Source organism: Zhihengliuella halotolerans, from assembly GCF_004217565.1.
Taxonomy (GTDB): domain Bacteria; phylum Actinomycetota; class Actinomycetes; order Actinomycetales; family Micrococcaceae; genus Zhihengliuella; species Zhihengliuella halotolerans.
Genome location: NZ_SHLA01000001.1, coordinates 3,076,359 through 3,130,698, shown reverse-complemented (window position 1 = coordinate 3,130,698; position 54,340 = coordinate 3,076,359). Strand labels below are relative to the sequence as shown.

Below are 54,340 nucleotides of genomic sequence, written 5' to 3'. Positions count from 1 at the left end.
AGCTCTACCTCCGGCAAGAAACACGTAACGCTGCACCTAAATGCATTTCGGGGAGAACCAGCTATCACGAAGTTTGATTGGCCTTTCACCCCTACCCACAGCTCATCCCCTCCATTTTCAACTGAAGTGGGTTCGGTCCTCCACGACGTCTTACCGTCGCTTCAACCTGGCCATGGGTAGATCACTTCGCTTCGGGTCTAGACCGTGCCACTCAAACGCCCTATTCAGACTCGCTTTCGCTACGGCTTCCCCACACGGGTTAACCTCGCGACACAGCACTAACTCGCAGGCTCATTCTTCAAAAGGCACGCCGTCACCAGACCGCAGTCTCGGCTCCGACGGATTGTAAGCGCATGGTTTCAGGTACTATTTCACTCCCCTCCCGGGGTACTTTTCACCATTCCCTCACGGTACTTATCCGCTATCGGTCATCGGGTAGTATTCAGGCTTACCAGGTGGTCCTGGCAGATTCACACGGGATTTCTCGGGCCCCGTGCTACTCGGGTGGCACCAAAATGGCGGCAGTACGCATTACGGCTACGGGATTTTCACCCTCTCTGATTCGGCATTCAAACCGATTCGCCTATACGTCTACACCTCACCACACCCGTCCGGCAGAACGGATACTTGATGCTCCCACAACCCCGACCATGCAACGCCCGCCGGCTATCACACATGAATCGGTTTAGCCCCATCCGCTTTCGCTCGCCACTACTCACGGAATCACTGTTGTTTTCTCTTCCTACGGGTACTGAGATGTTTCACTTCCCCGCGTTACCTCTACGCACCCTATGTGTTCAGATGCGAGTCGCACAGCATGACACTGTACGGGGTTTCCCCATTCGGAAATCCTGGTCTCAACGTCCGGTTATCGACTCCACCAGGCTTATCGCAGATTCCCACGTCCTTCTTCGGCTCCCGATGCCAAGGCATCCACCATGCGCCCTTGTAAACTTGACCACAAACAGTCAAGCAATGAGCTTTATATCTATATCAAGAAAAACCATGAAAGGTTTTTTTGAGATCAAAGAAATTGCAACACGCACCCACCCCCCGAAGGAGGAAAAATGCGTGCATACAAGATGCTCGCGTCCACTATGCAGTTCCCAAACAACAACCCCTTCACCCCCACCACACACCCACCACCAGGAAAACCCGGTAGAACCAGCATGCTTAGGCCAGGCAAGGAAAAAACAAGCAGTCCACCAAGACACCAGCCCACACCAAAAGGTGCGAACCAGTACCCCAGGGCCTGTTGCTTCAGGGCCCAACAGTGTGCCAAACACCACCACCGTCAACCAGCCGGCACCGTTCCAACCCCGATCCGAAGACCAGAGCGTACTAGAGAACCAACCAGCCACCAGTAAGCGGCGATAATTCGTTGATATTCCACCCTTGAGCACCCGCCCAACCACATCCGGGCTGGCAACGGGCAAACACTGAACACCACACCAAACACCACTGAGGATGCCGGCATGAATGCTAGTTGCTCCTTAGAAAGGAGGTGATCCAGCCGCACCTTCCGGTACGGCTACCTTGTTACGACTTAGTCCCAATCGCCGGTCCCACCTTCGACAGCTCCTTCCCACAAGGGGTTAGGCCACCAGCTTCGGGTGTTACCAACTTTCGTGACTTGACGGGCGGTGTGTACAAGGCCCGGGAACGTATTCACCGCAGCGTTGCTGATCTGCGATTACTAGCGACTCCGACTTCATGGGGTCGAGTTGCAGACCCCAATCCGAACTGAGACCGGCTTTTTGGGATTAGCTCCACCTCACAGTATCGCAACCCATTGTACCGGCCATTGTAGCATGCGTGAAGCCCAAGACATAAGGGGCATGATGATTTGACGTCGTCCCCACCTTCCTCCGAGTTGACCCCGGCAGTCTCCTATGAGTCCCCACCATCACGTGCTGGCAACATAGAACGAGGGTTGCGCTCGTTGCGGGACTTAACCCAACATCTCACGACACGAGCTGACGACAACCATGCACCACCTGTGAACCAGCCCCGAAGGGAAAGACTATTTCTAGCCCGATCCGGTCCATGTCAAGCCTTGGTAAGGTTCTTCGCGTTGCATCGAATTAATCCGCATGCTCCGCCGCTTGTGCGGGCCCCCGTCAATTCCTTTGAGTTTTAGCCTTGCGGCCGTACTCCCCAGGCGGGGCACTTAATGCGTTAGCTACGACGCGGAAAACGTGGAATGTCCCCCACATCTAGTGCCCAACGTTTACGGCATGGACTACCAGGGTATCTAATCCTGTTCGCTCCCCATGCTTTCGCTCCTCAGCGTCAGTTACTGCCCAGAGACCTGCCTTCGCCATCGGTGTTCCTCCTGATATCTGCGCATTTCACCGCTACACCAGGAATTCCAGTCTCCCCTACAGCACTCTAGTCTGCCCGTACCCACCGCAGATCCGGAGTTAAGCCCCGGACTTTCACGGCAGACGCGACAAACCGCCTACGAGCTCTTTACGCCCAATAATTCCGGATAACGCTTGCGCCCTACGTATTACCGCGGCTGCTGGCACGTAGTTAGCCGGCGCTTCTTCTGCAGGTACCGTCACTTTCGCTTCTTCCCTACTGAAAGAGGTTTACAACCCGAAGGCCGTCATCCCTCACGCGGCGTCGCTGCATCAGGCTTTCGCCCATTGTGCAATATTCCCCACTGCTGCCTCCCGTAGGAGTCTGGGCCGTGTCTCAGTCCCAGTGTGGCCGGTCACCCTCTCAGGCCGGCTACCCGTCGTCGCCTTGGTGAGCCATTACCTCACCAACAAGCTGATAGGCCGCGAGTCCCTCCTCGACCAGAATCCTTTCCAAAAACCACCATGCGGTAGAAATTGAATATCCAGTATTAGACCCAGTTTCCCGGGCTTATCCTGGAGTCGAGGGCAGGTTACTCACGTGTTACTCACCCGTTCGCCACTAATCCACCCAGCAAGCTGGGCTTCATCGTTCGACTTGCATGTGTTAAGCACGCCGCCAGCGTTCATCCTGAGCCAGGATCAAACTCTCCGTAAAAAACATACGAAACACGACAACGAATCAAGGGAAAACAAGACCCGCGTCGCAGTTCAAAAATCCTGGCAAATTGCCATCCAAGCCCACACGGGGGTGCGGACCGGACAGCCATTCACCAAATAAAATTTGGTATCAACAAACTTGGCACACTATTGAGTTCTCAAACAACAGACACACACGCTTCACCAACCAGCCTCTTTCCGGCCGATCCGCTCAATTCGCGGCAACTTATCCAGCTTACCTCATCCGTTCCCGCCGTGCAAATCCGCTCTGCGTGATCCGCCCGGCCGTTCCCGGATTCAATTCCCCTTTCGGAAACCAACTCCCGGGCGCTAAAACGCCCCGGCAGGAAACCGGAAGAAAAATGAAAGGAAAGCCGCCGTCTAACAATGATTCCCAGCCGGTGATCTCTTCGATCTCCGCTGTCCTCGTCGCGACGACTCGAAATACTTTACACAGGTTTTACCCGACTTCCAAATCGGAGGACCTCCTGACCGAAACCGCCCGTTTGCCCCGGATTCACGGGGAAGTCGGCCCCTAGAGCACCTGAGGCGCCCTCGCGGCCGCCCTGCGTCCTGCGTCACATCCCCGACTGTTCTCGAGGGGGTCCCGTGTGTCCGGTGAAAGCCCCGCGAGAAGGGGCGCCGCCCCTCGGCCCTAGCCTGCCGTCAACGGCATGTTGTCGATGAGGCGGACCCCGCCTACGCGTGCCGCCACCAGTACGAGCGCCTCTCCGCTGAAAGGCGTCTCCGCACAGTTGAAGGCGAGCGGCTCCAGCGTTCCCGGGTCCACGACCTCGAAGTAGTCCAGCTCCACGCCCGTGGCGGACTCGATCATGGCCACCGCCTCGGCGGGCTGGAGCGGCAGCCGCGCATCGGCCCGTTGCTTCATCAGGAACAGCGAGCGGGAGAGCACAAGCGCGGCGTCCGACTGCTCGTCGGTCAGGAACCTGTTCCGGCTCGAGAGCGCCAGTCCCCCCGCCGAGCGGACGATGGGCACGGGCCTGATCGTCACTGGGTAGTCGAGGTCGTGGACGAGCCTGCGCACAATCGCCAGCTGCTGGGCGTCCTTCTGACCGAAGTAGGCGCGGTACGTGGTCGCCGCGGGCGTAGCCGGGTCGGGCATCCCGTAGTGGAGCAGCTTCGCGACGACGGTGAGCATGCCGTCGAAGTGCCCGGGCCGCGAGGCCCCCTCGAACCTCTCCCCGAGTGTTCCCGCCGAGAGCAGGACGCGCGGGCGACCGTCGGGGTAGACCTCGCGCTCCTCCGGGGCGAAGATCAGGTCGGCACCGGCGCCGGCGGCGATCGCCGCGTCCGCCTCGAGATCGCGGGGGTACCGCTCGAAGTCCGCCGAGTCGTCGAACTGGAGGCGGTTGACGAAGTCGGTGACGACGACGACGGCGTTCTCATCGCGCGCCTGCGCGATGAGACGAGCGTGCCCCTCATGCAGTGCGCCCATCGTCGGCACGAGTCCGAGCGAGGCCTCGCGTCCTTCGGCGGCTGCAGCCTCGAGAAGTTCGCGGCCGACGGCCTTCAGCTCTGCGACGGTGCGGACGATCCTGGGTGCGTGTTCTTCGTGTCTACTCACGCCACACAGTCTAGGAGGAGGCTTCGCCGAGGATACGGGCCATCTCGAGCGCTTGGGCGCGCGTGATCAGTCCGCGATCGGCGGCGCGCATGGCGGTGGCCAGGGCCATGGACGTGTAGGCGGTGCGGACGTCGTCGTCCACGTCCTCGAGTGCTTCCACGTGCTGGGCGACGGTTCCGGCGTCGCCGCGGGCGACCGGACCCGTCAGGGCCGCCTCCCCGGAGGCGAGCGCGTTCTCGAGGGAGGCGCGCATGAGCGGGCCGAGGAGCCGGTCCGGGCGTTCGACCCCGACCTCGTTCAGCAGCTGGGCGGCTTGGCCGGCGAGGGTGACGAGATGGTTCGAGGCATGCGCGAGCGCCGCGTGGTAGGTCACCCGGTCGGCGTCGGCGACGACCACGGGTTCGGCGCCCATTTCGACGACGAGCGCCTGGGCGATCGGCAGCATCATGTTCTCGGCCGTGACGCCGAAGACGCAGTCCGGCAGCCTGGCGAGGTCCAGGCTCATGCCCGTGAAGGTCATGGCCGGGTGGATCGCGAGTCCGATGGCGCCGGCCGCGCGCGCCGGGGCGAGAACCTCGAGGCCGAACCGTCCGGCCGTGTGCACGACGAGCTGGCCTGGCTTGAAGTGCCCCGCATCGGCAAGGCCGGCGACAAGCGGGCCGAGCTGGTCGTCCGGGACGGCGAAGAGCACGAGCTCGGCACGGCGCAGGATCTCGTCGATCTCGAGAACGGGGGCGCCGGGCAACAGGTTCTCGGCCCGCTCGCGCGAGTCCTCGGACACCGCGTGCACGCCGACGATCTGGTGCTCCGCCGCGCGCAGGGCGGCGCCGAGGACGGCCCCCACCTTGCCGGCGCTGATGACGCCGATGCCGAGCCGGCCGGGCTTACTCATGCTTGTCCTCCTTCTCTCGCTGGTTCCTCTCGGCCTCGCTATTCGGCGGAGGGGCGGGTGCGTTCAGTGGCGGCGCCGAATCCGCGGCCTCCCCGCCCGCTCCGGCAGCGACGGCCTGCTTCGCGACCGGAAGCTGCGACAGGCCCGTGCCGTAGGGATCCTCGTCGAGCCAGTGGTTGCGGTCGTGCTCGGCCCGAGCGCGGGCAGCCCGGGCGGACTGCTCGAGGAAGAAGCGCCGGGCTACGGGACCGGCCGCCTGGACGATGTACGGCGAGACCGGGCCATCGGTGGTCATCAACCGGACCGAGCAGACCGCCGCGGCCCGGGCCAGCGGACCCTGGACGAGCCGAATCCCCTGCGTGCGCTCGTGCGGGACGATGTCGAGGTACCGGTTCAGGAAGCCGTGCCGCGAGAAGACCGCGGTCCTGGTCACTGTGAATCCCTGCCGCCGCCACGCGAGTGGCGAGATGAAGCGAGCGGTACGCGGCGTCGTCGTAAACCCCTCCGCGGGGCCGGAGCCGGCGATGCCGGCCTCGACCAGCTCGAGGGGACGGTCGGTCCCGGGGTTCGGCAGCACGATCGAGAGGATGTTCAGCACGTCCGCCCGGGTGCCGACGGGCAGCACAGTCGAGCGCGTTTCTCCGCCGTCGGCACCCGCCCCGTAACCGGCGACGTTCACGACGATCTTGTGCCAGCCCATGAGCCGCCAGATGATCCCCTGGCGGATCTGCACGGCCTGGATCCGCCCGGGCGGTACGGTCTGGTGCCGGGTGTCGAGCAGGCCGTAGCTCAGGCGCAGCCCATCGGGGCTGACACCCGCCGCGAAGTTGAACCCGTTGTTGAACAGTCCCCAGATCCACGGCACGAAGCCGAACAGACCCGGCAGCAGGTAGACCATGAGGAAGCCGCTGTCGGTCGCGAGCTGGACGATGAGGCCCACGCCGAGGATGATGACCGCGATCCACACGGCGGGGCTGAGCACGATCGAAGCGAGCAGCCGCCCGGGCGGAACGCGCACCAGCACGTTCTCGGGCGCCACGGGCGCATCCGGTACGACGTCGTGCGCGGCGTCGGTGCCCTCGGGGTCCTCGCGCGTGGCGTCACGAGGCGGTGGTCCGCCTGCCGTCTGTGTGCGCAGCCCCGCCGCCCGGGCGAGGATTGCCGCCCGCAGGTCCTTCGCGGCGGCGAGTTTGAGGAACGCGAGTTTCATCGCGGTGGAACCGCCATCGGCGACTTCGAACTTGAGCTCGGCGAGGCCGAAGATCCGCGCGACCAGGGGCTGGACGATGTCGATCGCCTGCACGCGGTCGATGCGCGCCTGCCGCTGCTGGCGGAACACGATGCCCGAGCGGACGTTCACGTGCCGGTCGGTCAGCTGGTAGCGGGTCATCTTCCACGAGAGGAAGAAGCCGCCGAGGATGAGCAGCAGGACGAGCAGGCCGCCGGCGACGATCCAGGCCACCGAGCCGAAGATGAAGTCGAGGACCTCCTCGTCTTTCGAGGAGTCGCCGTCGCCCTCCCCGCCGAAGCCCGGGATGAGGTTCTGCAGCCAGTTCTGGCCGAATCCGTAGACGAGCGCCACGATGACGATCCAACCGCGGACGAAAGGAGAGACCGGGTGGACGCGATGCCAGGGGGCCTCCTCCTGGAAGTCCTGGGGGCTGCGGGGCGCGGAGTCGACCGGGACGGCGCCGTCGTTCGCGTTCGGCTGGTCGTGGCTCACAGCCCCGCCAGCCTCGCCTCGCCGCGGGCGGAGAGCTGCTCGCGCAGGCGGGCGCCCTCGTCGGTGGTGACGCCCGGAATGGTCGCGGTGACGTCGGACGCGGCCGTGTGCAGCTGGACCTTGCACAGGCCGAACGCGCGGTCCACGGGGCCCATCTGCACGTCGACGTACTGCATGCGGCCGTAGGGGACGACGAGGACCTTCTTGAACAGGATGCCCTGGCGGACCAGGAGGTCGTCGTCGCGCTCGGCGTACCCGATCGCGCGGACCCGCCGGTTGGTGATGATCAGGTCCACGAGCGTCCAGACCACGGCGACCCCGGGGAGCAGCCACGCGAGCCACTCCGGGTAGCCGCCCCAGAGGCCTGTCAGCATGAGGACCAGCGGCACGGAGGTGATCAGCAACCAGACGGCGCCGCCGATCAGCACGCCAATGAACCGGACCTTCACGTAGGCCGGATCAACGCGCAACCAGTCGACGCCCTCCGGGTCGATGGCCTTCTGATCGTCCGCGACGACCGCGGCGTCACCCTCCGGCACCTGGTGCGTACCCCTGTTCATCTCCATTGCTCTCCCCTCGCGCCCCGTCGGGGCCTGGCTGCGGGCCGTCGCCCGGCGGCACCTTGCAGAACTGCTCCACCGCCCATCCCACCACACTCATGAGACCGGCGGCACCAATCATGATGAGAGACAACGTCACGGAGTCCGAGCCGACGCGGGCGACTCCGAGCAGGTCGACAAGGACGCCGGCGTGCCAGCCGAGGATCACGGCCCCCGCGTAGGCGAGAGCCTGCGCCAGCACGAGCGTCCGCGCGGCCAGGACCGGGCTGATCTCGACGGGCTTCTCTGCTCCGCGCGCATGCCCTTGCTCGCCGGCCTGCCGCCGTCGTTCCCGGTCCCGGAACTCGGATCGCTGACGCTGGTACGCGCGGACCCGCAACCCCAGAACGAGGGTGATGAGGGTGCCGGCGCCGATCGTGATGAGACTCGTGGCGTGCAGGACGGGCGACGGGAGGCTGTTCGCGGCCGTGAGCAGGCTCGCGCCCCACCCGAGGACGGCGGTGACGACGGCGATGAGGGCCAGCAAGAGCGGACGGATGGTGCTCATGCCCTAGCCGCCCACCTCGTCGGTCTCCGGGTCGTAGAGGCGCAGGCCGTCGAGGTCGGCGGCCCGCGCGGCGAGCTCGGCGACGGGTACTCCGTCCAGCGTCGCATCCGGATCCATCCAGGCCCACGGTTGCAGCACGAACGCGCGCTCGGCGGCGCGCGGGTGCGGGATCGTCAGTTTCTCGGTCTCGAGGCGCGTCTGATCGTGGGTGATGATGTCGATGTCGAGCGTGCGCGGTCCCCAGCGGACCTCGCGGACCCGGTGGTGCCTGTTCTCGACGTCCTGGCAGTGGGCCAGCAGGTCGAGCGGGGCGAGCGTGGTCTCGACCTCCATCACCATGTTCAGGAAGTCGGGCTGGTCCCCGGGGCCGCCGACAGGGCGGGTCTGCACGACCTCCGAAACCTGGATCAGCCGGACGTCGGGATGGGCGATGAGGTCGCCGACCGCGACCGAGAGCGTGTCGCTGCGCTCGCCCAGATTGCTGCCGAGCGCGAGCACCGCGCTGACGTGCTGCGCGTGAGTCATGACCGCCCCCGCTCGCGGTGGATCGTGATCGCGACGTCGCCGAACGGCACCTCGATCGGCGCCTTCGGCTTGTGCACCGTGACGTCGACGGCGTCGACGAGCTCGAAGCCCGCGAGGACGGCCGCGGCGATGTTCTCCGTCAGCGTCTCGATCAGATCGAACGGCCCGGAGGCGATGTGCTCCGTGACCAGTTCGGCCAGTTCCCCGTAGTGGGTCGTCAGCGTCAGATCGTCGCTCGCCGCCGCGGGCCGGATGTCGGTGTGCAGGACGATGTCGACGACGAACGGCTGGCCGTCGCGCTTCTCGTGCTCGAAGACCCCGTGGTGGCCGGTCGCCGTGATCCCCGTGAGCGCGATCCTGTCGGCCACGTCAGGCGTCCTGCGCAGGTTCGCCAGAACCGCCGTGGACCCAGGCGGTAGCGACCTTGACGGCGTCGTACGAAGCCTCGACATCGTGCACGCGCACGCCCCACACGCCGGCGGCGGCCGCGAGCGCGCTCGTCGCCGCGGTGGCGGCGTCGCGCGCCTCAGCGGCGGCGGGGACGCCGCCGTTGGAGAGCAGCGAACCGAGGAAGCGCTTGCGGCTCGTGCCGATCAGCACCCGGTGGCCGAAGGCCTCGAACTCGCCGAGCCGGTGCAGCAGGGCCCAGTTGTGCGGGGCCTCCTTCGCGAAGCCCAGGCCCGGATCGATGATGAGCTGCTCGGGCTTGACGCCGGCGTCGAGGAAGCGCTCGCGCAGGTCGCCGAGCTCGGCCAGGACCTCGCCGACGACGTCGTCGTAGTGGGCGAAGTCGTGCATGTTCTCCGCCTCGCCGCGGCGGTGCATGAGCACGTACGGCACGCCGAGCTCGGCGACGAGCTCCGGCATCCCGGCCTCGTGCGTGAGCCCCGAGACGTCGTTGATGATGTGGGCGCCGGCCTTGACGGCCGCGCGCGCAGTGGAGACGTGCATCGTGTCGACGGACACGATGGCGCCGGCCTTCGTCAGAGCCTCGACGACGGGGAGGACGCGCTTGGCCTCAAGACCCGGGTCGACAGGCGTGGCGCCCGGTCGCGTGGACTCGCCGCCGACGTCGATGATGTCCGCGCCGGAATACAAAAGGCGCAGGCCTTGCTTGATGGCGTCCTCGGTGTCGAGGAAGCGGCCGCCGTCGCTGAAGGAATCCTCGGTGACGTTGAGGACGCCCATGATCACGGTGCGCCCCGTCGGCAGGTCCTCGAACTTCTTCACCTTGGACGGCCTGATGACGGGCAACGGGCTGGTCGCGGGACCTGTCCCGGGGACGGCTGCGAGGTTCATTGGTTCTCCTACCGTTGGCTCTTATTTACCGAGGATGAGGCTCATGGCCTCGGCCCGGGTCGCTGTTTCTCGGAGCTGCCCGCGCACCGCGGAGGTGACCGTGCGCGCGCCGGGCTTCTGCACCCCGCGCATCGACATGCACATGTGCTCGCACTCCACCACGACGATCACGCCGCGCGGGTCCAGGTGTTCGCACAGCGCCTCGGCGATCTGGGTCGTCAGCCGCTCCTGGACTTGCGGGCGCCGCGCGTACAGGTCGACGAGCCGGGCCAGCTTGCTCAAGCCTGTCACGTGGCCGTCGTCGCCCGGGATGTACCCGACGTGCGCGGCCCCGTGGAACGGCACCAGGTGGTGCTCGCACGTCGAATAGAACGGGATGTCCTTGACCAGAACGAGCTCGCTGTGGTCGATGTCGAAGGTCGTGCCCAGGATCTCGCCCGGCTCGCCGTGCAGGCCGGAGAAGAACTCGGCGTAGGCCTTGGCCACGCGCGCCGGAGTGTCCTGCAGCCCGTCGCGGTCCGGATCCTCGCCGACCGCCTCGAGGATCTCGCGCACGGCCGCGCGGATGCGCGACTGGTCCACCTGGAAGCCCTCCGCGGGCGGGGTCTGGTTCATCTCTACGTCCTGAGTCACACCAATGATCCTAACGAACGCCGTCCAGTGGGGATACGCCGGGGTCACCCGGCCGTCATGAGAGCACGACGGCGGCCACTACCGGCCGTCGTCGTCCTGCCCGGTGCCGTGGTCGCCCGAGGAGTCGCGGCCCGCGGGCTCGGACCCGCTGGGCAGCCCGCCGGGACGGCCGCCCGGCTGATTGTCGACGGGGTCGCTGACGCCGGGGATGTCGGTGACGCCGCCGCCCGAGTACTGCTCGTCGTCGTCGCCCTCCTGTTCCCCTGCTTGCTCCCCTGCTGCGGCCGCCGCGGCCTCGCGCCGCTCCTTGAGCGACTGCACGGGGCCGTCCTCCGAGACCGGGCGGTCGTCGTGGAAGAGCCAGATGGCGCGGCGGTCCATCTTGACCAGATCGTGGAAGATGTCGGCGATCTCCTTCTGGTTCAGGGTCTCGCGCTCGAGCAGCTCGACGGCCAGCCGGTCGAGGACCTTGCGGTTGGCCGTGAGGACCCGGTAGGCCTCCTCGTGGGCGGCGTCGAGCAGCTCGCGCACCTCCTCGTCGACGATCGTCGCCATGTCCTCCGAGTAGTCGCGACCCTGACCGCCGTCGCGCCCGAGGAACGGCTCGCCGCCGCCGGAGCCGAGCTTCACCGTCCCGATGCGGCGGCTCATGCCGTACTGGGTGACCATCTTGCGGGCGATGCCGGTGGCCTTCTCGATGTCGTTCGATGCGCCGGTCGAGGGGTCGTGGAACACGATTTCCTCAGCGACGCGTCCGCCCATCGCGTAGGCGAGCTGATCGAGCAGCTCGTTGCGCGTGACCGAGTACTTGTCGTCCTCGGGGACCACCATCGTGTAGCCCAGGGCGCGGCCGCGGGGAAGGATCGTGATCTTCGTGACCGGGGCCGAGTTGTTCATCGCGGCGGCAACGAGCGCGTGGCCGCCCTCGTGGTACGCCGTGACCTTGCGCTCGTGCTCCTTCATGAGCCGGGTGCGCTTCTGCGGGCCGGCCATGACGCGGTCGATCGCCTCGTCGAGGGCGCGATCGTCGACAAGCTGCGCGTTGGAGCGGGCCGTCAGGAGCGCAGCCTCGTTGAGCACGTTGGCCAGGTCGGCACCCGTGTAGCCCGGGGTCTTCTTGGCGACGGCGTGCAGGTCGATGTCGTCGACCATCGGCTTGCCCTTGGCGTGCACCTGCAGGATCTTCTCGCGGCCGGCGAGGTCGGGGGCCTCAACCGGGACCTGGCGGTCGAAACGTCCGGGGCGCAGCAGCGCGGGGTCCAGCACGTCCGGGCGGTTGGTCGCCGCGATGAGGATGACGTTCGTGTTGACGTCGAAACCGTCCATCTCGACGAGCAGCTGGTTCAGGGTCTGCTCACGCTCGTCGTTGCCGCCGCCGACGCCGGCGCCGCGGTGGCGGCCGACGGCGTCGATCTCGTCGACGAAGATGATGGCGGGCGAGTTGTTCTTGGCCTGCTCGAAAAGGTCGCGAACGCGGGAGGCGCCGACACCGACAAACATCTCGACGAAGTCGGAGCCGGAGATCGAGTAGAACGGCACACCGGCCTCACCGGCGACGGCCTTGGCCAGCAGGGTCTTGCCCGTGCCGGGGGGCCCGTACAGGAGCACGCCCTTGGGGATCTTGGCGCCGACGGCCTGGAACTTCGCCGGCTCCTGCAGGAATTCCTTGATCTCGTGCAGTTCCTCGACGGCCTCTTCGGCACCGGCGACGTCGACGAAGGTCACCTGCGGCATGTCCTTGGTGATGAGCTTGGCCTTGGACTTGCCGAACTGCATGACCTTGCCGCCCCCGCCGGAGGCGCGGGACATCAGGAACCAGAACAACAGGGCGATCAGCAGGAACGGGATCAGGAAGCCCAGCATCGAGACGAACCAGTTGCTCTGCACCGGCTGGTCGGTGAACCCCTCGAGGTCGGCGGCGTTCATCGCCGCGACGACGTCATCGGCGCGGGCCTCGGAGTAGTAGAACGAGACCTCCTTGCCCAGGTCGGAACCCTCGTACCGGAAATTGTCCTTCAGCGTGAGGTCGACGCGCTGGTCGCCGTCGAAGATCTTGGCCTCGCTGGCCTTGTTGTCTTCGAGCAGCTCGAGACCGACACTCGTGTCGACCCGGCCGGCGTTCCCCCCAGTCAGCGTGGGCAGGAAGATGATCAGCGCGGCCGCGCCGATGAGCACCCAGATGACCCAGCTGTTAAAGATCTTCTTGACGTTCATGTTCGGGGTCCGTCCCCGTCCCTCCTGATCGGATTTCACGCGGCGGCCACATTCTGGGCCGTCGGCGCGATCGAAACGGCGCACCGTTGCGCGATGAGCGAGCGCTCGGGCGATGATGCACCGCATCATAGCTTCGCACTCACCAGTATTCGACGCATAACAAAGCACGAAAGTTCCCTGAGGGCGTAGTCGGTGCCGTCAACGGTCCAGAGTTCCGGTCGACGCACCCGCCCACCAGCAGAACCCGCCAACGGCGACCGCCACGGGGAGTGCCCACAGCTGACCGGCCGAAAGATAGAGTCCAAGCGGCATCAGCGCGATGACGGCGAGGCCGTATCCGCGCCCGATTCTCCCGAGCGCTGCGGACGACGCCTGAAGCTCGGCTCCCGGCGCGAAAAGCTCGTCGATCGGCTGAGCCTGGGGACCTGCGGACTTCACGGCCGCGCCGGAAAGTCCCCACCCCGTGGCCGCCCCGATGACGGCGCTCATCGCGAGCGAGCCGCCGGTGCCGAGGACCGCCGCGCCGAAGAAGGTGCCAAAGAGCGCACCCCACGCGATCAAGAGGATCGCCGGGACGATGGTTCGGACGCGCCCCACAGCACCGGCACCGAGCGGCAGGAGCTCCGGAAGCCCGCGAGTGCCGGTCGACACCCGCACCGGCGTCGCCGCGGCATGCACCATCACTCCGACAGAAACGGCACCTGCGAGGGCCAACGGGACGACGCTGTTGCCGCCGTCCACGACCATCATCAGCCCCGGGAGTGCCAGAGAGACCACCGCCGATCGCAGGATCGCGCGCGAACGCAGCAGCACGACGGCATCTGCCGCGACGAGCGCCGCGGCGGCGCCCCGGCCCCACGCCGCTGCGAGGAGGCGGGCACCGCGCCGAGTGGCGGAGGACGGCCCCTGGTGTAAGGCGACGGCCGCCTGGCGGTACTCCATGGTCTCGAGAGCCGCCGCGGCGTGGGCACTCACCGCCCCGGCGCGGACGAGTTCGGCAACCTCGAAGTGCTCCAGCCGCCGGTCGACGACGATCCATCCGAGTCCGCTCGCCAACAGGAGCGCGCAGATTCCAGCGGGCGCCGAGGACCCCGCAGGCTCCCCGAAGCCCAACTGGAGCGGCAGTGAGGACGGCAGTACTGCCCACGCCACGGATGCTGGCGGCTCCCCACTGACGGCACCGACCAGCGCTTCTGCGGCGAGCCCAACCATGGCGAGCACTGCCGCGGCCGTCAGCGCCCTCCGTGCGATCCGCTGGATACCGAACGCCTGTACCAGAGCCGCTCCCACCGCCGTCGTCATGACCAGCAGACCCGCCGCCGCAGACCCCGCGAGCAGCGCGCTGCCGGGCGGCCCCTCGTAGCCGACGGAGGAGGCTTCGCCGGCGGCCAGCCCGAACGGAAGCCAGGCCACTGCGCCGGCGGCGAAGAAGGACAGGAAGCGGCGGGTGGCGATCCGCCGAAGGACGGGTCTGCGGGACACGGGAAGCGGGAACCACCACGCCGCCTGCGCACGCGTGGCGCCCAAGGGGCCCAGCGTGATCATCAGCCGTGCGACATGGAGGGTCCCCCACAGCGCGAGAGCGCAGAACGCCGTCTGCTGCGACACCAGCCCGACATCGACGAGAGCGTGCCCGCCCGTGCGGAGCTCCTCGCGGAGGGAGACGACGGCGCCGGCCACGAAAGCCAGCAGCAGGAGCAGCGCAAGCGCGTAGAGATAGAGGTCGCCGAGCCGGTCCCACCGATTCTCAGTCTGCGCGCGGCGTTCGATGGCCCGGGTGAACGCCCACGGGTCGAAGGTGGCGCCGACCGCCGTCGGCCTCATTCCTCGGTGCCCGCGGGGGCCGGCCGCAACGCCCCCGGCCCGATGCGGAGGACGCGCTGCGCAACCGCGGCGAGCAGGGCCACGTCGTGCGTGGCGAACACGATCGCGGTGCCAGAGGCCGCCCGGTCGCTCAACCGGCGGGCCAGCCGATCGCGCATAACCTGATCCAATCGCTGTTCGGGCTCGTCGAGAAACAGGAGACGGCTGGGCCGGATGAAGGCCGCAGCGAGGAGGAATCTGCGGCGCTGCCCCGACGAGAGGTGCCCCGGGAGTGAGTCCCCGGCGTTCTCGAGGCCGAAGAAGTCGAGTTCCCGGGCGACTGCGGCGCGAGGGTCGCGGGCTCCGTGCCCGGACGCGACGAGCTCCAGGTGCTCACCCACGGTCAACGTCGGAAAATAGGCGTCCTCGTCGAACACCATGGCCACTGCCCGACGGTAGCCGATCGAAGCAGCATCCACGGATCGGCCGTCGAGCGTGACCGTGCCGGCGAGTGGCAGCTGCCCGCCGCTTAGCGTGCGGAGCAAGGTGGATTTGCCAGCGGCGTTCGCGCCGATGACGCCGAGCGTCTGGCCCGGCTGCAGGGTCAGATCGACGGGACCGCAGACCTCGCCCGTCCCATACCCGGCCGTCAGAGCGTCGGTCCGCAGCAGCACGGTGTCCACGGCTGCGACACCCTTTCCGGTTCCGTGGTCCATAATGCCTAGAGTAACGGAAGTCCTCCAGGCTTCCCCTGATGGAGGACCACATGACCGAGCACCAGCCCGCCGAGTCCGACCGAGCCACCCCGGCAGCACACACGCGGCACCAGTCCTGGACGGGCGCGATCGGCATCGTCATCGGCCTCGCGGCCGGCCTGCTGTCACTCACCCCGTGGCTGCTGACAGGAGGAACACTGCCCCTGCAGAACCTGTGGGCGACAGGGACTCTGCCCGACGACATGCCGTTCTCACTGCTTCCGATCAGCCAATACATGCTGCGAGATCTCGTCGGCATCATGGCCACCAGCGGCACGACGGCGGCACTCGCCCTCCGCTGGTGGCGGCCCGCCCGCCGTCGCGCCGGGCTCGGGAGCGTCGCGGTTGGCCTGGTGGCCGCGCACCTGACCGCCGTCGTGCAGAGCTTCCTCGAACTGCGGGCGGGCCTCGCGCCCGGACCGGGGGGCCACCCCTACGCGACCTACTACTTCTACGGGATGCTGGCTGGGGTGCTGCTCGCTGTCGCGATGTCGTTTGCGATCCTGGCGTCTCTGTCCAGCCGCTCCCCGAACCGAGCGGCGTTCGGCGCGGCGCTGACAGCGACACCCACGACGTGGTGGCTCTCCATCTGGTTCAACCTGGGAACCCCGGGGATGCTGGCTCCCGAACTCCCTGTCCTGCAGTGGCTGCCGGCCGCCGTGGTCGGCGCGGCCCTGGCCGCCCTGGGACTGCGAACCCTGCGGAACGGCGCCGTCTGGCTGGCCTCGCTGACGATCTTGTGGATCACAGGGCCGGTTGCATGGGCCGTGCAGTTCGTCGTGGGATCGCGGGCCATCGTGGGGCGTCCAGACCAGGTGGAGGCCGGGCTGAGCACTCTGTCTTCGGGCCTCGCGATGCAGACGCCGGTGGTCGCGACCGCCCTGGCGATCGGGATCGCTGGATCCGTTCTGTACCGCCGACTGAGACGTTCGGAGCGGTAGTCGGCGGACAGTGAAAGGCCGGGCACCGACGCCGTCAAGCCAACCGCCCCCGGCTGGCCATTCTGTTCACGACCGGATCAGCGGATGGTCATACGGTGGGAACATGACACTAAAACTCGGCTTCATCGGCATCGTAACGAACGACATGGCGGCTTCCCTCGCCTTCTACCGCGCTCTGGGCGTATCCATCGAGACGGATCAGGACGACGCACCCCACGTGGACGCGGAGCTCGACGAGGGCGTGAAAATCGCCTGGGACACAGTGGAGACTATCCGCGGATTCGACCCGGCTTTCGCCCCCGCGACCGGAGGACACCGCATCGCGCTGGCCTTCGACAAAGGAACGCCGGCTGCAGTCGATGCGGCCTTCGCCACGCTCATCAACGCCGGCTACACCGGGCACGTCGAACCCTGGGACGCGCACTGGGGGCAGCGGTACGCCACTCTGCTCGACCCGGATGGGAACTCGGTCGACCTCTACGCCGAGCTCGCCGCAAACTGAGCTGGGCTCCGGCCGACCAGTCGCCGGAACTCCCGAGAAAGATGGGGCTGGTCGGCGAAACCAGTTTCCGCAGCGGCCGCTGCGATCGTCGATCCGGACCGCAGCAACCACTGCGCCCGTCGCGCTCGTTCGAGTCGCACGAGGGTGGCGTACCCGTAACCGAAAGTTGCGAGCATCCGGCGGCGGAAGGAACGGTCGGAACCGCTCATCGTCGCCGAAACGTCCTTCGCCGGGGCCTCTTCGAAGGCTGCGCGGCGCACGGCCTCGGACCAGCGGCTCGATCCTGCGACCTCTGCCGCAATCAAGGACAGAGCACTGGTGGGCCCCGGCCCGGCCTCAAGTGGAATCATCGCCTCGCGCAACTGCATCGCGCGGCCACGGTTGACGAGATCCTCAAGTAGAACGATCTGGTCAGCGACCCGATGGAGGTCCACGCCGAGCAGATGGCGCGCTCGCCCCGGCGGAAACCTGAGACCGAACGACCCGTTGGCCCCGTCGGGACCCGATGCAAGCCACCGCGTCGAGGGCCCAGCCACGGCCTCTTGGCCGTCCCGAAGGATCAGGTCGACGCATCCGTCGGCGGGTATGACCACCCCGCCGGCACTGCCGTTGGAGCGCCACAACGCCTCCCCTGGCGGCAGTCGAATCTCTGAGTACACGCGCCCAGTATTGCAGCAGCGGTCCCCGCAAGTCTGTCCCTGTGCGTCGAATTCTGGAGGCCTCGGCCCTGTCCACGTGATCCGGCCGCGACGGCGAAGGGCCGGGCCCCGACGTCGTCATCGGTGCCCGACCCCTCCCTGCGCGCGGTCAGTTCAGTTCGCTCTTGAGCGCCGCAGCGGCCAGGGCCGGGTCCTCAGCACCGTAGATGGCCCCGCCGGCGACGGCGACGTCGGCGCCCGCCGCCTTGACGGCCTCGATCGAGTGGATGTTGACGCCGCCGGCCACGGAGAACCGGACCTTCGACGCGCTGCCGGCCTCGAGCAGGGTGGCGAGGCTGAATCCGGGCTGGGCCTGCTCGTCGAGACCGGCGTGGAACTCGACGAATTCGACGCCGAGGTTCGTGACCGCGCGGGCCCGGGCGGTCTTGTCGGCCACGCCGATCAGGTCGACGACGACACCCTTGCCGGCCGCCTGTGCCGCCTGAACCGCACCCACGATCGTTGAGTCGTCGGCCGTGCCGAGGACGGTGACCAGGTCCGCGCCGGCCTCGAAGGCGATCTGCGCCTCGAGCGCCCCGGCGTCGGCCGTCTTGAGATCGGCGAAGACGATCTTGTCCGGGTGGGCGTCCTTGATGGCGCGGATGACGCCCAGCCCCTCGCTCTTGATGAGCGGGGTGCCGAGCTCGATGATGTCGACGTGCGGGGCGACCTTCGCCGCGAGGGCGAGGGCGTCGTCGGTGGTCAGAAGGTCGATGGCGACCTGGAGCTTCGTCATGGGGTTCCTAACTGTCGGAGATGTAGTGACGTGTTGTGGTGGTTCATTCGAGGTTTGCGTGGCGGGTCCACAGCTCCTCGGCTGCGGCGCCGCTGCGCTGCCACAGCGCGTGGAAGACCGCGTCGCCGACAAGCATCACGGCCTGCTCGAAGAGGCTGCCGGCGTATTGCGCCGAGGCGGTACCGCCGTGATCCGTTTTCACCGCTGCCGCGACGGTGATCGTCCGGGCCGCAGCCCGCCCCACCGGCGAATCGGCGGTTGCCGTCATCGCCACGACAACGGCGCCCGCCTCCGCCGCCGCTGTCGCAGCGCGGACCACCGAACCGGTGGTTCCCGACCCCGAGGCGAGGACGAGGACGTCGCCGGTGCCGATCGCCGGGGCGGTGGCGTCGCCGACGACGTGCGCCGAGTGCCCGAGGTGCATGAGGCGCATGGCCAGCCCGCGGAGGGCGATCCCGGACCGTCCCTGGCCGAACACGAAGACCCGGTTGGCCCCCTCGATCTGGTCGGCAGCGGCGGCGATCGCTGCCGGATCGACCGAGCGCACGGCAGCGGTGACCTCGGAGGCGACGAGTTCGAGTCCGTCCTGTTCCGGTGTTGCGAGGACTGGCACGGGGGCTCCTTCCGGTTCGGTGTTCGATGGTTCATCCATCCCACCGCAACCGCGATCCGCCGGTACCCACCCGTTGTGCTCGATCCGCTACCCGAACGGGTGGGCAGCACCGCCGGCGCCGACCATACTGTTGGACTATGACTTCACTTCGGCCCCCGACGGGGCCCGACAACGGGGCCTCCGGCGAACGCGATGGTGGTGGCGATTCGGTGCAGCTCCGCCTGGTCTCCGCGATAGCGCGGATCGTCGAGGCGCCCCTGTCGACGATCGCCGCCGCGTTGAGCGACGCGGTCTCTGCCAGCCTCCCCCACCAAGCACTGGTCGTCCTCACGCAGGACTGCACGGGACGCCCGCAGAAGAAGGCCGGGGATCCCGAAATCACCGAAAAGGTGACCGTCCTCGAGATGGACGCGATCCGTCGTCGTCTGCGCGATGGCGAAGAGATCCGCAGTGCCGTGCTCGCCGGTCGCGAACGCGACGTCCGCGCGTGGGAAGCGGCTACCGGCGCGGTGCTGGCCCTCTGCGGGACGGGGGCCGCATCCGCGCGTCCGGCCGAGGCCCTGATTCAGGGCCTCTGGGAGATCACGGCCACGAGCATCCGGCGACAGGTGGACGGCGCGTCCCCGGCCGAGCTGGTGGACGCGAACGCCGTGTCGACCGAACGCGTCCGCGTCACGACGGAGCTGACGGAGCGTCACGCGACCGATCTCGAGTCTCTCCTGGCCGTCCTGCGCAGCCGCGATCTGGACGACCGGCGGACGCGCGTGTCAGCCACCGAACTGGCCTCGTCCGCCCTAGTGCGCACACGCACGGCCAACGACGTCATGATGGCCCTCTCCGAGGAGCCTGTGGTCAGCGCTTTCTCTCGCCTGCGCACGGACCTGCGCCCACTGACCCAGTACGGGCGTCTGGACGTCCAGTTCATCGAGCCGCCGGCGAAGGGCAGAGCCCTGCCCGGCGAGGTCGCGCATGCGGCCCGCTCCATTGTCCGGAGCGCGGTGCTGGCCATGAACGAGCAGGAGGATATCTCCCGGGTGCGTGTGCAGTGGGCCTGCGACGGGAAGAACCTGCTGATCAATATCCGCGACGACGGACCCGGCGCGTTCGATTCCACGACCCCGGGCCTGCATCAGGCGCAGGCGAATGTGGCGGCTCTCGGCGGCGAGGTCGGCGTGAAGCAGGTGCCCGGCTGGGGCACCGAACTCGATGTCAGGTTGCCGATCGACGCCTCGCGGTCCGAAGCGGTCGACGAGTGGAACCTCGCTCCGCGGGAGCGCGAAGTCCTGCGCCTGGTGGTGCACGGAAAAAAGAACAGGCAGATCGCTCAGGAGCTGTTCATCAGCGAGAACACGGTCAAGTTCCACCTGACGCAGATCTACCGCAAGCTCGGCGTCGGTTCGCGCTCGGCTGCGGCGGCCGTCGCGGCTGCGGGCGGGCTGGTCTAGGAGGCCCGCCGTCACGCCCCGGATCGAACGGGCGTGGTCCGCGTGATCCCCACCACTCGATATTGCACTCGAGACTAGATAGTGCAAAACTGCACTACATGAACAATAGTGCAACTAGCGGTGGTGCCCGCGAGCGGCGGAGGGAAGCCACCGCCACGGCCCTCATCGATCACGCCCGGAGGCTGACCGCCGAGCGAGGGCTCGCCGGATTCACCGTGGAGGAACTGGCGGAGGCAGCCGGCGTTTCCCGCAGAACGTTCTTCAACTACTTCCAGGCCAAGGAGGACGCCGTCCTCGGCGTCCACCTCGACGACGTCCCCCTCGAGGTCGACCAGAGCTTCATCGACTCGGACGAGCCGCTGCCGGCAGCCCTCAAGAATCTGTTCCTCCGCCTGCTGACGTCGACGGAGACGCTCGGCCGCGACGTCGCGGTCTTCATGGAACTGCTGCACTCCGAAACCGCGCTGATGAAACGCATGATGCAGATCAACGAACAGCGCCGGCGCTCCCTCGCCGCGCTCATCGCGCGACGCGAGGGACTCGAGGAGACGGACCCGTTCGCCCTCGCCGCCGCAGGCTTCGTCGGGCACCTCGCCATGACCGCGATGCACGAGTTCGTCGACGAAGAGCACGCGATCGAACAGGATGAGTCGGCGGACCCCGAGGAGGCCGCGCGCACCCGCTTCACGCGCATCCTCGAGGCCAACTTCGCCCACGCCGAGCGCCTCTTCTCCGCTTCCACCACGACCACCAAGGACTGACATGGCCCGCACGCCACGCCCCGGCAGCGATGGCCAGCCGCTGCTGCTGACCCAGCGCCGCATCTGGATCATCTTCTCCGCCCTCATCGCCGGCATGATGCTGGCCAGCCTCGACCAGACCATCGTCTCCACCGCTATGCCGACCATCGTCGGCCAGCTCGGCGGCGTCGAGCACCAGGCCTGGATCACCACCGCCTACCTCCTGGCGACCACGATCGTCATGCCCGTCTACGGCAAGTTCGGCGACGTCCTGGGCCGCCGCAACCTCTTCCTCATCGCGATCGCCCTCTTCACGCTCGCGTCGATCGGCTGCGCCCTCGCGGACAGCTTCTGGATGTTCGTCTTCTTCCGCGCCCTGCAGGGCCTCGGCGGCGGCGGCCTGATGATCCTGTCGCAGGCGATCATCGCCGACATCGTCCCTGCGAGCGAGCGCGGCAAGTACATGGGCCCGATCGGCGGCATCTTCGGCCTCTCGGCCGTCGCCGGACCGCTGCTCGGCGGCTTCTTCGTCGACCACCTCACGTGGGAGTGGGCGTTCTACATCAACATCCCGATCGGCATCGCCGCGTTCGCGATCGCCTGGTTCGCGCTCACCCTGCCGAGCAAGAAGGCCACGCGCCGGATCGACGTCGCCGGCGTCGTCTTCCTCTCCATCGCCACGACCTGCCTGATCTTCTTCTCCGAGTTCGGCGGCAACGCCGAGCACGGTTGGGCCGCCCCCGAAACCTGGATGTGGGGTGCCGGCCTCGTCGTCGCCGCCACCGCTTTCTTCGTCACCGAGGCCCGCGCCGAGGACCCGATCATCCCCCTGGGACTGTTCCGGAACCCGATCTTCCTCAACGCGACGGCGATCGGTTTCACGCTCGGCTTGGGGATGTTCTCCGCGCTCGCTTTCATGCCGACGTTCCTGCAGATGTCCTCCGGGACGTCGGCCGCGGAGTCGGGCCTGCTGATGCTGCCGATGATGGTGGGCATGATGGGCACGTCCATCGCCTCGGGCATCCTCGTCTCGAAGACGGGCCGGTACAAGGCGTACCCGATCGTCGGCACGGTGGTCACGATCGCCTCGATGCTCCTGATGACCACGCTGTCCGCCGACACCCCCCTGTGGCAGATCTGCTCCTACCTGTTCCTCCTCGGCGCGGGCCTGGGCCTGATCATGCAGGTGGTGGTCCTCGTAGTGCAGAACGCCGTCCCGGCGGAGATGGTCGGCACCGCCACGAGCACCAACAACTACTTCCGTGAGGTCGGCGCGTCCCTGGGCGTCGCGATCTTCGGCGCCATGTTCACCAACAGCCTGACGACCGAGCTGACAGCGGTCTTCGCCGGTTCGGGCGCCACCGCGGCCGAGGCCGGCAGCGCGGCCAGCACGCTGGACCCGCAGACCATGAACCAGCTGCCGGAGGCCGTCCGCGACGGGATCGTCACCGCCTACGCCGATTCGCTGGCCCCTGTCTTCTGGTACCTGATCCCGTTCCTAGCGATCGCGTTCGTCCTGGCGCTGCTGCTCAAGCAGATCCCGCTCTCGGACGTGGCCGGCATGGTGGCCCGCGGCGAGGCGGTCGGCGGCGCGGATGCGGAGAAGCTGGAGGCCGACGCCGTACGCTGAGCCCGCTCACCGCAGTCGTCGACCGGTCCAGAAGACACGGAAAGCGCCCACTCGTCAGCCGTATGGCCGCGCGTGGGCGCCCACCGTCGGGACACGACTACGAGGTCGTGTTGAACTTCGGGACCACGTGCTCGATGAAAAGCTCGAGGGAGCGCTTCTTCTCCTCGTGGGTCAGGCTGTTGTCCGACCAGAGGCTGAACTCGTCGATGCCAAGCTCCTCGTAGCCGCGCAGCCGGTCGACGACCTCCTCGGGGGTCCCGATGACCGCGGACTTGCGCAGCGCCTCGGGGGCGAACTCGGGCTTGTCGGCGAAGGCCTCGGCCGGCGTCGGGTCAAGGAACCCGTTGACCGGCGTCGTCTTGTTCATGAACCACGCGTGGAACGTGCGGTAGTAGCGCTGGATAGCCTCTGCGGGGCGGCGCCATCCCTCGGGCTGATCGGCGTCGTGCACGTGGGTGTGCCGCAGCATCATGAGGTCGGGGCGGGGCACCTCCGGGTGGTCGGCGACCGCGGTCTCGAACTTCCCGACGAGGCTCTCGACTTCCTCATCGCCCTTCATCAGGGGCGTGACCATGACGTTGCAGCCGTTGGCTACGGCGAAGTCGTGGGAAGCGGGGTCGCGCGCGGCGATCCACATCGGCGGGGTCGGCTGCTGCACGGGCTTGGGCACTGAGGTCGACGTTGGGAACTGCCAGATCTCGCCGTCGTGCGCGTAGTCGCCCTGCCAGAGTTCGCGGACGGCGGGCACGAGCTCGCGCAGGTGCTTACCGCCCTCGGCCGCGGGCAGCCCGGGGGCCATGCGGTCGAACTCGAACTGGTGCGCACCGCGGGCGAGGCCCACCTCCGCCCGGCCGCCGCTGATGACGTCCAGCAGAGCGGTCTCGCCGGCGACGCGGAGCGGGTTCCAGAACGGGGCGATGATGGTGCCGGCGCCGAGGCGGATCGTCGACGTCTTGGCGGCGAGGTAGGCGAGCTGGGGCATCGGGCTCGGCGAGATCGTGTACTCCATGGCGTGGTGCTCGCCGATCCAGACCGTGCTGAACCCGCCGGCCTCGGCCATCTGCACGAGTTCGGTCAGGTTCGCGAACGACTGCTCGTGGCTGACGTCCTCGTCCCACCGCTCCATGTGGACGAACAGGGAAAATCTCATGGTTCCTACTCCTTCGGTTCAGTGCTGTGGGCCGGCGCCGCCTGGCGCTCGGCGATCGTCTTGTCGGCCTTGGACCAGTGGGTCGTCGGCACCTCGCGGATGATGACGGTGGTGTTCTCCGGCAGCGCGCCAACCGTTTCTTCGGCCGCCGCATGCAGGGCGGAGACCAGGTTCCGCAGCTGTTCGGGGCTGCGCCCCTCGGCGATGGACACGTCGATGAGCGGCACGGGTCAGCTCCGCAGGGTGAACGGGTCCGCGACGGGACCCTCGTCGGTGTTGATCCAGATGCTCTTCAGGCGCGTGTACTCGTTCATGGACTCCAGTCCGTGCTCGATACCGACACCGCTGGACTTGAAGCCCTGGCGCGGGGACATCGGCGACATCGCCCGGTAGGTGTTGACCCAGACGGTGCCGGCGTCGAGTCGGCGCGACATGCGGTGCGCACGGGCCAGATTCTGCGTCCAGACCCCGGCGGCGAGGCCGTATTCGGTGTCGTTGGCCAGGGCCAGCACCTCGTCCTCGGTGTCGAAGGGCATGATCGCGGCGACCGGGCCGAAAATCTCCTCGCGGACAACGCGCATGCTGTTGTCGACCCCCGTGAGCACCGTCGGCTCGAAGAAGTAGCCGCCGAGGCCCGTCTCGGGCCGCCCGCCTCCGGTCGCGACCTGCGCACCCTCCGCGACCCCGAGGTCCACGTAGGAGGACACCTTCTCCAGCTGCGCCTCGAAGGCGAGCGGCCCGAGTTCGGTGGCCGCGTCCCGGGGATCGCCGATGACGATGCTCTGCGCGCGCGCCGCGACCTTCTCCAGCAGCTCGTCGTACACGGAGCGGTGCGCGAACACGCGACTACCGGCGATGCAGGTCTGCCCGGCCGCCGCGAAGATTCCAGCCACGACGCCCATCGCCGCGTTGTCCACGTCGGCATCGCCGAAGACGATGTTGGGGCTCTTGCCGCCGAGCTCGAGCGTGCATCCGATGAACCGGGCCGCCGTGGAGGACGCGATGCGGGCACCCGTCGCCGTCGAACCGGTGAAGGAGATCTTGGCGATCCCAGGGTGCTCGACGAGCGCCGCGCCGGCTTCGGCGCCCATCCCGGTCACGACGTTGACGACGCCGTCGGGGAACCCCGCCTGCACCGTCAGCTCGGCGAAGCGAAGGATGGTGCGCGAGGTGTACTCGGACGGCTTGATGACCAGCGTGTTGCCGGCGGCGAGCGCCGGGGCCAGCTTGGACGTGGTCAGGGTCAGGGGCGAGTTCCACGGGGTGATGGCGCCGACGACGCCGAGCGGCTCGCGCTGCGTGTAGTTCAGGACTTCGATCGAGCTCGTGGGCACCTGGCTGCCCTGGACCTTGTCGGCGAGCCCCGCGTAGTAGTAGAGGTACTCGGGCAGGCCGGCGAGCTGGCCGCGCATCTCGCGCAGCAGCTTGCCGTTGTCCTCGGTCTCCTGCAGCGCCAGCTCCTCGGCGTTCTCGACGACGAGATCGGCCAGACGCCGCAGCAGGTGGCCGCGCTTCGTCGGCGAGAGGTCGCGCCAGAGCGGATTCCGGAACGCCGCGTCGGCAGCGGCGACGGCGCGGTTCACGTCCTCGGCGGTGCCGCGCGCGGCCTCGTAGAGGACCTCCAGGGTCGCCGGGTTGGTGCTCGTGAAGTATTCGCCGTCCGCCGGGGCGGCGGCGCGGCCGTTGATGAAGTGGTCGTAGCGCTGGGTCATGGTTCTCACGTGCTCGATTCGTCGATGAAGCGATGGATGGTCTCGGCGAGTGCGCGCGGGCACTGCACCGGCAGCATGTGGCGGGCGCCGGGGACGACGACGGCGCGCGCGCCCGGGATGGCCGCCGTCAGCCGGCGGGTCATCTCCGGGGTCGAACCGGGGTCGAGCTCGCCGGTCACGTTGAGCGCCGGCTGCCCGATCCGCCCGAGGTCGGGGCCGATCTCGGCGTCGCCGGTCGCGAAGACGCCGTAGGCGGCCAGGAACGATTCGACGTCGTTGGCCAGCAGCACCCTGCGGGTCGCGTCGACGACGGCGTCGTCAACGCCGGTGCCGGCCGGGTACCAGCGGTCGATCGACGCGGCCGCCGCGGCGGGGAAGTCCGCGATCGCCTGTTCCCGCCGCGCCGCCACGGAGGCTCGCTCGGACTCGTTCCGCCGGCAGACCGAGCTCACGCTGGTCAGGCTCGCGACCCGGTCCGGGCGGTGCACGGCGAGGGTCTGCGCGATCAGCGCGCCCAGCGAGAATCCGACGAGGTGACAGACCCGCGGGAGCCGGGCGGCGACGTCGTCCGCGAAGACGGCGAGGTCCGCCTCCCCGCGCCACGGCGGCTGCGACCCGTGCCCGGGCAGGTCCAGCGCGATGATCTCCCGCGCGGACAGGCGGGCGTATTCCTCGCGGAAGGCGCCCCACATGCTGCGGTCCAGCCCGACCCCGTGCAGCAGGACGAGCGGCGTCGAATTCTCGCGGGCCATCGCGCCTACTGCTCCGTGCTCAGCGGCGCGAGTCGCTGCTGCGGGCGGCCCTGGGCTGCGGCGGCGAGCGCGATGACGATCTCGCCGGGGTGCGGGGCATCGGCCAGTCGGACCTCGATGCTCTGGTGGTGCGAGCGGATCGTGGCGTCCGTCTTGTGCTTGAGCGGAATGTCGAACACGACGCCGGCCGGCCCGCGCTTCTCAACTGCGGGCAGCAGCGTGGTCGCTTCGGCGGCCTTGCGGTAGTGGTCGCCGAACTTGAGGGTGTGGATGATCGCGCTGCCGTGCTCGATTTCGCCGTCGAGTCCGACGATGGCTGCCTTGCCGTAGGCCTCGACCGGCTCGCCCAGGGCCGCGATGACACGCGGGGCGAGCAGGGCTCCGACCTCGGAGGCGACGGCGTCGATGCCGGCGCTCAGGTCCTCGACGAATCCTTGGCCGGCCCACGGGTTCTCGATCACGGCGGCAACCACGGCGACGCGGGCCGGAGTCTCCACCGGGCGTCCGCCCTCGGCGTGGGTCTCTTCGATCAGGGTGACGATCTTGCGCGGGTTCATGCTTGTGCTCCTTGGAGTATCGCCGCGGTCACGGCTGGGTCGGTGGACCGGTCGCCGATCCGCGGATGCGGGCGCGGGCCGGTGGAGGCGGCGGCCACGACGACGATCTCGTCTGGCGCGGGGCCGTCGCTGACCCGAGTGGTCATGGTCTGGTAGTGGCTTCGGGTGGCGGCCGCCGTCTTGTGCCACAGGGGCACGGTGAGGCTCTGTCCGGCGTCGGCGCGCTCGTCGGCGAAGCACAGGATCGAGGTGCCCTCGAGGAACTCGCGGACCAGGTTGCCGAAGTAGGGCGTGTGGATGAGCGCGCTGCCGTGCTCGATCTCCCCCGCCGTTCCGACGATCGCGGCCTTGCCGAACGCCTCGATCTCCTCGACCCCGCCGAGCCCGGCGAGTAGGCGGTCGGAGACGATACGGGCCAAATGCGGGGCCAGGCGCTCCGCCTCGGCGGAAAGGTCCGCCTCCGGACCGGTCCCGTGCCACGGGTTCTTGACGACGACGGCGACCGAGGCCCGACGGGCCGGGACCGCCGGTGCCGCCCCAGCCTCGAGCAGGACCTCCTCCTCGAGGTAGACGACCTTTCGGACGTCGGGCAGGATCGCGGCGGCCGTCACGCGCGGGCTCCGCGCTGGTGCGGGCGGCGCCCGGTGCCGCCGGTGGGGATGTGGCGCATGTCTATCCTTCCGGGCCGGTGTGTCCGACCACGAGTGAGTGGGGCTAGCGGATCGCCGATTCGTGGGCCGTCGCGGAGTCCGTCAGGAGCTCTCGCGAGGAGGCGTAGACGTGGTTTCGCATGGCCGCCTCGGCGCCGAAGTGGTCCTTGGCGATGATCATGTCCAGAACCGCGCGGTGCTCGGCTGTGGAGGTCCGGATACGGCCGGGGTGCGCAGCGGTGCGGACGACCATCCGGTGATAGGCCAACTGGTTCATGAGCCGGTCGTAGTGTTCGGCGAGCTTGCTGTTGTCGGCTCCGCGGATGATGGTCCAGTGAAACTCGTGCACGAGCGCCGCGTACTTCTCGGCGTCCTGTTCGGCTGCGGCCGTCTCCGACTCCTCGATGTTGCGGGCCAGCACGTCCAGCTCCGGGACGGATCCCCGCCGCGCCAGCAAGCCTGCGGCAAGACCCTCGAGCCCCTCCTTGAGCTGGAAGAGCTCGACGATCTCGCGACGGGTGGGCTCGCGCACGAACGTTCCCACCTTGGGCCGGATCTCGACGAGGCCCTCGTGTTGGAGCTGCTTGAGCGCCTCCCGGATCGGAGTGCGACTCACACCGAACTCGTCCGAGAGCAGAACCTCGGACAGCGGGGCACCCGGCGGGTACGCCCCGCCGAGGACCAGATCCCGCACGCGGTCCAAAAGCGTCTCCGAGCCGGCGAGTACCGTTCTTTCGTGATCCTGTTGCATACAACAGAACCTACGACAGCCGCGCATGCGGCGTCAAGAGATCTCCGCAAACAACCTGACTTCCCGGGGATTAGGCAGAAATCAGCGGAGAACGGGTCGCGGGCCTTGACGGCAAGCTGTGATGGCGGTTACGTTCTCTACCATGCAACAGACATTGACTTCCTCCCTGACCTCCGCGTGGATCGACGCCTGGAACGACGGCGACGTCGCGGCCCTCGAGACCATCGTCACCGACGACTACGCACGAGTGAGCCGCTCGCACGGGAACACCGAATCGCTGGCCCAGATCCAGGATGAGATCACCGCGGTTCGCTCTGCCTTCCCCGACCTGTCCACCCGCATCGACTCCGTCGTCGAAGGCGAGGGCCAGGCCGTCATCTTCTGGACGAGCGTCGGCACGCACACGGAGCCGTTCCTCGGCGTCCCGGCGACCGGGCGCCGCGTTGAAACCCGCGGATGCAATCACCTGCGCCTCGTCGACGGCCTGATCCAGCGCGAAGAGGTGACCTGGGACAGCTCCGAGCTGCTGCACGCCCTGGGCGTGAGGCACCTCAGCGATGCCGCCCCGCACGCCGGGGACGTCGTCGTCGACGATCTCTCGGGCGAGCCGGACCCCGAGAGCATGAAGACCTTCAACCGGCAGTTCGTCACGGGCGTCACTGTGGTGACGACCCGCGACGGCGACGCGCCGAAGGGCCTGGCTGTCAACGCCTACTCCTCGATCTCGCTCGAGCCGCCACTCGTCATGGTGTGCGTCCAGAAGACCTCGTCGACCTACCCGGCCCTCTTCGCGGGCACCCACCTCGGCATCAACATTCTCGGCACCGAGCAGCGCGAGACCGTCGCGACGTTCGCTTCGAAGGCCGCCGACAAGTTCGCCGACCTCGACTGGCACGCCGGCCCGAACGGCAGCCCCCTCATCGACGGGTCCCCCGCCTGCATCGAAGCGGAGATCCGCGAGCGCTTCCAGGCCAAAACGCACACCGTCTTCATCTGCCGCGTCCGCCACGCCGAAGTCACCGAGGCCAGCCCCATCGTCTACAAGGCCGGACGGTTCTTCGACAGCGACGATCTCAAGCAGCTCTAGCCCCCTCGTTCCCCTCAAGAGACCTCACCCAACATCGGAGGACACCGTGGTCCAACAACTCTCCCCGCCGACTCCCGCTCGGCAGTCTCCGGGCACCGGCAGGTCCACCGTCGGCGCGGTCCTGTACGCGTCGGTCGCGCTCATCGCCGTCTTCATCGTCTGGGCGTCGATCTCTCCGGAGAGCCTCGGGACGGTCATGGGCTCCTCCATGAACTGGGTCGCCGAGACGATCGGATGGAGCTACCTCGTGGTTCCACTGCTGTGCATCGGACTTTTGGTCTACCTCTTCTTCAGCCGCTACGGAGAGGTGCGGCTCGGCCCGGACGACAGCCGTCCCGAATACAGCACGTGGTCCTGGCTCGCGATGATCCTCGCCGCCGTCATGGGAATCGGGCTGGTCAGCTACGGTGTGGCCGAGCCGATCTCCCACTTCGTGACGCCGCCGCACGGTCTGGCCGAGCCCGGGACGCAGGAGGCCGCAGTCCGCGCGCTGCAGTTCAGCTACTTCGACTGGGGACCCCACGCGTGGGCGGTGTTCGGCGTCTTCGGGCTGGCCATCGGCTATTCGACGCACCGCAAGGGCCGTGCCGGCCTCGTGTCTCCGATGCTGCGCCCGGTCTTGGGCAAGCTCGTCGACGGAGCCTTCGGCAAGGCGATCGACGTGTTCGCGGTCATCGCCACGCTGTTCGGCACGACGACGTCGCTCGGCCTCGGCGCCTCGCAGATCAACGAGGGACTCGCCCGCGTTTTCAACCTGCCGAGCGGGTTGAACATGCAGATCATCATCATCGCGGTCATCACCGTGCTGTTCACGGTGTCCGCGCTGACGGGCGTGAGCCGGGGCATCAAGTACATCAGCCAGATCACGATGGCGGCCTCGGCCGTGATGGCACTGTTCGTGCTGTTCGCCGGTCCCACGAACTTCATCACGAACATCTTCTTCCGGGCCACGGGCCAATTCGCCACCGACTTCTTCGCCATGAGCCTCACGACTCCGACGACGGCCGAGGACATGGCGTGGATGCAGTGGTGGACGTACTTCATGATGGCCTGGTGGCTGAGCTGGGGCGCCTTCGTGGGCATCTTCCTCGCGAAGATCTCCCGCGGACGCACGCTGCGCCAGTTCATCGCGGGCACTCTCGGGGTCCCGACCCTGGTGTTCTTCGCGTGGTTCACGATCTTCGGCGGGTCGGCCATCAAGTTCGACATGGACGGGGCCGGCATCGGCGAGGCGACCGGCGAGAACATCAACGCCGCGTTCTTCTCGCTCCTGGATCAGCTGCCGCTGACGCACTTCATGTCGATCGTGACCGTGCTGCTCGTCGTGCTCTTCTTCATCTCCGGCGCCGACTCGAACACGTTCGTGTTGAGCACGCTCTCGTCCAAGGGGTCGCTCACCCCGGGCAAGCCGGTGCTGACCCTCTGGGGCGTCCTCACCGGACTCTGCGCGGTGCTGCTCCTGATCGTCGGCGGGCTGAACGCCCTGCAGCAGGCGGCGATGCTTTCGGCCCTGCCGTTCACGATCATCGTCGGCCTGCTCGGCATCTCCCTCGTCATCGAACTTCGACGGGATCCGGAGTTCAAGCTCCTTCGGCGTGCCCGGTTGCGCGAAATAGTGACGAACGAGAACCCCGGCTCGTCGGATACGACGCCGTAGCGGCGCGTCCGAGTTCCCGCCGGCTGCGGGTCCCGTATCAGTCGGTCAAGTGCTGGCGCGGGACGCGGTCGCGCGTGTAGGTGATCTCGGTATAGCCGTGCGGGGCCGGCTGCCCGTCCTCGCCGAGGTTCACGAACACGAGCTTCTCGATCGTCAGGATCGACTGCCGCGTGAACATGTTGCGCACTTCAGCCCGCATCGTCAGCGACGTCCGGCCGAAGTGCGTGGCGGTCAGCCCCATCTCGATCAGGTCACCCTGCTTGGCGGAACTGACGAAGTTGATCTCCGACATGTACTTCGTGACGGCGTGCCCATTGCCGAGTTGGATGATCGCGTAGATCGCGGCCTCCTCGTCGATCCAGCGCAGCAGCGACCCACCGAAGAGGGTGCCATTCGCGTTCAGATCCTCGGGACGCACCCACTTGCGGGTGTGGAACGAGATGTCGCCTTTCTCGGCCATGCTCAGCTTCTCCTCCGGTTGGGCGCGGCCCGTGCCGCCGGCGCCTCTTCCCAGCATATTCCGCAAACGCCTTCTTTGTCCTGACAAAGTGGTCCGTCTAACGGGGCCCCGTTCTGCACGTCACCCGAGCGTAGGGCGCAGGGGAGAGGCACGACGCCGGCGCGTGACATTTCGGGCGCGGTCGAAACCCGCCGGCCACCATCAGCCAGTTCCAAAAATCAAGTCCCAGACGCTGGCCGCGTGATGCAGCGTCCGAGCGATGCGGCAAGCGAACACCGCGATTCGAACGACCGGATGCGTCAGAAAGGCGCGCATCCTTTTGACGACGGCGCGCCCCACTCTGCAGCACGTGTCAGACGCGGCACGAACAAAGGTCAAGATCTTCGCGAAGGCTCTCATACCCATACAAGGTCAACTTTTGGTGCCTTGTTCGCAGCCTAGACCCGATATTTTTTAGCTAATTTTGGATCCCGCTCGCCCCCCCGGGACGCCAAATCGAGGCTGGTCCGGCACATCAGTCAAGGGCACGACGCCGGCGCGTGCCGGCGTCGTACCCCTCACCTCTCGTCGGACTTCAGGCCCTGCTCAACCTACGCGTAGTTGAGCAGGGCGACGCTGTCGGCCGAGGTGCGCGCGAGCTGCGGCGCCCAGCCGTCGCTGCCCGCGAGGTAGGCCGCAGGCGTGTACTCGGCGGCCTTTGCTACCGACATCTGCGGGCGGTCGGCTGTGACGAACGAGCCCGGCCCACGGTTGTGGTGCTCGGCGAACCGGGCCGTTTTCCACGAGAAACCGCTCATGTCCGTCCACGGCGACGCCTTGATGTGGTCGCCGAGGAACGAATCGCGGACCAGGACCTGGGCGATCGCGTCCGGGTCGCCGCCCGGGTGCCACGGCCGACCCAGATGCACGGTCCGGCGCGCGGCCGGCGAGGCGAATTCGCACCCGTCGAAGAGGTAGCCGTGCTTGATGGACTGGTCCACGCTGTTCGCGGTGACGTACCCGTTGTTGGACTCGCCGCGGTCGAGGGAGACGATCCGGCACGCGTCGAACACTGCGGTGCCGCGGCCGAAAATGAAATCGACGTCGCCCACCACGTGGCAGGACTCGAACAGAAAGCGCGCCTGCACGCCCGTGGACGGTGAGTTGACGTAGAGCGTGTCCTGATTGCCCAGGCAGCGCACGTTGCGCAGCACCGAGTAGTCGCCCGCGAGCCGCAGCGCGACCGCCTGCCGGCTGGTGATCTCCGGGTGCGCGGCCTCGTCGAAGTCGTTCGCGAACGTCAGGTTCTCCGCGTGGAAGTACGCGGCGTCGACCCGGATGGACGTGCTGCCCGTGGTCCCGTACGTGCCGCCGTCCGGATGCGGGGTTCCGGAGGCGTTGTCGTAGACCAGCACCGTGTCCTGCGGCTTCTCCCCGAGGCCGAGGAACGTGATGCGCTCTTTGTCGGAGCCCACCCGCACGATCTCGCGGTACGTCCCCGGCGCGATCCGGATGACGGTGCGCTGACTGCTGCGCGAGGCGACGGAGTCGACGGCGGCCTGCACGGACGCGAAGTCGCCGCCCGGGCCGACGTCGATAGTCCGCACCTCGTCCACGGGCCGCTCCGGCGGCCAGTAGGTCTCGGCGAGCGGATCGATCTGGGCGTCGAGGCGCGTGAACCAGCTGCCCGGCACGATCCCCTTCTTCACGAGCTCGGCCGCTACGAGCCGGGCCACCGCGAGCGCGCCGACGGCGTGGAAGTGCGTGTTGTCCTCGCTCCCGTCCGGGAACTGCGGGTGCTCGCCGGGTGCGAGGTGGAGGAAGTGGGACAGGGTCCCGTCCGGTCCGAGCCGCTGCCAGAGCGCGCGTGAGGACTCGGCCAAGTCCACGAGTGGTGTCCCGGTCGCCGCAGCGAGCTCGCGCACGGCCCGCGGGTACTCTCCGTGCGTCGCACGGGCGTTGCCCGCGGCGTCGAACCGGCGGCGCTCGACCGACGTGACGAGCACGGGGTGCCCGCCCTTCGCGCGAGCCCCGTCGATGTAGCGGCTCAGATACTCCTTGTACGTCGTGTCCGGGTCGGTGCCGCGGTCCGGATCGGACGTCTTCGAATCGTTGTGCCCGAAGGAGATCAGCAGGTAGTCGCCCGACCGCATCAGGTCTAGGACCGTGTCCAGCTTGCCCGCGTCCGCGAAGCTCTTGGACGAGGCGCCGGACCACGCGTAGTCGAACACCGACGCCTTCTTGCCGGTCAGCAGCGCCAGGCTCTGACCCCAGCCGGTGCGGGGGCGCACGTCGTGCTCGTAGGCGCTGGCCGTCGAGTCGCCGACGACGAACACCACCGGCCCCCGCTCGGCACCCGCCGCAGCGGCCGAAGTGACGGAGGACGGCGGCGTCGTACCGGTGGCCAGGGCGGCGGCACCGCTGGCGGACACGAGCGCCGCGGACCCGGCCGCCAGGCCGAGGGTGCGCAGCACGGCGCGGCGGGACAAGGTTGAGATCTCCATGGCCTACTCCCCCGCCGTGAAGATCGGTCCGGTGCCTGTGGCGAGCAGTGCCGGGACCGCCTGGGCCGCATGCACCGTAGTGCGCCGCTCGGGCGCCCACGAGTCGTCGCGGCCGAGCTGCGTCTCGGCGGCGACGGCGTCGTTGTGGGCGGCGAGCAGGTCGACCTTCTGGCCGTTGAGGACGTTGCCGTCCGTGTAGACCGCGTCGCCCTTCCAGTTCTTGATGACCGTGGCCGCGTCGACATCGCCCGTGATCGCATTGTCCGTCGCGTAGAGGTGCGACTCCACGCCGGCGCCGAAGAGGTAGCCGTAGGCCACGGGCGAGTCGTCCGTGAGGACGAAGTGGTTGTTGTAGACGTCCACCTGGCCGTAGCGGACGCGCGGAGCGCGCTGGCCGATGTCCTTGAAGACGTTGTGGTGGATCGTGACCTTGAGCTTGCCGGGGTCCCCGCGCGTCGGCGAGTCCGTGGAGCCGATCAGCATGAGCTTGTCGTGGTCCTCGAAGCGGTTGTAGGACATGGTCACGAAGTTCGAACCGTTCGTGACGTCCACCGCGCCGTCGTGCACCTGGAACGGGCGGCCGAAGTACTCCGGCAGCTCGTCGTCGAAGTTCGGGGCGTCGGTGAACGTGTTGTGATCCAGCCAGACGTTCTCCGTGCCGTTGATGATCTGCAGCAGGTCGTACTCGCTGTTCCAGTTCCCGCTCGAACCGTCGGTCGGGTCCCAGCCCGGGAAGCAGTCGCGGGAGTCGCTGATGGTCAGGTTGCGGACGATCACGTTGCGCTCCCCGTTGATGCGCAGGGCGGCGCCCGTGATGCCGGCATCTGCGTCGGCGCCGACGATCGTGGTGTTCGACGGGATGTCCCAGCGGATCCAGTTCTTCTGATTCGTCGCCGCGGCCCGGCGGGCGTCCTCGAGCGCACCGCGCGGTTCCTCGTCCCATCCCCAGTTCTGTGGCGCGTACGCCTCGAGGTACTCCGCGAAGTCATAGCCGGTGCCCTCCGCGTAGGCGTCGCAGGTCTGCGGGCGCCCATCCGGCCCCTCATTGCCGTCGATCACGCCGTGCACCCGGATGATCTTCGGCGCATCGCCTGCCTCGTCGATGGCTGCAAGGAGGCTGGCGCGCGAGTCGACGTCGTACACGTGCCCGGCGGCGGCGTCCGCGCCGCCCGTGGTGCCGGATCCGGCCGATCCCCAGCCGTCGTCGGCGCCCAGGACCTGGCGCTCCAGCGCCACCCGCGCCGTCTGCCCGTTCGCGCTCGCCTGACCGCCGGGTGCGGCCCCCGCCGGGGCCGCTGCGACCGTGGCGGCGAGGAGGGCGGCCGACAACGTCGTCGCCACCGCTCCGGCCGCCCGAATTCTGCTGCTGCTTCGCATGCTCACTTCTTCCATCGTTGGAATACTCATGGACAACGGTCAGCCCGCATCACGCGGAACGCCTCGCCGCCCGCCCCACCGGACACCTCGCGCTGGTGATGTACATCACTGCTGATCGATGCTCAGGAAGCTACCAGCAAGCGCATTCCACGCGGCAGGGGTTATGCGCCTTCGGCAAGACGCGAGTCCCTCAGGGTTGGTGGCGGCGCGCGTCGGCCACTGCGCGGATCCGCCGGTCCGCGCCGGCCCGGCCTCATACGACCCCTCAGACGGCCGCGACCCGCTCGACTAGCAGGATGACGCCGATCGCCACCATCGCCGCCCCGGAGAGCCGGGAGACCATCCGCGCCGCCGTCGGCCGGGCCCCCAGGACGCGGCGGGCGGCGAGGCCCACGGAGGCGTAGACGGCGGCGCAGCTGACCAGGTGCACAGCGCCGAGGGCGCCGATCTGCCCGGCGACGGGCCACGCGGCTGCAGCGTCGGTGAACTGCGGCAGCAGTGCCACGAAGAGCAGGAAGACCTTGGGGTTCAGGCCGCTGATGCCCGCCCCCTTGAGGACCTGGCGCGAGACGCCGGTGCCGCTTAGGGAGGCACCGGCGGCGGAGCCCAGCGACGGGACCGCAGGGCGGGCGATCGTTCCGACGCCGAGCCAGACCAGGTATGCGCACCCGGCGGCGGTGAGCGTCGTCAGCGCCCACGGGTGCGCCGCGAGCAGCGCGCCGACGCCTGCGGCGACGAGCCCGACCACGAGCAGGTGCCCCGAGAGCAGGCCGCCCACCGCGGGGGCCACCGACCGGTGGCGGATGCCCGCGCTCATCGCGTACGCCCAGTCGGCACCGGGCGTCACGACGAAGAGCGTCGACACCAGCCAGAACGCGAACACCGTCTGCATCTCCACGTCGAAATCCCCTTCTCCGGTCCGCCCCGCGCGGCCCACTGGGCAGACTAGGCCGGATCGATTCGAAGGTGTTCTCAACTTCTACCGGAATTCCGACAAAAATGGGGGAAGATTCTTCGCATGGACCATATTGACCGGAAGATTCTTGCTGAGCTGCAGCGCGACGCGAGATTATCCGTCACCGAGCTCGCGGAGCGCGTGCAGTTGAGCGTCTCCCCCTGCCACCGCCGCCTGCGTTCTCTCGAGCGCTCCGGTGCCATCGCGGGGTACCGAGCCCATCTGGATGCATCCGTGCTGGGGCTGACGTTCGACGCGCTCGTGTTCGTCAACATGAGCACGACGGCGCGGGAGACGATCGAGGCCTTCGAGACGGCGGTGGCGGCCATCGAGCACGTCGTCCAGGCGCAGCGGCTCTTCGGCAGTCCGGACTACCTGCTGCGGGTCGTCGCCGTCGACCTGCCGCACTTCCAGCGCCTCTACGACGACGAGCTGACGCGGCTGCCCGGAGTGCAGAACCTCAGCTCGACCCTGGTCATGAAGAGCATCGTCGAGCACCGGGACCTTCCGCTGGGCGGTCGTCGCGGCTAACGGCGACCGGGCGCCGGCCCTGCTAGTCTCGTGCTCACGGCCGGCCGCTCCAGGGCTGGCCGAATCGGGTCCTGGACCCAACGAGCGAAAGGCGCGCATGAGCGAGTCGGTCGACACCTTGAACGACACCCTCCTGGTGGCCCGCGCCCAGTCCGGCGATCTGGACGCTTTCGAAGAACTGGTGCGCCGGTACCAGCGCGGAATTCTGCGGTACTGCCGCGGCATGCTCGGCAACGGGCCCGACGCCGAGGACGCCGTCCAGGACGTGCTCGTCACGGCGTGGCGCCGCTTGCCGACGCTGCGCGCCGCCGAGGCCGTTTCGACGTGGCTGTACCGCATCGCCTCCCATCGCTGCATCGACATCATCAGGAAGCGGCGGCCCGACGGCGGCGACCCCGCGGAGCGCGAAGCCGAGCAGACCGCGAGCGAGTCGGGTCGCCACCCGGACACCGGGCCCGAAGGAGCCGTCGAAACCCGGCTCGCCCTCTCGGAGCTTCGGCACCACGTCGCCGCACTGCCCGTGCCGCAGCGCGAGGCGTGGACCTTGCGCGAGCTCCACGGACTGAGCTATCAAGACATCGCGGACATCAGCGGTGAGCCGCTTCCCACAGTGCGTGGCCGGATTGCTCGCGCCCGTGCCGCACTGGCCGAAAGGATGGACTCATGGAAATGACGCCAGGGCCTGGGGGGCCACCATCGTGCGACCGCTCCGAGGACGACATCTGGGACCGGCTGGACCTTCCTCCCGACGCCCATGAGCGCGCCTGCCCGCACTGCACCCAGCAGCGAGAGCGACTCCAGCCACTGCTGGAGGCGACCCGCCGGTGGCGCACCGATCCGGAGGAGACTGCGGAGGAGGACGCCGCGCTCGAACGCATCCGGCGCTCCGCCATGGAGGGCATTCGAGCCGAAATCCGCCGCGGCCGCCGGGTGCGGGTCAAGGTTTCGCAGCGCGGCCCGATCGACATCAGCGTCTTCGTCCTCAACGAGGTCATCAGGCGTGCCGCCGACTCCGTCGAAGGGATCGAGCTCGGCCGCCACGGAGCCAGCAGCGCTACTGACGCCAGCGGACACCCGGCCGTCGTCTGCCAGGTCAATGTGCAGATGCGGCCCGGCGAACGCGCCGTCGACCTCTCCAATCGGCTGCGCGCCGCCGTCACCGACGCGTTGGCCGCGGAACTGGGCGTCACCCCGGCCAGCGTCGACATCACCGTGGAGGACATCATCGATGAGTAACGCCAACCGCACCCCTTCGCCCTCCGAACGAGCCCGCGCCGACGCGGTGCAGCAGGTCATGGAGCTCGACGGCGTCGCCGCCGTCTTCCCGCCGACCCTCGCCGTCGTGAAGTCCCTGGCGACGCGGAGCAGCGCGCCGCACGACTCCCTGCGTCTCTCCGGCGGCCGCGGGGCGACCGAAGCGTCGATCGACATCGCCGTGACCGCCGGACAACCGGCGTCCGACATCGCCGCGGCGGTGCAGGACCTCGTGCACGCCGTGCTCACCGGACACGGGATCGAGACCTCGTCCGTTGCTGTCACGGTCCTCGAGCACGGCCCGAATCCAGTCACCGGGAACGAAGCGCAAAGCACTGAGCGAGCACCCCTACCGGACACAGAAGTGGGCGCCTGAAAAGTTTTTTGAATTTCGGCGTGACGATCTGGTCGCCCCCAACGTCTGTACTCATGTAAGACCAACACCCAGTCAGACGAAAGGGATCAGATCATGACCGAGAACAAAGCCCAGGCCCTGCCGAAGACCACGGAGGAAGCTCAGGCCAAGGAGTCGGCGCAGCCTCAGCTCGAAGGCCCCCTGCAGACCGAACACGGGACCACCACGATCGCCGAATCGGTGGTCCAGAAGCTGGCCGGCATCGCCGCCCGCGAAGTTCCCGGCGTCTACGCCATGGGCACCGCAGCACGCCGTGCCATCAACTCGCTCTCTGAGCGCATCCCCGGCTCGCAGACCAACGTGAGCGGCGGCGTGAGTGTCGAGAAGGGCGAGCGCCAGGCCGCCATCGACGTCAGCATCGTCGTCGAGTACGGCGTCGCGATCGCCGATGTCGCCGAGGACATCCGTCGCAGCGTCATCCAGGCCGTCGAGCACGGCACGTCGCTGGAGGTCATCGAGGTCAACGTCAACGTGACCGATATCCACCTCCCCGAGGACGACGACGATGCCGCCTCCGACCGCTCCGATCGCCTGGAGTAGGCCATGACGAGCGCACGCTTCTGCATCGTCGTCGGGCTCGTCCTCGGCACGGTCTGGGCCTTCGGCGGGTTCTGGCGCATGCTGCTGGTCGCCGTCGTCGCGGCGGTCGCCTTCGGGATCGGCCGTGTCCTCGACGGGCGTGTCGACATCGTGGACTGGGCAGGCCGTCTCCAAGGCCGGCGCTGACATGGCCGGGAACCACAGCAGCCAGCTGGCGCCCGCAGATCGCGGCCGGCTGACCATCAACGAACGGGTGGTCAGCCGGATCGCGGCCAAGTCCGCAGCGTCCCACCCCGCGGTCGGAGCCCGGAGCGGCGGCGTCCTCGGTGTGGGCGCCAGCAACGACTTCGACTCGCTGCCACCCGTTTCCGCGACCTTGGCGGGCACGTCCGCCGCGCTGGACGTCCGAATCGGGTTGCGGTTTCCCGCCGACATCCGGGCGACCACCGAGGAAGTCCGTCGCACGATCGTGGAGGATGTCCAGCGTTTCGCCGGAGTGACGGCATCGCCCGTCGACATCCGGGTGGACTGGTTCGAATCCGCACCACCGGTCAGGAGGGTCCTATGAGCAACCACTCGCTGAGCCGCCGGCCGGCACGTGTCACGCCGGCAACGATCGTCGCACTCGTCATTGCCGCCGCTGGTGCGGGCCTGGTCACGTTGGCCGTTCTGCGTTTGAGCAACGGCACCTGGCCTGGCGCAGCGACCGCGATCGCCGAGTTCGGGGCACAGGCCTGGGGTGCACCGCTGGTCGCTGCTGGTGGTGCCGCCGCCGCAGTCATCGGTCTAGTGCTGTTGTTGTGCGCGGTTCTGCCCGGCAGGCCGTCGAGCCGTCCGGCACGCAGCGCCGAGAGCGTCGAAGCGGTGGTCACGCGGCGCGGAATCGAACGCATGGTTGAACACCGGGTCGGCGGTATCGACGGAGTAAGCACGTGCCGGGCCCGCGTCCGAGGCCACAAAGTCAGCGTGGTTGCCCGCACTCCGTTGCGCGACCACAGCGATCTATCCACCGCGGTTTCCGCTGCCTCCGAAAACGTCCTTCGCTCCGCGTTGGACGGCAGCGTCCCGCGCACCACAGTCAGGATGGTGAGTTCCTCATGAGGACCTTCCCAGCAGGGTTGAACCGGACGGTGCTCTTCGTCGTGGGGCTCATGCTCCTGATCGGCGGGCTCTGGGCGTTGTGGCCGTGGTTGGGTCGCACCGTGGAGGTCGCGACGCCGTCGTGGGCTGGGGGTATCACGGCCGATCCGGAGGCGAGGATCGCTGAAGGGGCGCCGGACCTGTTGGAGCTCGCGTGGAGCCCCGCCGTCGTGATCGGCCTGGGAATCGTGCTGGCTGTACTCGGCATCGCCTGGCTCCTGCGTCAGCTCCCCCGCTCCGGCCGGGCAGGCACTCTGCGATTCACGGATGACCCCGCAGCTGGGGCCACGACGATGGACCCGAAAGTCCTCGAATCAGCTGTAGCCGACGCTGCTGAGGCACTGCCGCGGGTCAGCTCTGCCCGCGCCGTGCTGCGCGGGAGTGCAGGAGCGCCGAATCTCTTGCTGCACATCGAAGCGGACCCGGCCGCACGCCTCGGCGAGCTCACGGAGGCGCTGGAGACCGGAGTGGCAGCTGATGCGGCGCGATCTCTGGGACGGCCCCTCGAACACCTGGCGATCCACTACTCGGTGGCCCGCAATGCCTCCGGCGTCAGGACCGGACTCCAGCCAGCGGCTGGAACCGCACCTCGAAGCAGCTGACAGACCACTTGATCGTGCACACGGGACGAACCGGGTGCCGTAACAACAACAACACGAAGGAGACCACCATGGGACTCGGAGACAAGATCGGCAACAAAGCTCAGGAAGCCACCGGCAAGGCCAAGGAGGCCGCCGGCAAGCTCACGGACAACGAGCGCTTGCAGGCCGAGGGCCACGCCGATCAGGCCGCCGCAAAGGCGAAACAGGCCGGCGAGAACGTCAAGGACGCCGTGAAGGACGCCTTCGACAAGTAAGCGACCGGCTCGCTAGAGCCGACCGAACCGGTGACACGACGGAGGCGGAGTGGGTTCTTCCACTCCGCCTCCGCTGCTATTCGTCCTCGACCCACTCCAGAATGTCACCGGGCTGGCAGCCCAGCACCCGACAAATAGCCTCCAACGTACTGAACCTGATGGCTTTGGCACGGCCGTTCTTCAGAACGGCCACGTTGGCAGGAGTCAGCCCGACCCGCTCCGCGAATTCGCCCACGCTCATTTTGGCCTTCGCCAGCTCGACGTCTATCCGCACGACAATGGCCATCAGATGACCCCTTCCATCTCGGCCCGCAGCGACGTCGCCTGACGCAGCAGCGCGCGCATCACGACGACGAGCAAGAGCACGACGACCCCCGCGAGGCCGAGGATTCCGAGCATCAGCACTACGCCCGGCGGGATGTCGGCATCGGAGAATCTTGCCGAGAAGCCGACTACGCCGGCGAAGCCCCACCACAGCACGAGCCCCGAGCCGAGCGTCCACAAGATGCCGTCGACCCAACGGAAGGCGTTTTCGGTGAAGATGCTGCCCGCGCGAACCATCGTCAGCAGCCGCCACGTGAAGTAGGCGATCACTTGGAGGCAGACGGCGCCGAGGATCACGAGCACGGGGACGGGCAGCGCGCCGTCGTTGTCGGCGGCCTCGTGCAGGAAGACCGCCACCATGAGCCCCTGCACACCCAGCAGGCCGGCGAACAGCAGGGCCAGAAGCACGCGTAGGGGTGTGACGATTCGATCAACCTGATGCATGCAAACGATTCTCGATCACCATCTATCGAAAGTCAATAGATCGTGGCTAGGGTCGCGGCACGGGCGGCCGCTCACGCGAAAGGCCCGGCCCCTTCCGGGACCGGGCCTCAGCGCGGTGTTACTGGTAGACGTGCGGGGCGATCGTCGCCACGCAGTCCAGGTTGCGGAACTTCTCCGCGACGTCCAGACCGTAGCCGACCACGAACTCGTTGGGGATGTCGTATCCCACGTACTTCACGTCCAGATTCACCTTGGCGGCATCCGGCTTGCGCAGCATCGCGCAGACCTCGACCGAAGCCGGCCCGCGGGACTGCAGGTTGGACTTGAGCCAGGACAGCGTCAGGCCGGAATCGATGATGTCCTCGGCGATCAGCACGTGCTTGCCCATGAGGTCGGAGTCGAGGTCCTTGAGGATGCGGACCACACCGGAGCTGGTGGTACCCGAACCGTAGGAGGAGACGGCCATCCAGTCCATCGTCACGTGCGAGTGCAGTGCGCGGGAGAGGTCGGCCATGACCATGCACGCACCCTTGAGGACGCCGACGAGCAGGATGTCCCGGCCCTCGTAGTCCTTGTCGATCTGGGCGGCCAGCTCGGTGATCTTTTCCTGAATCTGTTCCTTGGTGTAGAGCACGTGTGCCAGATCGGCGCTGACGTCGTTCGAATCCACGAAAGGGGCTCCTGAAGTCTCGGGTGTCCGCGCCGGTCACGTGGGGCGCGGTTGACGGCTACAGCACCTAGGTTACCCCTCGATGATTCCCCGCGCCGCCTGCACCAGCAGAATTGGTCCGGCGTGCCCATGGCCGCGCCCGTCGCGCAGCCTCCGGGCCACGACATGACCGGCCAGCTGCACCGGCCCGGCCGACCCGGCGCCGGCGACGAGCCGCTCGAGCGCGAGCGTTCGCTCGTACGTCGGGGCCTCGCCCCCGGCGGCCTGCGCCGCACTGCGCAGCACGCGCCGTCCCAGGGCCGCGGGCAGCGCGCGCACGGAGGCGAGGTCGAGCACGACGACGCCGGGCCCGTCCCGCACGACGGCGCCCGCGTACGCTTCCCCCGCCAGCGCGTCGAGGTGATCAGCGTCCGCCGCGGCCAGGCCGGCCGTCCGCGCGAGCGAGGCCGCGAACCCCGGGCCCAGATGCTCTTCGAGTGCTGGCAGCACATCGAGCCGGACGCGGTTGCGCAGCGCGTCGCGCTCGGCGTTGGTGGGGTCGTCCCAGACCTCGATTGACTCGTGGGCGCACACGAATTCAGTGTCCGCCCGCCACAGGCCCTCGGCGCGCGACCCTGCACCGCTCACGCCGAGGAACGGCCTCAGCACGCGCCCCCGGGCGGCCGGGATTCCGGCCACCGATCGGGTCCCGGACCCGCGGGCCAGGCCCAGCAGCACCTGTTCGGCCTGGTCGGAGAGGGTGTGCCCGGTCAGAATGGCCACGGGCCGGCCGGTCTCGGCCTCGATCTCCGCCGCTGCAGCCTCGAGCTCGCGGTAGCGGGCGTGCCGCGCCTGCTCCTCAGTGCCGGGCTCCGGGACGCTCGCGCGCACGACGACGGCGGACAGCCCCATCGCACGCACCCGTTCCGCGGCGGCCGCGACCGCGTCGGCGCTGCCGGGCTGCAGACCGTGATCGACGAGCACGGCCGAGGCGCCGAAGTGGGACGCGTGGACCAGGAACGCGGCGGTCGCGGCCAGCGCCATCGAATCCGCTCCCCCGCTCACGGCGAGCAGCACGTGCGGCGAGGACTCGGGTGCGGGCGCGTCGGCGGCGGCGTCGTCGTACCGGGACGCGACGGAGGCACCGGGGAAGCCGGCGTCGCGCCACGCGGACACGGCGGCGAGGACCGCGCGGCGCGCGGCGGCGAGCTGGGGCGGGAGTCGGCCGCCCATTCAGGCGCCCATGCGCTCGACCCACTCGTGCGGGTGGTGCAGCTCGTGCTCACTCGGCAGGTGCTCGGGACGCTCCCAGACCCGGTTGAAGCCCTCGAGCCCGACCTCCTTCACGACCGCGGAGACGAAGCGCTGCCCGTCCGCGTACTGCCGCATCTTGGCGTCGAGGCCGAGGAGCTTCCGCAGCCAGTTCTCGATCGGCCCGCGATCGGAGCCGCGCGCGGCGAAGCGCTGGCGGATGGTCTTCACGGTCGGAACGATCGAGGCGTCGACGCCGTCCATGACCACGTTCGCGTGGCCCTCGAGCAGGCTCATCACGGCCGTCAGGCGGCTCATGATCTCCTTGTCGTGGTCGTCCTGCAACAGGGAGGAGAGCGACGTCTTCTCGCTGAGCAGCTGCGAAATGCGGTCGCTGAGGGAGTCCGCCTTGGAGAGCATGCCCGTGACGAGTTCGGCGATGGCCTCGAGCAGGTGGTCGCGCAGCCAGGGTGCGGCGGCGAACTGCACGCGGTGCGTCTGCTCGTGCAGGCACACCCAGAGGCGGAAGTCGGTCGGGTCGACGCCGAGTTCGCGCTCGACCTCGACGATGTTCGGCGCGACGAGCAACAGGCGGCCCGCGGCGGGGATGTGCGGGCGCTTCAGGGGCGCGAACGGGTCGTACTGGCCGAGCACCTTGGAGCCCAGGAACGCGAGGATCGCCCCCATCTCGGCGCCGGTCACGCGGGAGCCGACCTCGCCCGCGGCACCGGAGATCTTGTCGGCGTGTTTGGCGGCGGCGGCGCGCAGGGGCGCGTCGATCATGGCTTCGAAGCTGTGCACGTTGGCGCGCGCCCAGCTGGTGCGGTCGACGATCAAGACTTCGGAATCGCGGAGGTCGCGGGCGGCCTCGAGTCCGGAGATCTCATGCACGTGGGCGACGGACGCTTCGGCGTGCGCGCGCAGGTCCGCGACGACGGCCTGCACTTCGGCACCGGTGAGACGCGGCCCGGGCGTGCTGAGGGTCGCGGCGGTCTTGGCGGCGAGCTCGAAGTCGATCAGCCGGGCGGGTGCGACGGCCGGATCACCGTCGGGCTGCCGGGCGGGTGCCTGCGAAGTGTCCATGCGCCTATCGAATCACGAACCGCTGCGAATTACCCGGCGCTCCGGCCACTGATACCAGGACCGGATTGCGCACAGAGCGGTTCCGCGCTCGTCCATTCGTAGCAGTCTGCTCGCAGTTTCGAGTGCTTTGCCCGTAGGTTCGCACCGTCCGGCTCGTCGATTCGCGGCGTCCCTACAGCCCCGCCAGTTCGGCGGCCGCCGCGTCGAGCACGTCACGCGAGTCCCCCAGCGCTCCGGGCACATCCTCTGCGAAGAAGGAGAAGGTCAGCAACCGTCCGCCGTCCGTGACGACGTATCCAGTCAGCGTCACGACGCCGGCGAGAGTCCCCGTCTTGGCCCGGACCTTCCCGCGCGTCGCGTCCGAATCCAGCCGTTCCGACAGCGTGCCGGTGGCTCCGGCGATCGGCAGCATGTAGGACACCTCGCGCAGGTCGCGGCTGCCGGACACGGACGCGGCGGCGAGGACTCCGGCCAGCTGTTCCGGGGAGATCCGGTTGGCGGCGGCGAGGCCGGACGCGTCGACGAGGCGCAGCCCGGCGGTGTCCACCCCCATGTTCTCGACGGCGGCGGTCAGCGCCGCCGAGACGCCGCCGAAGCTGGCGGGCTGGCCGGACTCGAGCGCGACGAGCCGGCCCAGCGTCTCCGCCACGTAGTTCTCCGAGTCCTCGGTCATCACGCGCACCGTCTCAACGGTCGTCGCGGACTCGAGGTTCGCGATCGGCTCGGCTTTCGCGCCCCGGCCCCCGCGCACGACGTCGTCACCCAGGGCCACGCCGGTGTCGTCCAGCGCCGCAGCGAGCGCCCGGTGGAACGCGAGCGCCGCGCTCATCGCCGGGTCGGACGCGCGCGGCGCCGCCTTCGCCTCGGACGTGCGCGCCGCGTTCATCGCGATCGGCATCACGGGGGCGATGTTGTTGCTCGTCACGAGCGACGCATCCCAGTGCGGGCTCAGCGTGCTGCCCGCAAAGAGCGTGTCGTCGAGCACCACGTGCAGCGTGCGCCCGTCGTCGTCCGCGTCCTCGGCGAGGGCCTCGGCGGCCTCAGCCGCCAGCTCCTCAATCCCCTCGTCGGTCAGCAGGACATCCCCGCCGCCGACCAGCACGACGGCGTCCCCGTCCAGGTACACCTCCGTCGCCCGCCGGGAGTCCTCGCCGAGCACGCTGAGCGCGGCGGCGGCCGTCACGGTCTTCAGGCTCGAGGCTGGCACGCCGATCTCGTCACCGTTGCGGGAGTAGAGCACGTCGCCGGTGGCGACGTCGACGACCGCCCCGAAGAGCCGCCCCGCGGCGGCCGGCGCGTCCGCGAGCACCGGCTCGACGGCGTCCGCGACCGCGGACCGGGACACGGCCTCGGCCGCCGGGGCCTCGCTCTCGACATGGGCCGGCGCCACGGCGGGCAGGGACGCCTGGGGGACGAGCGGCGTCGTCCGCGTGAACACGGCCGGGGCCAGCGGCAGGAGCGCGACGGCGAGCAGACCGGCGACGACCAGCACCAACAGGACCGCGGTGACGGCCTCGAAGACGCGTCGCATGGGGACCTCGATCACATGTCGGCGGGGAATTCTGGGACGGACGTGGCCGCGCAATATACGCTTGCCACAGCACTGTACAAAACCTTAGTGCCCGCAACCGGCACGTGCCGACAGGCCTCGCAGGGCGGGCGCACATTGCAAGGAGACTCTTTTGAGCCACGACGTCACCATCGAGATCCCCACCGGATCGCGCGTCAAGTACGAGATCGACCACGAGACGCACCGCCTGCGCCTGGACCGCGTGCTCTTCACACCGATGCAGTACCCGACCCACTACGGCTACTTCGACGACACTCTCGGCGAAGACGGCGACCCGCTGGACGCCATGGTGTGGATCCCGGGTGTGGACCTGGTTCCGGGCGTTGTTGTCGAGTCCCGCCCCATCGGCGTCTTCAACATGACGGACGACGGCGGCGGCGACGCGAAGCTGCTGTGCGTGCCGACCGACAAGCGCTTCGATCACATCAAGGAGCTCGAGGACGTCGACGAGTGGCTGATCAAGGAGATCGAGCACTTCTTCACCCGCTACAAGGACCTGGAGCCGGGCAAGTGGGTCAAGGCCGAGGGCTGGCAGGGCCGCGAGGCCGCCGAGGCCGAGCTCGCCGCCTCGATCGAGCGCTTCAAGGGCTGATCCCCTTCTAGCGAACCCAACGCAACGACGCGTGGCGGTCCGGAATCTCTTCCGGACCGCCACTCGTCGTTGCGTTGGCGCGCAGCCGGGATCGGCCCATGCTCCGCGCGCATGGCTCGATGCGCATTCGCTCCGTTGTGACGCGGTCGATAGCGGGAATCCGCGGCGGGCGATTTAATCAGCACGATGCACGACAGCCCGCGCCCCCGCCTCATCCCGATGACCCCGAAGCAGCAGCTGCGCGCACCCCGGAAGGCCCGCCGGCTGACGCAGCTCGCGCTCGGAATCGTCATCCTCGGCGCGGGCGTCGGCCTGTTCGTGCAGGCGGGCCTGGGCCTCTCCCCGTGGGACGTGCTGCACCAGGGCATCAGCACGCGCCTGCCGGTGAGCTTCGGCACCGTGATCGTGCTGCTCGGGCTGGTCATCCTGCTCCTGTGGATCCCGATGAAGCAGTGGCCCGGCCTCGGCACGGTGGCGAATACGTTTGCGGTCGGCCCCATGGCCGACCTGACCATCGCCGTCATGCCCGCGGTCCACGGGATCGGCTGGCAGCTGGCGGTCATGGCCGCGGCGACCGTGCTCGCGGCGCTCGGCACAGGCCTCTACATCGGCGCGCAGTTCAGTGGCGGCCCGCGCGACGGGCTCATGACGGGCCTCCACTTCAAGACCGGGCTCAGCGTGCGCCTCATCCGCACCAGCATGGAGCTCGCCGCGCTGGGCGCCGGCTGGCTCCTCGGCGGCGTGGTCGGGATAGGAACGGCGGTCTTCGCCATCTCGATCGGCCCGCTGACCCAGTTCTTCTTCCGCTACACGGTGGTTGACATCGCCCGCCGCTGACGCGGCCCCGGCTCCCGGCCGGCCGCCTCGCCCCAGGCCTCGGCGATCCGCGGCAGCGCCCACGCGAGCTCCCGCTCGGTCTGCGCGAAGGGGATGCGCATCCAGTGCTCCAGGCCGTGGTCCTCGACGGCGAACGCCGAGCCGGGCGCCAGCAGTACCCCGCGCCGCTCGGCCGCAGCGGCCAGCGCCGTCGACGCCGGACGCGGCAGCTCGAACCACAGCGAGAGGCCCCCGGCCGGGCGGCGAGCCCGCCAGTCCGGCAGCAGCCGCGCCGCCTGATCCAGCACGGCGTCGCGGGTGGAGCGCAGCCGCTCGCGGGTCTCCGGCACGAGCCCGGACCCGCGCTCCATGAGCCGGGCGAGCACCAGCTGGTCCAGCACAGGCGCCCCGAGGTCCAGGGTCATGCGCATCCGGGCCAGCCCGCCGACCATCGCGTGCGGCGCCCGGATCCAGCCCAGCCGCAGCCCGCCCCAGTGGGACTTGCTGGCGCTGCCGATCGTGACGACGTCGTTCGAGAACGCGGCCATGGGCCGCACATCGGGCTCCTCGTCGAGCCATAGGCGCGCACACGTCTCGTCGACGATCCCCGTGGCCCCGGCCCGGCGCAGCTCGCCGGCCCACCGCTCCCGCACCTCGTCGGAAGCGAGCGTGCCGACGGGATTGTGGAAGTCCGGCAGGCACAGCATGACGCGCGCCCCGCTGGAGCGCAGCCCCCCGGCAACGGCGTCGACGTCCGTGCCGTCGGCACCGATCGGCACCGAGGCCACGCGCACGCCGTGGTGGCGCAGCGACGTGACGCTGTTGGGGTACGTGGGGCTCTCGGCGAGCGCGACGGCGCCCGGCTTCAGCAGCAGCCGGGCGGTCGCGGCGACACCGGCCAGGGCGCCGGAGGTGACGAGGATCTGGTCGGCGTCGGTCGGCACGCCGCGGCGGGTGTAGTCCGCCGCGATCGCCTCGCGCAGTGCCGGGACGCCGAGCGGGAAGTAGCCCATCCCATTGATGTAAGCGGGCAGCTCGTCGAGCGCCTCCTGGTAGACGTCGGCCAGCCCGAGCGGGGCGGACGGCGCGGCGCAGGTGAGGTCGACGGCGGTGGGCTCGCCGCCGTCGTCGTACTCGCCGGAGGAGCCCCCGCGCGGGCCGAAACCGCCGAGCGGCAGGGGCTCGCCACCCCCGGCGACGGGACCGCCGGGAACTCGGGCGATGGTCCCGGCGCCGACGTGGGCGCTGGCGTAGCCGCGGTCTCGCAGTTCGGCGTACGCCCGGGAGACGGTGGTCCGGCTGAGGCCCAAGGCGTCGACGAGCTGGCGTTCGCTCGGCAGAGCGGTGCCGTGGATGACGCGGCCGTTGGCGATGAGCTGGCGGATGGACTCGGCGAGCCACGCGTAGGCGGGGCGGGCGGAGTCGGGCGCCCCGAGCATGGCGGCGAGGCGGGTGCCGCCGAGGCGGCGGGCCGGTGTGACGGTGCTCATGGAGCCATTCTGCCGCAATTGGCTATTTTTTCAAGGTCCAATATGGCGGAGAGTGGGCTCATGGCCCAGACATCACACCCCAAGCTCCTCCCGCTCACTCCCCTGCAGCAGCTTCGCGCCGGCCGCCTGCCGCTGCGGCTGGTCAACCTGTTCGTCGGTCTCACCCTCTTCGGAGCCGCCATGGCGATCTTCATCCGGGCAGAACTGGGCCAGGCCCCGTGGGACGTACTGCACTACGGGCTGAGCACCCGGATGCCGCTGAGCATCGGCACGATCATCATCCTGCTCGGCTTCGTCGTACTGCTGCTGTGGATCCCGCTCAAGCAGTGGCCCGGGCTCGGGACCATCGCCAACGTGCTGTGGCTCGGCATCGCCGCCGACATCACCCTGTGGCTCGTGCCGCCCATCGAGGGACTCCCATGGCAGATCGCGGCCGTCGGCGCGGCCCTGGTCATCAACGGGATCGGCGGCGCCCTCTACATCGGCGCGCAGTTCGGCCCGGGGCCCCGCGACGGGCTCATGACCGGCATCCACCTGCGCACGGGGCTGAGTATGCGCCTGATCCGCACCGTGATCGAGGTGTCCGTGCTGGCGATCGGCTGGCTGCTCGGCGGCGTCGTGGGGCTGGGCACCGTGGCCTACGCGCTCTTGATTGGCCCGTCCACACAGTTCTTCCTGCGCTTCACCGTGGTAGACCTCGGTCGGCCCGGCCGGCCGGCCTCGAGTTCGGCCCGGGGCGAGTCGCCGGCGTCGACGACGACCGGCCCCCTGCCCGTCACCTCGCCCTGAGGCCGTGCCGCCAGTAACTCTCGTCACGCATTCACCTGCGGCGTACACTCAAGTCACAGCGGTCATCCGAGTCGAATCGAGGAGTACGCCATGGTCCCCGACATCAACATTTGGGCCGTCATCGTCGCCACCCTGTCCACCATGGTGGTGGGGTCGATCTGGTACACCCCCAAGGTTTTCGGCAATCTCTGGATGCGCCTGGCGAAGGTGTCACCCTCGGGCGACTCGAAGGACGCGATCCGGCCCATCCTCATCACGCTCGTGGTCAGCTTCGTCTCGGCGTGGGTGCTCGCGGGGTCCGCGGCCATCGCCCACGAGTTCTACGGCGGCGCGTTCCTGACCAGCGTTTTCGTCACCGGCGTGATCCTCTGGGCGGGTTTCACGGCGGCACGCTTCGTCACGCACGACGCGTTTGAGGGCCGCCCGGCCGGCCTGACCGTGCTGAACATCGCGCACGAGCTCGTCACGGTGCTGGTCATGTGCCTCGTGATCGGCCTCTTCGGCGTCGGATGACCTTGACACGGCGCCGGCGCACGTTCGGCCCGTTCGACGGGTCAGGACCGGGAGGTCACCTGGCGCAGCAGTCGCAGTCCGGCGCGCACCCGTCCGCGCACGCGGCGTCGTCGTCCTCAGCCACCAGCTGCGAGACCGGGGTGCAGCACACGTCGCCACGCCAGGCCTCGATCCCCTCGCGGACCGCGAAGGCCGCGATGACCAGCGCCGCCGCGGGGTCGGCCCAGGACCAGCCGAGCAGGGAGTTGAGCAGCAGGCCGACGAGCAGCACGGCGGAGAGGTAAGAGCAGATCAGAGTCTGCTTCGAGTCGGCCACCGCGGACGCGGACCCGAGCTCGCGCCCCGTGCGGCGCTCGAACCACGACAGCGCGGGCATGATCGCGAGGCTCACCGCGGCGAGCGCGATGCCGACAGTCGAGTGCTCGGCCTCGGCGAACCCGGCGAGCGAGCGAACGGAATCGAACAGGACGACGGCGGCCAGCCCGAAGAACGAGTACGCGATCAGGCGCAGTGCCCGCCGCTCCCGCTTGGCCGGGTCCGGTCCGGCGAACTGCCAGGCGACGGCGGCCGCGGAAAGAACCTCGACGATCGAGTCGAGGCCGAAGCCGATGAGCGCGCTCGAGGACGCGATGGCCCCGGCGCCGATCGCGATGACCGCCTCGATCACGTTGTAGGTGATGGTGGCGGCCACGATCCAGCGGATGCGCCGGGCCAGAACCAGCCGCCGGGCGGGGCTCGGCGCGGCGGTGGCGGGCGTCGCCGTCATCGGCACGTGCACCCCGCGGGGCCGCAGCAGTCGGGGTCGACGTCGAGCGTGAGCGCGGCCAGCGCGTCGAGGGCGTCGGCGAGCGCCGCCTGCGTCAGCCGGTAGACCTGGTTGCGGCCCCGGCGCTCGGCGACGACGAGGCCGCACCCGCGCAGGCAGGCGAGCTGGTTCGACACGGCCTGCTTGCTGGCGCCGAGCATCAGCACGAGCTCCGACGGCGTCGCTTCGCCGCCGCGCAGGCGCATCAGGATGCGCGCCCGACCGGCATCGGAAAGGGCGTAGCCGAGCCGTGCCAGGGCCGCCGCATGCGTATCCGTCAGAGTGTCCACACACCAAACGGTACACAAGATCGTGTATCAATTGAACCTGGGGGCGGGTTGCCGGCAATGGCATACTGACCAGCATGTACGTTGTGACGATCAACCAGCGGGATACGCGTGAGGCGGGCGACCGCGTCGACGAGCTCACGCACGCGCTGAGCGGTCTGCCCACGGCCCTGCCCTTCCAGCGTTCGGTCGGCGACGAGGCCATCGGCATCCTCGCTGAGCCCGCGCCCGCGGTCGAGGCCGTGTTGATCGCGCTGCGCCAGCGCCGCTGGAACGTCGGCCTCGGAGCCGGCACGCTGCACGAGCCGCTCCCGGAGGCGCTCGACGACGTTCGCGGGCCCGCGCTCGTGCACGCCCGCCGTGCGGTCACGCGCGCCCAGCGCATCGACACGTCCCGCGCCTCGACCGCGCCGCTGAAGCCCGGCGAACGCCTGCCACTCGCCGTTGCCGGCGCCGACCCGGTCGCGGCCGAGCAGGCCGAGGCCGTCCTGCGCCTCGTCGGCCGGCTCGTCGCCGCGCGGACTCAGGCCGAATGGGCCGTCGTCGACCTCCTAGTCCCCGGCGTGCGCGGCCAGCAGAAGGACATCGCCGCGGCGCTGGGAATCTCCTCACAGGCGGTCTCGAAGGCGATCCTCCGCGCCCACGCGGAGGACGAGGCCGCCGCCCGGCCGGCAGCGGAAGCCCTGCTCCGCCTCGCCGCCTGACCCGCGCAGAAGATATCCGCCGAATCCGCGTCACGTTTCCGGCCCGTCCGCCTTTAAGAGGACGGGGACCCACCGGAACCGAAGGACGCCATGACTCTCAACCCAGCGCTCGACGCGGGCCCGAGCCCGCTCGCCTCCGCACGCCACCTCGCTCTGCCAGGCCCGCGCCGCGCCGGCCTCGAGGGGCGCATCCGCACCGCGGCGCACCGCAGCACCGGCGACCGGGACGTCAAGCGGCCGCTGCCCTTCGCCCCGACGGTGCACCGGGACGTCAAGCGGCTGGGCGGCCTGGCCGTCGGGATCGTCGCCCTTGGCGCCCTGCTGGTGGTCGGAATCGCCGGGACGGTGGGCGCACTGCTCCTCGCCGCTGGGTGACCCCTTATCCGTCGGGCGTAGCGGTGCCGAGGACCTCGCCGTTGACGTCCAGGGCCTCGACGGACACATAGAGCGCGCCTTCAGGCACGGGGATCGCCGTCTCGAATGACTCGCGGTCGACGACGGCCGCCTCCGTGGCGCCGGCCTCGTCCTCACCCGCGAGCAGGCGCCACTGCGCCACCTCCGTAGCGCCATTCCAGGAGACGTAGGCGGTGCGTTCGTCGTCGTCCTGCACCACCACGTCCGGCGGCGCCGCCGGGCGACCCTCCCACTCGAAGGTGTAGGCGCGATAGCTGGCGCCGCCGCCCCCGAACTCTTCACCGCGGCAGGCGTCGCCGTGGCACGCGTCGTACAGGATCTCGCCGTCGCGGGTGTACTCGGAGTAGAAGGGCTTCTGCCCCCAGCCGATCAGCATGTTGCCGCCGGGCAGTTCCTGAGCATTTGCCTGGCTCCCGGCGATCCGCTCCTCCGGCGGGAGGTATTCGGTGACCACCTCGGCGGTCATCGCGGATTCGTCCAGCGCCAGGCGCAGCCCGCGGGAGGATTCGTCGTCGTCCGCGCCGTGGGCGTGGTTGTCCAGCAGCGTCAGCGTTCCGTCCGCCGACCGCTGGGCGTCGTGCTGCCAGGTGAATTCGGCCCCCTCACCCAGCTCGAAATCGCTGGCGGACCCGCCCAGGGTCCAGACCACCCGCCCGGTGTCCCGGTCCAACTTGTAGACGGCGTTCGTGTGCCGGGCCGAGACCAGCAGGGCTCCGTCCCCATCTTCGGTGACGGAGTTGATGTGGAAGTAGTCGAACGGCTTCTCCTCGGTGCCGAGCTCGTTGAACTCCTCGTCCTTCTCCACTTCCTCCGCCTCCTCCTCCAGCTCCGCCTTCTTCTCCTGGAAGTCGACCATGGTCTCCGCCACGGGTACGTGGTCCAGGGCGCTCCACTCGAAACGCACTTCGCCGGTGGCGATGTCGATCTCCTGGATCACGGCGTCCTCAGCGTAGGCGTCGGCGGGCCCGCCCACGGAGGAGAGATCCGCCGGCACGGGCTCGTAGGCGGCGATGAGCATGGTCCCGTCGCCGGTGATGGCCGTGTCGTGGAAATCGGCGTGCCCCGGCGGCAGGGAACCACCAGTGGTGACGCGCGCGATCTCGGTGTAGGTCTCGTCGAGGATGAGGACCTCCCCATTGCCCCGGCCGCGCTCGTTGGTTCCCTCGTACATCGTGAGCACCGGCTCTCCGAGGTACTCCTGCACGCGGAGATCGAACAGGTTGTTGCCCGGCTCGTCCCCGTCGACGGCGCGCATCCAGACCAGCTGTCCGTCGGCGGCCACGATCACCGCACCATCGACCGGGGTGTCCGTCCTGAATTTCGGGGTCAGGAAGACATGGTGCTCCGAGGCACCGTCCCCGTGCCGGGTGATGCTCACTTCGGGCGGCGCGAGGTCCGGTCGGGTGACGAAGCTCTGG

General features: G+C 68.7%; 59 protein-coding genes and 2 rRNA genes (2 of these 61 only partly in view). 23 read left to right on the top strand and 38 right to left on the bottom strand.

From position 1 onward, the window contains the following. The 14 genes from EV380_RS14425 to EV380_RS14360 all read right to left on the bottom strand — a co-directional run. Nucleotides 1-960, bottom strand: a 23S ribosomal RNA gene (locus EV380_RS14425); it reaches 2,172 nt to the left of the window's first position. Between the two features lie 537 nt (nt 961-1,497). Then, nucleotides 1,498-3,021 (bottom strand): 16S ribosomal RNA (locus EV380_RS14420). Together the 16S and 23S rRNA genes form the textbook arrangement of a ribosomal RNA operon. Nucleotides 3,022-3,678: 657 nt before the next feature. Then, a complete protein-coding gene (gene panC, locus EV380_RS14415) occupies nt 3,679-4,608 on the bottom strand; it encodes a pantoate--beta-alanine ligase (protein WP_130451706.1) in 930 nt (309 codons plus the stop codon). Nucleotides 4,609-4,618: 10 nt separating this feature from the next. After that, a complete protein-coding gene (locus EV380_RS14410; RefSeq protein WP_130451705.1) occupies nt 4,619-5,500 on the bottom strand; it encodes a Rossmann-like and DUF2520 domain-containing protein in 882 nt (293 codons plus the stop codon). Next, the gene (locus EV380_RS14405) at nt 5,493-7,223 is read right to left on the bottom strand and encodes a PH domain-containing protein (protein WP_130451704.1); all 1,731 of its coding nucleotides are present in this window, start codon (nt 7,221-7,223) and stop codon (nt 5,493-5,495) included. Before EV380_RS14405 ends, EV380_RS14410 begins: the two co-directional genes overlap by 8 nt. After that, nucleotides 7,220-7,783, bottom strand: a complete 564-nt coding sequence (locus EV380_RS14400) for a PH domain-containing protein (protein WP_130452257.1) — start codon at nt 7,781-7,783, stop codon at nt 7,220-7,222. The genes EV380_RS14405 and EV380_RS14400 overlap by 4 nt, the downstream gene beginning before the upstream one ends. Then, complete coding sequence (locus EV380_RS14395; protein WP_130451703.1) at nt 7,749-8,330, bottom strand: DUF3180 domain-containing protein; 582 nt, start codon at nt 8,328-8,330, stop codon at nt 7,749-7,751. The genes EV380_RS14400 and EV380_RS14395 overlap by 35 nt, the downstream gene beginning before the upstream one ends. Before the next feature lie 3 nt (nt 8,331-8,333). Further along, a complete protein-coding gene (gene folK, locus EV380_RS14390; RefSeq protein ID WP_102159250.1) occupies nt 8,334-8,855 on the bottom strand; it encodes a 2-amino-4-hydroxy-6-hydroxymethyldihydropteridine diphosphokinase in 522 nt (173 codons plus the stop codon). Continuing rightward, the gene (folB, locus tag EV380_RS14385) at nt 8,852-9,223 is read right to left on the bottom strand and encodes a dihydroneopterin aldolase (RefSeq protein ID WP_102159249.1); all 372 of its coding nucleotides are present in this window, start codon (nt 9,221-9,223) and stop codon (nt 8,852-8,854) included. The genes folK and folB overlap by 4 nt, the downstream gene beginning before the upstream one ends. A gap of 1 nt (nt 9,224) precedes the next feature. Continuing rightward, a complete protein-coding gene (folP, locus tag EV380_RS14380) occupies nt 9,225-10,154 on the bottom strand; it encodes a dihydropteroate synthase (RefSeq protein ID WP_130451701.1) in 930 nt (309 codons plus the stop codon). 21 nt (nt 10,155-10,175) lie between these two features. Further along, nucleotides 10,176-10,769, bottom strand: a complete 594-nt coding sequence (gene folE, locus EV380_RS14375) for a GTP cyclohydrolase I FolE (RefSeq protein WP_130452256.1) — start codon at nt 10,767-10,769, stop codon at nt 10,176-10,178. Between the two features lie 96 nt (nt 10,770-10,865). Continuing rightward, nucleotides 10,866-13,001, bottom strand: coding sequence for an ATP-dependent zinc metalloprotease FtsH (gene ftsH, locus EV380_RS14370; protein WP_130451700.1), 2,136 nt, complete (start codon nt 12,999-13,001; stop codon nt 10,866-10,868). A gap of 198 nt (nt 13,002-13,199) precedes the next feature. Continuing rightward, entirely contained in the window at nt 13,200-14,825 is a 1,626-nt protein-coding gene (locus EV380_RS14365) for a DUF6297 family protein (protein WP_130451699.1), read from the bottom strand. Next, nucleotides 14,822-15,520: an ABC transporter ATP-binding protein gene (locus EV380_RS14360; RefSeq protein WP_130451698.1), complete on the bottom strand. Its 699-nt coding sequence runs from the start codon at nt 15,518-15,520 to the stop codon at nt 14,822-14,824. The genes EV380_RS14365 and EV380_RS14360 overlap by 4 nt, the downstream gene beginning before the upstream one ends. A 50-nt stretch (nt 15,521-15,570) precedes the next feature. Between EV380_RS14360 and EV380_RS14355 the strand changes: the two genes are divergently transcribed. Both EV380_RS14355 and EV380_RS14350 read left to right on the top strand, forming a co-directional pair. Beyond that, on the top strand, nt 15,571-16,500 hold the full coding sequence (locus EV380_RS14355) for a hypothetical protein (RefSeq protein WP_130451697.1): 930 nt from the start codon (nt 15,571-15,573) through the stop codon (nt 16,498-16,500). Nucleotides 16,501-16,603: 103 nt separating this feature from the next. Then, a complete protein-coding gene (locus tag EV380_RS14350; protein WP_102159242.1) occupies nt 16,604-17,002 on the top strand; it encodes a VOC family protein in 399 nt (132 codons plus the stop codon). On the opposite strand, the gene EV380_RS14345 is transcribed toward EV380_RS14350, so the two are convergent. The 3 genes from EV380_RS14345 to hxlB all read right to left on the bottom strand — a co-directional run bounded on the left by EV380_RS14345 (nt 16,978) and on the right by hxlB (nt 19,049). After that, nucleotides 16,978-17,661 carry a helix-turn-helix domain-containing protein gene (locus EV380_RS14345; RefSeq protein WP_130451696.1) on the bottom strand — a complete coding sequence of 228 codons (684 nt, stop codon included), beginning with the start codon at nt 17,659-17,661 and terminating at the stop codon, nt 16,978-16,980. The two genes, EV380_RS14350 and EV380_RS14345, sit on opposite strands and share 25 nt — an antisense overlap. A gap of 148 nt (nt 17,662-17,809) precedes the next feature. Continuing rightward, nucleotides 17,810-18,436, bottom strand: coding sequence for a 3-hexulose-6-phosphate synthase (hxlA, locus tag EV380_RS14340; protein WP_102159240.1), 627 nt, complete (start codon nt 18,434-18,436; stop codon nt 17,810-17,812). Between the two features lie 43 nt (nt 18,437-18,479). Further along, complete coding sequence (gene hxlB / locus EV380_RS14335; protein WP_242607643.1) at nt 18,480-19,049, bottom strand: 6-phospho-3-hexuloisomerase; 570 nt, start codon at nt 19,047-19,049, stop codon at nt 18,480-18,482. Between the two features lie 137 nt (nt 19,050-19,186). Between hxlB and EV380_RS16970 the strand changes: the two genes are divergently transcribed. The 3 genes from EV380_RS16970 to EV380_RS14320 all read left to right on the top strand — a co-directional run bounded on the left by EV380_RS16970 (nt 19,187) and on the right by EV380_RS14320 (nt 22,864). Then, complete coding sequence (locus EV380_RS16970) at nt 19,187-20,494, top strand: LuxR C-terminal-related transcriptional regulator (protein WP_278030562.1); 1,308 nt, start codon at nt 19,187-19,189, stop codon at nt 20,492-20,494. A gap of 98 nt (nt 20,495-20,592) precedes the next feature. Further along, nucleotides 20,593-21,255 carry a TetR/AcrR family transcriptional regulator gene (locus EV380_RS14325; RefSeq protein WP_130451694.1) on the top strand — a complete coding sequence of 221 codons (663 nt, stop codon included), beginning with the start codon at nt 20,593-20,595 and terminating at the stop codon, nt 21,253-21,255. Between the two features lies 1 nt (nt 21,256). Then, nucleotides 21,257-22,864, top strand: coding sequence for an MDR family MFS transporter (locus tag EV380_RS14320; RefSeq protein ID WP_130451693.1), 1,608 nt, complete (start codon nt 21,257-21,259; stop codon nt 22,862-22,864). A gap of 97 nt (nt 22,865-22,961) precedes the next feature. Here the strand turns inward: EV380_RS14320 and EV380_RS14315 are convergent, their stop codons facing one another. From EV380_RS14315 to EV380_RS14285, 7 genes are all read right to left on the bottom strand, one after another. Continuing rightward, the gene (locus EV380_RS14315; protein ID WP_130451692.1) at nt 22,962-24,014 is read right to left on the bottom strand and encodes an LLM class flavin-dependent oxidoreductase; all 1,053 of its coding nucleotides are present in this window, start codon (nt 24,012-24,014) and stop codon (nt 22,962-22,964) included. Nucleotides 24,015-24,019: 5 nt separating this feature from the next. Beyond that, nucleotides 24,020-24,241, bottom strand: coding sequence for a tautomerase family protein (locus EV380_RS14310; RefSeq protein WP_102159232.1), 222 nt, complete (start codon nt 24,239-24,241; stop codon nt 24,020-24,022). Nucleotides 24,242-24,244: 3 nt separating this feature from the next. Beyond that, nucleotides 24,245-25,726, bottom strand: coding sequence for an aldehyde dehydrogenase (locus tag EV380_RS14305; RefSeq protein WP_130452254.1), 1,482 nt, complete (start codon nt 25,724-25,726; stop codon nt 24,245-24,247). Between the two features lie 5 nt (nt 25,727-25,731). Then, nucleotides 25,732-26,478, bottom strand: a complete 747-nt coding sequence (locus tag EV380_RS14300) for an alpha/beta fold hydrolase (protein WP_130451691.1) — start codon at nt 26,476-26,478, stop codon at nt 25,732-25,734. Between the two features lie 5 nt (nt 26,479-26,483). Then, a complete protein-coding gene (locus EV380_RS14295; RefSeq protein ID WP_102159229.1) occupies nt 26,484-27,035 on the bottom strand; it encodes an amino acid synthesis family protein in 552 nt (183 codons plus the stop codon). Then, the gene (locus tag EV380_RS14290; protein ID WP_102159228.1) at nt 27,032-27,646 is read right to left on the bottom strand and encodes an amino acid synthesis family protein; all 615 of its coding nucleotides are present in this window, start codon (nt 27,644-27,646) and stop codon (nt 27,032-27,034) included. The genes EV380_RS14295 and EV380_RS14290 overlap by 4 nt, the downstream gene beginning before the upstream one ends. Before the next feature lie 103 nt (nt 27,647-27,749). Beyond that, nucleotides 27,750-28,436, bottom strand: coding sequence for a GntR family transcriptional regulator (locus EV380_RS14285; RefSeq protein WP_130451690.1), 687 nt, complete (start codon nt 28,434-28,436; stop codon nt 27,750-27,752). Nucleotides 28,437-28,578: 142 nt separating this feature from the next. Between EV380_RS14285 and EV380_RS14280 the strand changes: the two genes are divergently transcribed. After that, nucleotides 28,579-29,523, top strand: a complete 945-nt coding sequence (locus EV380_RS14280) for a flavin reductase (RefSeq protein ID WP_130451689.1) — start codon at nt 28,579-28,581, stop codon at nt 29,521-29,523. A gap of 46 nt (nt 29,524-29,569) precedes the next feature. After that, nucleotides 29,570-31,180 (top strand): BCCT family transporter, encoded by a 1,611-nt coding sequence (locus EV380_RS14275; protein ID WP_130451688.1) that lies wholly within the window; start codon nt 29,570-29,572, stop codon nt 31,178-31,180. Between the two features lie 37 nt (nt 31,181-31,217). Here the strand turns inward: EV380_RS14275 and EV380_RS14270 are convergent, their stop codons facing one another. The 4 genes from EV380_RS14270 to EV380_RS14255 all read right to left on the bottom strand — a co-directional run bounded on the left by EV380_RS14270 (nt 31,218) and on the right by EV380_RS14255 (nt 36,392). Next, the gene (locus EV380_RS14270; protein WP_102159225.1) at nt 31,218-31,640 is read right to left on the bottom strand and encodes an acyl-CoA thioesterase; all 423 of its coding nucleotides are present in this window, start codon (nt 31,638-31,640) and stop codon (nt 31,218-31,220) included. Between the two features lie 590 nt (nt 31,641-32,230). Then, the gene (locus EV380_RS14265) at nt 32,231-34,123 is read right to left on the bottom strand and encodes a pectinesterase family protein (protein WP_130451687.1); all 1,893 of its coding nucleotides are present in this window, start codon (nt 34,121-34,123) and stop codon (nt 32,231-32,233) included. 3 nt (nt 34,124-34,126) lie between these two features. Further along, nucleotides 34,127-35,500, bottom strand: a complete 1,374-nt coding sequence (locus tag EV380_RS14260; RefSeq protein WP_130451686.1) for a pectate lyase family protein — start codon at nt 35,498-35,500, stop codon at nt 34,127-34,129. A gap of 265 nt (nt 35,501-35,765) precedes the next feature. Then, a complete protein-coding gene (locus tag EV380_RS14255) occupies nt 35,766-36,392 on the bottom strand; it encodes a LysE family translocator (protein WP_130452253.1) in 627 nt (208 codons plus the stop codon). Between the two features lie 126 nt (nt 36,393-36,518). Here EV380_RS14255 and EV380_RS14250 point away from each other — a divergent pair, with 126 nt between their 5' ends. The 10 genes from EV380_RS14250 (at nt 36,519) to EV380_RS14205 (ending at nt 41,191) form a co-directional block, all read left to right on the top strand. Further along, entirely contained in the window at nt 36,519-36,986 is a 468-nt protein-coding gene (locus EV380_RS14250; RefSeq protein ID WP_130451685.1) for an Lrp/AsnC family transcriptional regulator, read from the top strand. A 97-nt stretch (nt 36,987-37,083) separates the two neighbouring features. Further along, complete coding sequence (locus EV380_RS14245) at nt 37,084-37,659, top strand: RNA polymerase sigma factor (RefSeq protein WP_130451684.1); 576 nt, start codon at nt 37,084-37,086, stop codon at nt 37,657-37,659. Beyond that, entirely contained in the window at nt 37,650-38,222 is a 573-nt protein-coding gene (locus EV380_RS14240; protein ID WP_130451683.1) for an Asp23/Gls24 family envelope stress response protein, read from the top strand. Before EV380_RS14245 ends, EV380_RS14240 begins: the two co-directional genes overlap by 10 nt. Continuing rightward, nucleotides 38,215-38,616, top strand: a complete 402-nt coding sequence (locus EV380_RS14235) for a hypothetical protein (protein WP_102159216.1) — start codon at nt 38,215-38,217, stop codon at nt 38,614-38,616. The genes EV380_RS14240 and EV380_RS14235 overlap by 8 nt, the downstream gene beginning before the upstream one ends. A gap of 93 nt (nt 38,617-38,709) precedes the next feature. Beyond that, on the top strand, nt 38,710-39,195 hold the full coding sequence (locus EV380_RS14230; protein ID WP_102159215.1) for an Asp23/Gls24 family envelope stress response protein: 486 nt from the start codon (nt 38,710-38,712) through the stop codon (nt 39,193-39,195). A 3-nt stretch (nt 39,196-39,198) separates the two neighbouring features. Next, nucleotides 39,199-39,381 carry a DUF2273 domain-containing protein gene (locus tag EV380_RS14225; RefSeq protein WP_102159214.1) on the top strand — a complete coding sequence of 61 codons (183 nt, stop codon included), beginning with the start codon at nt 39,199-39,201 and terminating at the stop codon, nt 39,379-39,381. A 1-nt stretch (nt 39,382) separates the two neighbouring features. Next, nucleotides 39,383-39,763, top strand: coding sequence for an Asp23/Gls24 family envelope stress response protein (locus tag EV380_RS14220; protein WP_130451682.1), 381 nt, complete (start codon nt 39,383-39,385; stop codon nt 39,761-39,763). Then, entirely contained in the window at nt 39,760-40,296 is a 537-nt protein-coding gene (locus tag EV380_RS14215; RefSeq protein WP_130451681.1) for a DUF6286 domain-containing protein, read from the top strand. The genes EV380_RS14220 and EV380_RS14215 overlap by 4 nt, the downstream gene beginning before the upstream one ends. Then, entirely contained in the window at nt 40,293-40,937 is a 645-nt protein-coding gene (locus tag EV380_RS14210; RefSeq protein WP_130451680.1) for an Asp23/Gls24 family envelope stress response protein, read from the top strand. The genes EV380_RS14215 and EV380_RS14210 overlap by 4 nt, the downstream gene beginning before the upstream one ends. Nucleotides 40,938-41,005: 68 nt before the next feature. Then, nucleotides 41,006-41,191, top strand: coding sequence for a CsbD family protein (locus tag EV380_RS14205; RefSeq protein WP_102159210.1), 186 nt, complete (start codon nt 41,006-41,008; stop codon nt 41,189-41,191). A 76-nt stretch (nt 41,192-41,267) separates the two neighbouring features. Here EV380_RS14205 and EV380_RS14200 read toward each other — a convergent pair whose 3' ends face one another. From EV380_RS14200 to dacB, 6 genes are all read right to left on the bottom strand, one after another. Next, nucleotides 41,268-41,477: a helix-turn-helix domain-containing protein gene (locus EV380_RS14200; protein ID WP_130451679.1), complete on the bottom strand. Its 210-nt coding sequence runs from the start codon at nt 41,475-41,477 to the stop codon at nt 41,268-41,270. Then, on the bottom strand, nt 41,477-41,959 hold the full coding sequence (locus EV380_RS14195; RefSeq protein WP_102159208.1) for a DUF2975 domain-containing protein: 483 nt from the start codon (nt 41,957-41,959) through the stop codon (nt 41,477-41,479). Before EV380_RS14195 ends, EV380_RS14200 begins: the two co-directional genes overlap by 1 nt. 118 nt (nt 41,960-42,077) lie before the next feature. Continuing rightward, nucleotides 42,078-42,629 (bottom strand): hypoxanthine phosphoribosyltransferase, encoded by a 552-nt coding sequence (gene hpt, locus EV380_RS14190; protein ID WP_102159207.1) that lies wholly within the window; start codon nt 42,627-42,629, stop codon nt 42,078-42,080. Nucleotides 42,630-42,701: 72 nt separating this feature from the next. Then, entirely contained in the window at nt 42,702-43,841 is a 1,140-nt protein-coding gene (tilS, locus tag EV380_RS14185; RefSeq protein ID WP_130451678.1) for a tRNA lysidine(34) synthetase TilS, read from the bottom strand. Further along, entirely contained in the window at nt 43,842-44,942 is a 1,101-nt protein-coding gene (locus tag EV380_RS14180) for a zinc-dependent metalloprotease (RefSeq protein ID WP_130451677.1), read from the bottom strand. A 172-nt stretch (nt 44,943-45,114) separates the two neighbouring features. Next, the gene (gene dacB / locus EV380_RS14175; RefSeq protein WP_207219437.1) at nt 45,115-46,473 is read right to left on the bottom strand and encodes a D-alanyl-D-alanine carboxypeptidase/D-alanyl-D-alanine endopeptidase; all 1,359 of its coding nucleotides are present in this window, start codon (nt 46,471-46,473) and stop codon (nt 45,115-45,117) included. Nucleotides 46,474-46,624: 151 nt separating this feature from the next. Between dacB and EV380_RS14170 the strand changes: the two genes are divergently transcribed. Both EV380_RS14170 and yczE (EV380_RS14165) read left to right on the top strand, forming a co-directional pair. Next, nucleotides 46,625-47,104, top strand: coding sequence for an inorganic diphosphatase (locus tag EV380_RS14170; RefSeq protein WP_102159203.1), 480 nt, complete (start codon nt 46,625-46,627; stop codon nt 47,102-47,104). 186 nt (nt 47,105-47,290) lie between these two features. Beyond that, on the top strand, nt 47,291-47,941 hold the full coding sequence (gene yczE / locus EV380_RS14165; protein WP_130451675.1) for a membrane protein YczE: 651 nt from the start codon (nt 47,291-47,293) through the stop codon (nt 47,939-47,941). Here the strand turns inward: yczE (EV380_RS14165) and yczR are convergent. Next, a complete protein-coding gene (gene yczR / locus EV380_RS14160) occupies nt 47,911-49,410 on the bottom strand; it encodes a MocR-like transcription factor YczR (RefSeq protein WP_130451674.1) in 1,500 nt (499 codons plus the stop codon). The genes yczE (EV380_RS14165) and yczR overlap by 31 nt on opposite strands. Before the next feature lie 60 nt (nt 49,411-49,470). Here yczR and yczE (EV380_RS14155) point away from each other — a divergent pair, with 60 nt between their 5' ends. Both yczE (EV380_RS14155) and EV380_RS14150 read left to right on the top strand, forming a co-directional pair. Next, nucleotides 49,471-50,199 (top strand): membrane protein YczE, encoded by a 729-nt coding sequence (gene yczE / locus EV380_RS14155; RefSeq protein ID WP_207219435.1) that lies wholly within the window; start codon nt 49,471-49,473, stop codon nt 50,197-50,199. Nucleotides 50,200-50,289: 90 nt separating this feature from the next. Next, complete coding sequence (locus EV380_RS14150) at nt 50,290-50,712, top strand: DUF1761 domain-containing protein (protein WP_130451673.1); 423 nt, start codon at nt 50,290-50,292, stop codon at nt 50,710-50,712. A gap of 55 nt (nt 50,713-50,767) precedes the next feature. Here EV380_RS14150 and EV380_RS14145 read toward each other — a convergent pair whose 3' ends face one another. Beyond that, nucleotides 50,768-51,478 (bottom strand): cation efflux transmembrane domain-containing protein, encoded by a 711-nt coding sequence (locus EV380_RS14145; RefSeq protein WP_130451672.1) that lies wholly within the window; start codon nt 51,476-51,478, stop codon nt 50,768-50,770. Beyond that, complete coding sequence (locus EV380_RS14140) at nt 51,475-51,807, bottom strand: ArsR/SmtB family transcription factor (protein WP_130451671.1); 333 nt, start codon at nt 51,805-51,807, stop codon at nt 51,475-51,477. The genes EV380_RS14145 and EV380_RS14140 overlap by 4 nt, the downstream gene beginning before the upstream one ends. Nucleotides 51,808-51,881: 74 nt before the next feature. Here EV380_RS14140 and EV380_RS14135 point away from each other — a divergent pair, with 74 nt between their 5' ends. Continuing rightward, nucleotides 51,882-52,508, top strand: coding sequence for a hypothetical protein (locus tag EV380_RS14135; protein WP_130451670.1), 627 nt, complete (start codon nt 51,882-51,884; stop codon nt 52,506-52,508). Nucleotides 52,509-52,598: 90 nt separating this feature from the next. Further along, nucleotides 52,599-52,883: a hypothetical protein gene (locus EV380_RS14130; protein WP_102159189.1), complete on the top strand. Its 285-nt coding sequence runs from the start codon at nt 52,599-52,601 to the stop codon at nt 52,881-52,883. 4 nt (nt 52,884-52,887) lie between these two features. On the opposite strand, the gene EV380_RS14125 is transcribed toward EV380_RS14130, so the two are convergent. Further along, on the bottom strand, nt 52,888-54,340 hold the 3' portion of the coding sequence (locus tag EV380_RS14125; RefSeq protein WP_165391975.1) for an arylsulfotransferase family protein. The gene runs 68 nt beyond the window's last position; the window shows 1,453 of its 1,521 coding nt (coding positions 69-1,521); its start codon lies beyond the right edge, outside the window; the stop codon is at nt 52,888-52,890.

What these genes read in the sequence shown, in the direction of transcription:
- EV380_RS14410 (WP_130451705.1), bottom strand. Translation starts at nt 5,500, where the DNA reads ATGAGTAAGCCCGGCCGGCTCGGCATCGGCGTCATCAGCGCCGGCAAG.
- EV380_RS14400 (WP_130452257.1), bottom strand. Translation starts at nt 7,783, where the DNA reads ATGAACAGGGGTACGCACCAGGTGCCGGAGGGTGACGCCGCGGTCGTC.
- EV380_RS14395 (WP_130451703.1), bottom strand. Translation starts at nt 8,330, where the DNA reads ATGAGCACCATCCGTCCGCTCTTGCTGGCCCTCATCGCCGTCGTCACC.
- folK (WP_102159250.1), bottom strand. Translation starts at nt 8,855, where the DNA reads ATGACTCACGCGCAGCACGTCAGCGCGGTGCTCGCGCTCGGCAGCAAT.
- folP (WP_130451701.1), bottom strand. Translation starts at nt 10,154, where the DNA reads ATGAACCTCGCAGCCGTCCCCGGGACAGGTCCCGCGACCAGCCCGTTG.
- folE (WP_130452256.1), bottom strand. Translation starts at nt 10,769, where the DNA reads ATGAACCAGACCCCGCCCGCGGAGGGCTTCCAGGTGGACCAGTCGCGC.
- ftsH (WP_130451700.1), bottom strand. Translation starts at nt 13,001, where the DNA reads ATGAACGTCAAGAAGATCTTTAACAGCTGGGTCATCTGGGTGCTCATC.
- EV380_RS14365 (WP_130451699.1), bottom strand. Translation starts at nt 14,825, where the DNA reads ATGAGGCCGACGGCGGTCGGCGCCACCTTCGACCCGTGGGCGTTCACC.
- EV380_RS14360 (WP_130451698.1), bottom strand. Translation starts at nt 15,520, where the DNA reads ATGGACCACGGAACCGGAAAGGGTGTCGCAGCCGTGGACACCGTGCTG.
- EV380_RS14355 (WP_130451697.1), top strand. Translation starts at nt 15,571, where the DNA reads ATGACCGAGCACCAGCCCGCCGAGTCCGACCGAGCCACCCCGGCAGCA.
- EV380_RS14350 (WP_102159242.1), top strand. Translation starts at nt 16,604, where the DNA reads ATGACACTAAAACTCGGCTTCATCGGCATCGTAACGAACGACATGGCG.
- hxlA (WP_102159240.1), bottom strand. Translation starts at nt 18,436, where the DNA reads ATGACGAAGCTCCAGGTCGCCATCGACCTTCTGACCACCGACGACGCC.
- EV380_RS16970 (WP_278030562.1), top strand. Translation starts at nt 19,187, where the DNA reads ATGACTTCACTTCGGCCCCCGACGGGGCCCGACAACGGGGCCTCCGGC.
- EV380_RS14325 (WP_130451694.1), top strand. Translation starts at nt 20,593, where the DNA reads ATGAACAATAGTGCAACTAGCGGTGGTGCCCGCGAGCGGCGGAGGGAA.
- EV380_RS14320 (WP_130451693.1), top strand. Translation starts at nt 21,257, where the DNA reads ATGGCCCGCACGCCACGCCCCGGCAGCGATGGCCAGCCGCTGCTGCTG.
- EV380_RS14315 (WP_130451692.1), bottom strand. Translation starts at nt 24,014, where the DNA reads ATGAGATTTTCCCTGTTCGTCCACATGGAGCGGTGGGACGAGGACGTC.
- EV380_RS14305 (WP_130452254.1), bottom strand. Translation starts at nt 25,726, where the DNA reads ATGACCCAGCGCTACGACCACTTCATCAACGGCCGCGCCGCCGCCCCG.
- EV380_RS14300 (WP_130451691.1), bottom strand. Translation starts at nt 26,478, where the DNA reads ATGGCCCGCGAGAATTCGACGCCGCTCGTCCTGCTGCACGGGGTCGGG.
- EV380_RS14295 (WP_102159229.1), bottom strand. Translation starts at nt 27,035, where the DNA reads ATGAACCCGCGCAAGATCGTCACCCTGATCGAAGAGACCCACGCCGAG.
- EV380_RS14285 (WP_130451690.1), bottom strand. Translation starts at nt 28,436, where the DNA reads ATGCAACAGGATCACGAAAGAACGGTACTCGCCGGCTCGGAGACGCTT.
- EV380_RS14280 (WP_130451689.1), top strand. Translation starts at nt 28,579, where the DNA reads ATGCAACAGACATTGACTTCCTCCCTGACCTCCGCGTGGATCGACGCC.
- EV380_RS14270 (WP_102159225.1), bottom strand. Translation starts at nt 31,640, where the DNA reads ATGGCCGAGAAAGGCGACATCTCGTTCCACACCCGCAAGTGGGTGCGT.
- EV380_RS14265 (WP_130451687.1), bottom strand. Translation starts at nt 34,123, where the DNA reads ATGGAGATCTCAACCTTGTCCCGCCGCGCCGTGCTGCGCACCCTCGGC.
- EV380_RS14260 (WP_130451686.1), bottom strand. Translation starts at nt 35,500, where the DNA reads ATGCGAAGCAGCAGCAGAATTCGGGCGGCCGGAGCGGTGGCGACGACG.
- EV380_RS14255 (WP_130452253.1), bottom strand. Translation starts at nt 36,392, where the DNA reads ATGCAGACGGTGTTCGCGTTCTGGCTGGTGTCGACGCTCTTCGTCGTG.
- EV380_RS14250 (WP_130451685.1), top strand. Translation starts at nt 36,519, where the DNA reads ATGGACCATATTGACCGGAAGATTCTTGCTGAGCTGCAGCGCGACGCG.
- EV380_RS14245 (WP_130451684.1), top strand. Translation starts at nt 37,084, where the DNA reads ATGAGCGAGTCGGTCGACACCTTGAACGACACCCTCCTGGTGGCCCGC.
- EV380_RS14240 (WP_130451683.1), top strand. Translation starts at nt 37,650, where the DNA reads ATGGAAATGACGCCAGGGCCTGGGGGGCCACCATCGTGCGACCGCTCC.
- EV380_RS14235 (WP_102159216.1), top strand. Translation starts at nt 38,215, where the DNA reads ATGAGTAACGCCAACCGCACCCCTTCGCCCTCCGAACGAGCCCGCGCC.
- EV380_RS14230 (WP_102159215.1), top strand. Translation starts at nt 38,710, where the DNA reads ATGACCGAGAACAAAGCCCAGGCCCTGCCGAAGACCACGGAGGAAGCT.
- EV380_RS14225 (WP_102159214.1), top strand. Translation starts at nt 39,199, where the DNA reads ATGACGAGCGCACGCTTCTGCATCGTCGTCGGGCTCGTCCTCGGCACG.
- EV380_RS14220 (WP_130451682.1), top strand. Translation starts at nt 39,383, where the DNA reads ATGGCCGGGAACCACAGCAGCCAGCTGGCGCCCGCAGATCGCGGCCGG.
- EV380_RS14215 (WP_130451681.1), top strand. Translation starts at nt 39,760, where the DNA reads ATGAGCAACCACTCGCTGAGCCGCCGGCCGGCACGTGTCACGCCGGCA.
- EV380_RS14210 (WP_130451680.1), top strand. Translation starts at nt 40,293, where the DNA reads ATGAGGACCTTCCCAGCAGGGTTGAACCGGACGGTGCTCTTCGTCGTG.
- EV380_RS14205 (WP_102159210.1), top strand. Translation starts at nt 41,006, where the DNA reads ATGGGACTCGGAGACAAGATCGGCAACAAAGCTCAGGAAGCCACCGGC.
- EV380_RS14200 (WP_130451679.1), bottom strand. Translation starts at nt 41,477, where the DNA reads ATGGCCATTGTCGTGCGGATAGACGTCGAGCTGGCGAAGGCCAAAATG.
- EV380_RS14195 (WP_102159208.1), bottom strand. Translation starts at nt 41,959, where the DNA reads ATGCATCAGGTTGATCGAATCGTCACACCCCTACGCGTGCTTCTGGCC.
- tilS (WP_130451678.1), bottom strand. Translation starts at nt 43,841, where the DNA reads ATGGGCGGCCGACTCCCGCCCCAGCTCGCCGCCGCGCGCCGCGCGGTC.
- EV380_RS14180 (WP_130451677.1), bottom strand. Translation starts at nt 44,942, where the DNA reads ATGGACACTTCGCAGGCACCCGCCCGGCAGCCCGACGGTGATCCGGCC.
- dacB (WP_207219437.1), bottom strand. Translation starts at nt 46,473, where the DNA reads ATGCGACGCGTCTTCGAGGCCGTCACCGCGGTCCTGTTGGTGCTGGTC.
- yczE (WP_130451675.1), top strand. Translation starts at nt 47,291, where the DNA reads ATGCACGACAGCCCGCGCCCCCGCCTCATCCCGATGACCCCGAAGCAG.
- yczR (WP_130451674.1), bottom strand. Translation starts at nt 49,410, where the DNA reads ATGAGCACCGTCACACCGGCCCGCCGCCTCGGCGGCACCCGCCTCGCC.
- yczE (WP_207219435.1), top strand. Translation starts at nt 49,471, where the DNA reads ATGGCCCAGACATCACACCCCAAGCTCCTCCCGCTCACTCCCCTGCAG.
- EV380_RS14150 (WP_130451673.1), top strand. Translation starts at nt 50,290, where the DNA reads ATGGTCCCCGACATCAACATTTGGGCCGTCATCGTCGCCACCCTGTCC.
- EV380_RS14145 (WP_130451672.1), bottom strand. Translation starts at nt 51,478, where the DNA reads ATGACGGCGACGCCCGCCACCGCCGCGCCGAGCCCCGCCCGGCGGCTG.
- EV380_RS14135 (WP_130451670.1), top strand. Translation starts at nt 51,882, where the DNA reads ATGTACGTTGTGACGATCAACCAGCGGGATACGCGTGAGGCGGGCGAC.
- EV380_RS14130 (WP_102159189.1), top strand. Translation starts at nt 52,599, where the DNA reads ATGACTCTCAACCCAGCGCTCGACGCGGGCCCGAGCCCGCTCGCCTCC.